Source organism: endosymbiont GvMRE of Glomus versiforme (assembly GCF_003546845.1).
In genome coordinates this window covers 57,672-115,342 of sequence record NZ_NWVA01000003.1, presented here as the reverse complement: position 1 = coordinate 115,342, position 57,671 = coordinate 57,672, and the positions used below count along the sequence as shown (strand labels likewise).

General features: G+C 33.3%; 81 protein-coding genes, 1 tRNA gene and 2 pseudogenes (2 of these 84 cut by a window edge). 27 read left to right on the top strand and 57 right to left on the bottom strand.

Annotated features, from left to right (window positions below):
* Together GvMRE_RS13715 and GvMRE_RS07520 are read right to left on the bottom strand one after the other, a co-directional pair.
* Positions 1-522: the 5' portion of a phosphotransferase-like protein gene (locus tag GvMRE_RS13715; protein WP_172575316.1), read on the bottom strand. It extends 99 nt beyond the left edge of the window; only the first 522 of its 621 coding nucleotides appear in the window; it begins with the start codon at positions 520-522; its stop codon lies off the left edge, out of view.
* A 12-nt stretch (positions 523-534) separates the two neighbouring features.
* Complete coding sequence (locus GvMRE_RS07520; RefSeq protein ID WP_147410605.1) at positions 535-744, bottom strand: type II toxin-antitoxin system CcdA family antitoxin; 210 nt, start codon at positions 742-744, stop codon at positions 535-537.
* 54 nt (positions 745-798) lie between these two features.
* Here GvMRE_RS07520 and GvMRE_RS07515 point away from each other — a divergent pair, with 54 nt between their 5' ends.
* The 5 genes from GvMRE_RS07515 to GvMRE_RS07495 all read left to right on the top strand — a co-directional run bounded on the left by GvMRE_RS07515 (position 799) and on the right by GvMRE_RS07495 (position 5,047).
* Positions 799-1,074: a hypothetical protein gene (locus GvMRE_RS07515; protein WP_147410604.1), complete on the top strand. Its 276-nt coding sequence runs from the start codon at positions 799-801 to the stop codon at positions 1,072-1,074.
* A 211-nt stretch (positions 1,075-1,285) separates the two neighbouring features.
* Entirely contained in the window at positions 1,286-1,633 is a 348-nt protein-coding gene (locus GvMRE_RS07510) for a hypothetical protein (RefSeq protein WP_147410603.1), read from the top strand.
* A 3-nt stretch (positions 1,634-1,636) separates the two neighbouring features.
* On the top strand, positions 1,637-2,512 hold the full coding sequence (locus GvMRE_RS07505; RefSeq protein WP_147410602.1) for a hypothetical protein: 876 nt from the start codon (positions 1,637-1,639) through the stop codon (positions 2,510-2,512).
* A 31-nt stretch (positions 2,513-2,543) separates the two neighbouring features.
* A complete protein-coding gene (locus GvMRE_RS07500; protein WP_147410601.1) occupies positions 2,544-2,954 on the top strand; it encodes a site-specific integrase in 411 nt (136 codons plus the stop codon).
* A gap of 80 nt (positions 2,955-3,034) precedes the next feature.
* Positions 3,035-5,047, top strand: a complete 2,013-nt coding sequence (locus tag GvMRE_RS07495) for a PHP domain-containing protein (RefSeq protein WP_172575315.1) — start codon at positions 3,035-3,037, stop codon at positions 5,045-5,047.
* Between the two features lie 43 nt (positions 5,048-5,090).
* On the opposite strand, the gene rplU is transcribed toward GvMRE_RS07495, so the two are convergent.
* Together rplU and GvMRE_RS07485 are read right to left on the bottom strand one after the other, a co-directional pair.
* Complete coding sequence (rplU, locus tag GvMRE_RS07490; protein WP_147410599.1) at positions 5,091-5,411, bottom strand: 50S ribosomal protein L21; 321 nt, start codon at positions 5,409-5,411, stop codon at positions 5,091-5,093.
* 167 nt (positions 5,412-5,578) lie between these two features.
* Positions 5,579-6,430 (bottom strand): TatD family hydrolase, encoded by an 852-nt coding sequence (locus tag GvMRE_RS07485; RefSeq protein WP_172575314.1) that lies wholly within the window; start codon positions 6,428-6,430, stop codon positions 5,579-5,581.
* Positions 6,431-6,661: 231 nt separating this feature from the next.
* Between GvMRE_RS07485 and GvMRE_RS07480 the strand changes: the two genes are divergently transcribed.
* Complete coding sequence (locus GvMRE_RS07480; protein WP_147410597.1) at positions 6,662-7,120, top strand: hypothetical protein; 459 nt, start codon at positions 6,662-6,664, stop codon at positions 7,118-7,120.
* A 503-nt stretch (positions 7,121-7,623) separates the two neighbouring features.
* On the opposite strand, the gene GvMRE_RS07470 is transcribed toward GvMRE_RS07480, so the two are convergent.
* Positions 7,624-9,141: a methionine--tRNA ligase gene (locus tag GvMRE_RS07470; protein ID WP_147410595.1), complete on the bottom strand. Its 1,518-nt coding sequence runs from the start codon at positions 9,139-9,141 to the stop codon at positions 7,624-7,626.
* A 151-nt stretch (positions 9,142-9,292) separates the two neighbouring features.
* Here GvMRE_RS07470 and rplJ point away from each other — a divergent pair, with 151 nt between their 5' ends.
* On the top strand, positions 9,293-9,781 hold the full coding sequence (gene rplJ, locus GvMRE_RS07465; protein ID WP_147410594.1) for a 50S ribosomal protein L10: 489 nt from the start codon (positions 9,293-9,295) through the stop codon (positions 9,779-9,781).
* Positions 9,782-9,973: 192 nt separating this feature from the next.
* Here rplJ and GvMRE_RS07460 read toward each other — a convergent pair whose 3' ends face one another.
* Both GvMRE_RS07460 and GvMRE_RS07450 read right to left on the bottom strand, forming a co-directional pair.
* Positions 9,974-12,805: a J domain-containing protein gene (locus tag GvMRE_RS07460; protein WP_147410593.1), complete on the bottom strand. Its 2,832-nt coding sequence runs from the start codon at positions 12,803-12,805 to the stop codon at positions 9,974-9,976.
* 1,592 nt (positions 12,806-14,397) lie between these two features.
* Positions 14,398-14,610, bottom strand: coding sequence for a hypothetical protein (locus GvMRE_RS07450; RefSeq protein ID WP_147410591.1), 213 nt, complete (start codon positions 14,608-14,610; stop codon positions 14,398-14,400).
* 311 nt (positions 14,611-14,921) lie between these two features.
* Here GvMRE_RS07450 and GvMRE_RS07445 point away from each other — a divergent pair, with 311 nt between their 5' ends.
* Both GvMRE_RS07445 and GvMRE_RS07440 read left to right on the top strand, forming a co-directional pair.
* Complete coding sequence (locus GvMRE_RS07445; protein ID WP_147410590.1) at positions 14,922-15,437, top strand: hypothetical protein; 516 nt, start codon at positions 14,922-14,924, stop codon at positions 15,435-15,437.
* 5 nt (positions 15,438-15,442) lie between these two features.
* Positions 15,443-16,687 carry a fructosamine kinase family protein gene (locus tag GvMRE_RS07440; protein WP_147410589.1) on the top strand — a complete coding sequence of 415 codons (1,245 nt, stop codon included), beginning with the start codon at positions 15,443-15,445 and terminating at the stop codon, positions 16,685-16,687.
* A 60-nt stretch (positions 16,688-16,747) separates the two neighbouring features.
* On the opposite strand, the gene GvMRE_RS07435 is transcribed toward GvMRE_RS07440, so the two are convergent.
* From GvMRE_RS07435 to GvMRE_RS07420, 5 genes are all read right to left on the bottom strand, one after another.
* Positions 16,748-17,302, bottom strand: a complete 555-nt coding sequence (locus GvMRE_RS07435) for a type I restriction enzyme HsdR N-terminal domain-containing protein (protein WP_147410588.1) — start codon at positions 17,300-17,302, stop codon at positions 16,748-16,750.
* 74 nt (positions 17,303-17,376) lie between these two features.
* The gene (locus tag GvMRE_RS14390; RefSeq protein WP_281267962.1) at positions 17,377-17,502 is read right to left on the bottom strand and encodes a hypothetical protein; all 126 of its coding nucleotides are present in this window, start codon (positions 17,500-17,502) and stop codon (positions 17,377-17,379) included.
* Between the two features lie 14 nt (positions 17,503-17,516).
* Positions 17,517-18,026, bottom strand: a complete 510-nt coding sequence (locus GvMRE_RS07430; protein ID WP_147410587.1) for a hypothetical protein — start codon at positions 18,024-18,026, stop codon at positions 17,517-17,519.
* 11 nt (positions 18,027-18,037) lie between these two features.
* A tRNA-Lys gene (locus GvMRE_RS07425) sits at positions 18,038-18,112 on the bottom strand.
* 68 nt (positions 18,113-18,180) lie between these two features.
* Positions 18,181-18,423 (bottom strand): hypothetical protein, encoded by a 243-nt coding sequence (locus GvMRE_RS07420; protein WP_172575313.1) that lies wholly within the window; start codon positions 18,421-18,423, stop codon positions 18,181-18,183.
* A 194-nt stretch (positions 18,424-18,617) separates the two neighbouring features.
* Here GvMRE_RS07420 and GvMRE_RS07415 point away from each other — a divergent pair, with 194 nt between their 5' ends.
* The 6 genes from GvMRE_RS07415 (at position 18,618) to GvMRE_RS07390 (ending at position 24,058) form a co-directional block, all read left to right on the top strand.
* Positions 18,618-18,956 (top strand): ribosomal-processing cysteine protease Prp, encoded by a 339-nt coding sequence (locus GvMRE_RS07415; RefSeq protein WP_147410585.1) that lies wholly within the window; start codon positions 18,618-18,620, stop codon positions 18,954-18,956.
* 118 nt (positions 18,957-19,074) lie between these two features.
* Positions 19,075-19,362: a 50S ribosomal protein L23 gene (locus GvMRE_RS07410; protein ID WP_147410584.1), complete on the top strand. Its 288-nt coding sequence runs from the start codon at positions 19,075-19,077 to the stop codon at positions 19,360-19,362.
* Between the two features lie 56 nt (positions 19,363-19,418).
* A complete protein-coding gene (locus GvMRE_RS07405) occupies positions 19,419-20,030 on the top strand; it encodes a hypothetical protein (protein WP_147410583.1) in 612 nt (203 codons plus the stop codon).
* Between the two features lie 2 nt (positions 20,031-20,032).
* Positions 20,033-20,464: a hypothetical protein gene (locus GvMRE_RS07400; RefSeq protein ID WP_147410582.1), complete on the top strand. Its 432-nt coding sequence runs from the start codon at positions 20,033-20,035 to the stop codon at positions 20,462-20,464.
* A 244-nt stretch (positions 20,465-20,708) separates the two neighbouring features.
* The gene (locus GvMRE_RS07395; protein ID WP_147410581.1) at positions 20,709-21,341 is read left to right on the top strand and encodes a hypothetical protein; all 633 of its coding nucleotides are present in this window, start codon (positions 20,709-20,711) and stop codon (positions 21,339-21,341) included.
* A 221-nt stretch (positions 21,342-21,562) separates the two neighbouring features.
* A complete protein-coding gene (locus GvMRE_RS07390; RefSeq protein ID WP_147410580.1) occupies positions 21,563-24,058 on the top strand; it encodes a S16 family serine protease in 2,496 nt (831 codons plus the stop codon).
* A gap of 74 nt (positions 24,059-24,132) precedes the next feature.
* Here the strand turns inward: GvMRE_RS07390 and GvMRE_RS07385 are convergent, their stop codons facing one another.
* The 3 genes from GvMRE_RS07385 to GvMRE_RS07375 form a co-directional block, all read right to left on the bottom strand.
* Positions 24,133-24,363, bottom strand: coding sequence for a hypothetical protein (locus GvMRE_RS07385; protein WP_147410579.1), 231 nt, complete (start codon positions 24,361-24,363; stop codon positions 24,133-24,135).
* Between the two features lie 55 nt (positions 24,364-24,418).
* Complete coding sequence (locus GvMRE_RS07380; RefSeq protein WP_147410578.1) at positions 24,419-25,783, bottom strand: amino acid--tRNA ligase-related protein; 1,365 nt, start codon at positions 25,781-25,783, stop codon at positions 24,419-24,421.
* A gap of 148 nt (positions 25,784-25,931) precedes the next feature.
* Positions 25,932-27,752: an AAA family ATPase gene (locus GvMRE_RS07375; RefSeq protein ID WP_172575312.1), complete on the bottom strand. Its 1,821-nt coding sequence runs from the start codon at positions 27,750-27,752 to the stop codon at positions 25,932-25,934.
* A gap of 61 nt (positions 27,753-27,813) precedes the next feature.
* Here GvMRE_RS07375 and GvMRE_RS13710 point away from each other — a divergent pair, with 61 nt between their 5' ends.
* The 10 genes and pseudogenes from GvMRE_RS13710 to GvMRE_RS07330 all read left to right on the top strand — a co-directional run.
* The gene (locus GvMRE_RS13710; protein ID WP_172575311.1) at positions 27,814-27,960 is read left to right on the top strand and encodes a hypothetical protein; all 147 of its coding nucleotides are present in this window, start codon (positions 27,814-27,816) and stop codon (positions 27,958-27,960) included.
* Entirely contained in the window at positions 27,909-28,271 is a 363-nt protein-coding gene (locus tag GvMRE_RS07370) for a hypothetical protein (RefSeq protein ID WP_147410575.1), read from the top strand. Before GvMRE_RS13710 ends, GvMRE_RS07370 begins: the two co-directional genes overlap by 52 nt.
* A gap of 362 nt (positions 28,272-28,633) precedes the next feature.
* Positions 28,634-28,996 carry a hypothetical protein gene (locus tag GvMRE_RS07360; protein WP_147410575.1) on the top strand — a complete coding sequence of 121 codons (363 nt, stop codon included), beginning with the start codon at positions 28,634-28,636 and terminating at the stop codon, positions 28,994-28,996.
* 39 nt (positions 28,997-29,035) lie between these two features.
* On the top strand, positions 29,036-29,353 hold the full coding sequence (locus tag GvMRE_RS07355) for a hypothetical protein (RefSeq protein ID WP_147410574.1): 318 nt from the start codon (positions 29,036-29,038) through the stop codon (positions 29,351-29,353).
* Positions 29,322-30,035, top strand: a complete 714-nt coding sequence (locus GvMRE_RS07350) for a hypothetical protein (protein WP_147410573.1) — start codon at positions 29,322-29,324, stop codon at positions 30,033-30,035. Before GvMRE_RS07355 ends, GvMRE_RS07350 begins: the two co-directional genes overlap by 32 nt.
* A gap of 7 nt (positions 30,036-30,042) precedes the next feature.
* The gene (locus GvMRE_RS14385; RefSeq protein WP_281267961.1) at positions 30,043-30,174 is read left to right on the top strand and encodes a hypothetical protein; all 132 of its coding nucleotides are present in this window, start codon (positions 30,043-30,045) and stop codon (positions 30,172-30,174) included.
* A gap of 342 nt (positions 30,175-30,516) precedes the next feature.
* Complete coding sequence (locus GvMRE_RS07345) at positions 30,517-30,771, top strand: hypothetical protein (protein WP_147410572.1); 255 nt, start codon at positions 30,517-30,519, stop codon at positions 30,769-30,771.
* Positions 30,755-31,108: a type II toxin-antitoxin system PemK/MazF family toxin gene (locus tag GvMRE_RS07340; RefSeq protein ID WP_172575310.1), complete on the top strand. Its 354-nt coding sequence runs from the start codon at positions 30,755-30,757 to the stop codon at positions 31,106-31,108. Before GvMRE_RS07345 ends, GvMRE_RS07340 begins: the two co-directional genes overlap by 17 nt.
* Before the next feature lie 271 nt (positions 31,109-31,379).
* Positions 31,380-31,625, top strand: coding sequence for a type II toxin-antitoxin system CcdA family antitoxin (locus GvMRE_RS07335; protein ID WP_147410570.1), 246 nt, complete (start codon positions 31,380-31,382; stop codon positions 31,623-31,625).
* A gap of 114 nt (positions 31,626-31,739) precedes the next feature.
* Positions 31,740-32,033 (top strand): annotated as a pseudogene (locus GvMRE_RS07330) (type II toxin-antitoxin system PemK/MazF family toxin); the annotation flags it as partial.
* A gap of 91 nt (positions 32,034-32,124) precedes the next feature.
* On the opposite strand, the gene GvMRE_RS07325 reads toward GvMRE_RS07330, so the two are convergent.
* The gene (locus tag GvMRE_RS07325) at positions 32,125-33,660 is read right to left on the bottom strand and encodes a hypothetical protein (RefSeq protein ID WP_147410568.1); all 1,536 of its coding nucleotides are present in this window, start codon (positions 33,658-33,660) and stop codon (positions 32,125-32,127) included.
* A 145-nt stretch (positions 33,661-33,805) separates the two neighbouring features.
* The gene (locus tag GvMRE_RS07320; RefSeq protein ID WP_147410567.1) at positions 33,806-36,301 is read right to left on the bottom strand and encodes a hypothetical protein; all 2,496 of its coding nucleotides are present in this window, start codon (positions 36,299-36,301) and stop codon (positions 33,806-33,808) included.
* Here GvMRE_RS07320 and GvMRE_RS07315 point away from each other — a divergent pair.
* Together GvMRE_RS07315 and GvMRE_RS07310 are read left to right on the top strand one after the other, a co-directional pair.
* Positions 36,270-36,983, top strand: a complete 714-nt coding sequence (locus GvMRE_RS07315; protein WP_147410566.1) for a hypothetical protein — start codon at positions 36,270-36,272, stop codon at positions 36,981-36,983. The two genes, GvMRE_RS07320 and GvMRE_RS07315, sit on opposite strands and share 32 nt — an antisense overlap.
* Before the next feature lie 604 nt (positions 36,984-37,587).
* Positions 37,588-37,806 carry an SH3 domain-containing protein gene (locus GvMRE_RS07310; protein WP_147410565.1) on the top strand — a complete coding sequence of 73 codons (219 nt, stop codon included), beginning with the start codon at positions 37,588-37,590 and terminating at the stop codon, positions 37,804-37,806.
* Here GvMRE_RS07310 and GvMRE_RS07305 read toward each other — a convergent pair.
* From GvMRE_RS07305 to GvMRE_RS07140, 40 genes and pseudogenes are all read right to left on the bottom strand, one after another.
* On the bottom strand, positions 37,803-38,438 hold the full coding sequence (locus GvMRE_RS07305) for a hypothetical protein (RefSeq protein WP_147410564.1): 636 nt from the start codon (positions 38,436-38,438) through the stop codon (positions 37,803-37,805). The two genes, GvMRE_RS07310 and GvMRE_RS07305, sit on opposite strands and share 4 nt — an antisense overlap.
* Positions 38,438-38,647 (bottom strand): hypothetical protein, encoded by a 210-nt coding sequence (locus GvMRE_RS07300; protein WP_147410563.1) that lies wholly within the window; start codon positions 38,645-38,647, stop codon positions 38,438-38,440. The genes GvMRE_RS07305 and GvMRE_RS07300 overlap by 1 nt, the downstream gene beginning before the upstream one ends.
* A gap of 30 nt (positions 38,648-38,677) precedes the next feature.
* Positions 38,678-39,259 (bottom strand): hypothetical protein, encoded by a 582-nt coding sequence (locus GvMRE_RS14530; protein ID WP_425451142.1) that lies wholly within the window; start codon positions 39,257-39,259, stop codon positions 38,678-38,680.
* A gap of 512 nt (positions 39,260-39,771) precedes the next feature.
* Positions 39,772-40,452 (bottom strand): annotated as a pseudogene (locus GvMRE_RS14525) (AAA family ATPase); the annotation flags it as partial.
* 655 nt (positions 40,453-41,107) lie between these two features.
* The gene (locus GvMRE_RS07290) at positions 41,108-41,416 is read right to left on the bottom strand and encodes a hypothetical protein (protein ID WP_147410561.1); all 309 of its coding nucleotides are present in this window, start codon (positions 41,414-41,416) and stop codon (positions 41,108-41,110) included.
* A gap of 829 nt (positions 41,417-42,245) precedes the next feature.
* Entirely contained in the window at positions 42,246-43,283 is a 1,038-nt protein-coding gene (locus tag GvMRE_RS07280; RefSeq protein ID WP_147410559.1) for a hypothetical protein, read from the bottom strand.
* A gap of 95 nt (positions 43,284-43,378) precedes the next feature.
* On the bottom strand, positions 43,379-44,023 hold the full coding sequence (locus GvMRE_RS07275; protein ID WP_147410558.1) for a hypothetical protein: 645 nt from the start codon (positions 44,021-44,023) through the stop codon (positions 43,379-43,381).
* A gap of 5 nt (positions 44,024-44,028) precedes the next feature.
* Positions 44,029-44,253, bottom strand: coding sequence for a hypothetical protein (locus GvMRE_RS07270; protein WP_147410557.1), 225 nt, complete (start codon positions 44,251-44,253; stop codon positions 44,029-44,031).
* Between the two features lies 1 nt (position 44,254).
* Positions 44,255-44,653, bottom strand: coding sequence for a hypothetical protein (locus tag GvMRE_RS07265; RefSeq protein ID WP_147410556.1), 399 nt, complete (start codon positions 44,651-44,653; stop codon positions 44,255-44,257).
* A gap of 136 nt (positions 44,654-44,789) precedes the next feature.
* The gene (locus tag GvMRE_RS07260) at positions 44,790-45,116 is read right to left on the bottom strand and encodes a HigA family addiction module antitoxin (protein WP_147410555.1); all 327 of its coding nucleotides are present in this window, start codon (positions 45,114-45,116) and stop codon (positions 44,790-44,792) included.
* A gap of 61 nt (positions 45,117-45,177) precedes the next feature.
* Complete coding sequence (locus GvMRE_RS07255) at positions 45,178-45,423, bottom strand: type II toxin-antitoxin system RelE/ParE family toxin (RefSeq protein WP_147410554.1); 246 nt, start codon at positions 45,421-45,423, stop codon at positions 45,178-45,180.
* A gap of 42 nt (positions 45,424-45,465) precedes the next feature.
* Positions 45,466-46,599, bottom strand: coding sequence for a hypothetical protein (locus GvMRE_RS07250; RefSeq protein WP_147410553.1), 1,134 nt, complete (start codon positions 46,597-46,599; stop codon positions 45,466-45,468).
* 1 nt (position 46,600) lies between these two features.
* Positions 46,601-48,103, bottom strand: a complete 1,503-nt coding sequence (locus GvMRE_RS07245; protein ID WP_147410552.1) for a coiled-coil domain-containing protein — start codon at positions 48,101-48,103, stop codon at positions 46,601-46,603.
* Between the two features lie 81 nt (positions 48,104-48,184).
* Entirely contained in the window at positions 48,185-48,316 is a 132-nt protein-coding gene (locus tag GvMRE_RS14380; protein ID WP_281267958.1) for a hypothetical protein, read from the bottom strand.
* Positions 48,306-48,548: a hypothetical protein gene (locus GvMRE_RS07240; RefSeq protein WP_147410551.1), complete on the bottom strand. Its 243-nt coding sequence runs from the start codon at positions 48,546-48,548 to the stop codon at positions 48,306-48,308. The genes GvMRE_RS14380 and GvMRE_RS07240 overlap by 11 nt, the downstream gene beginning before the upstream one ends.
* Positions 48,541-49,191, bottom strand: coding sequence for a hypothetical protein (locus tag GvMRE_RS07235; RefSeq protein WP_147410550.1), 651 nt, complete (start codon positions 49,189-49,191; stop codon positions 48,541-48,543). The genes GvMRE_RS07240 and GvMRE_RS07235 overlap by 8 nt, the downstream gene beginning before the upstream one ends.
* The gene (locus GvMRE_RS13700; protein WP_172575308.1) at positions 49,184-49,348 is read right to left on the bottom strand and encodes a hypothetical protein; all 165 of its coding nucleotides are present in this window, start codon (positions 49,346-49,348) and stop codon (positions 49,184-49,186) included. The genes GvMRE_RS07235 and GvMRE_RS13700 overlap by 8 nt, the downstream gene beginning before the upstream one ends.
* Before the next feature lie 89 nt (positions 49,349-49,437).
* Positions 49,438-49,662, bottom strand: coding sequence for a hypothetical protein (locus GvMRE_RS07230; protein ID WP_147410549.1), 225 nt, complete (start codon positions 49,660-49,662; stop codon positions 49,438-49,440).
* A gap of 3 nt (positions 49,663-49,665) precedes the next feature.
* On the bottom strand, positions 49,666-49,980 hold the full coding sequence (locus GvMRE_RS07225) for a hypothetical protein (protein ID WP_147410548.1): 315 nt from the start codon (positions 49,978-49,980) through the stop codon (positions 49,666-49,668).
* Between the two features lies 1 nt (position 49,981).
* Positions 49,982-50,386 (bottom strand): hypothetical protein, encoded by a 405-nt coding sequence (locus GvMRE_RS07220; RefSeq protein WP_147410547.1) that lies wholly within the window; start codon positions 50,384-50,386, stop codon positions 49,982-49,984.
* Between the two features lie 145 nt (positions 50,387-50,531).
* Positions 50,532-51,137 (bottom strand): tyrosine-type recombinase/integrase, encoded by a 606-nt coding sequence (locus GvMRE_RS07215; RefSeq protein ID WP_147410546.1) that lies wholly within the window; start codon positions 51,135-51,137, stop codon positions 50,532-50,534.
* A 453-nt stretch (positions 51,138-51,590) separates the two neighbouring features.
* Complete coding sequence (locus GvMRE_RS14375; protein ID WP_281267957.1) at positions 51,591-51,713, bottom strand: hypothetical protein; 123 nt, start codon at positions 51,711-51,713, stop codon at positions 51,591-51,593.
* A complete protein-coding gene (locus GvMRE_RS13695) occupies positions 51,713-51,853 on the bottom strand; it encodes a hypothetical protein (protein ID WP_172575307.1) in 141 nt (46 codons plus the stop codon). The genes GvMRE_RS14375 and GvMRE_RS13695 overlap by 1 nt, the downstream gene beginning before the upstream one ends.
* A complete protein-coding gene (locus GvMRE_RS07210; protein WP_147410545.1) occupies positions 51,840-52,085 on the bottom strand; it encodes a hypothetical protein in 246 nt (81 codons plus the stop codon). The genes GvMRE_RS13695 and GvMRE_RS07210 overlap by 14 nt, the downstream gene beginning before the upstream one ends.
* 5 nt (positions 52,086-52,090) lie before the next feature.
* Positions 52,091-52,345 carry a hypothetical protein gene (locus GvMRE_RS07205; RefSeq protein ID WP_147410544.1) on the bottom strand — a complete coding sequence of 85 codons (255 nt, stop codon included), beginning with the start codon at positions 52,343-52,345 and terminating at the stop codon, positions 52,091-52,093.
* The gene (locus GvMRE_RS07200) at positions 52,329-52,565 is read right to left on the bottom strand and encodes a hypothetical protein (protein WP_147410543.1); all 237 of its coding nucleotides are present in this window, start codon (positions 52,563-52,565) and stop codon (positions 52,329-52,331) included. Before GvMRE_RS07200 ends, GvMRE_RS07205 begins: the two co-directional genes overlap by 17 nt.
* A 43-nt stretch (positions 52,566-52,608) precedes the next feature.
* Positions 52,609-53,070, bottom strand: coding sequence for a hypothetical protein (locus GvMRE_RS07195; protein WP_147410542.1), 462 nt, complete (start codon positions 53,068-53,070; stop codon positions 52,609-52,611).
* Positions 53,070-53,270, bottom strand: a complete 201-nt coding sequence (locus GvMRE_RS07190; protein WP_147410541.1) for a hypothetical protein — start codon at positions 53,268-53,270, stop codon at positions 53,070-53,072. Before GvMRE_RS07190 ends, GvMRE_RS07195 begins: the two co-directional genes overlap by 1 nt.
* Before the next feature lie 22 nt (positions 53,271-53,292).
* Positions 53,293-53,625, bottom strand: a complete 333-nt coding sequence (locus GvMRE_RS07185; protein ID WP_147410540.1) for a hypothetical protein — start codon at positions 53,623-53,625, stop codon at positions 53,293-53,295.
* Positions 53,625-53,810: a hypothetical protein gene (locus tag GvMRE_RS07180; RefSeq protein WP_147410539.1), complete on the bottom strand. Its 186-nt coding sequence runs from the start codon at positions 53,808-53,810 to the stop codon at positions 53,625-53,627. Before GvMRE_RS07180 ends, GvMRE_RS07185 begins: the two co-directional genes overlap by 1 nt.
* Positions 53,770-54,309: a hypothetical protein gene (locus tag GvMRE_RS07175; RefSeq protein ID WP_147410538.1), complete on the bottom strand. Its 540-nt coding sequence runs from the start codon at positions 54,307-54,309 to the stop codon at positions 53,770-53,772. The genes GvMRE_RS07180 and GvMRE_RS07175 overlap by 41 nt, the downstream gene beginning before the upstream one ends.
* Before the next feature lie 47 nt (positions 54,310-54,356).
* Positions 54,357-54,503, bottom strand: a complete 147-nt coding sequence (locus GvMRE_RS13690) for a hypothetical protein (RefSeq protein WP_172575306.1) — start codon at positions 54,501-54,503, stop codon at positions 54,357-54,359.
* 33 nt (positions 54,504-54,536) lie between these two features.
* The gene (locus tag GvMRE_RS07170) at positions 54,537-54,722 is read right to left on the bottom strand and encodes a hypothetical protein (RefSeq protein ID WP_147410537.1); all 186 of its coding nucleotides are present in this window, start codon (positions 54,720-54,722) and stop codon (positions 54,537-54,539) included.
* Between the two features lie 3 nt (positions 54,723-54,725).
* Entirely contained in the window at positions 54,726-54,860 is a 135-nt protein-coding gene (locus GvMRE_RS14370) for a hypothetical protein (RefSeq protein ID WP_281267956.1), read from the bottom strand.
* Position 54,861: 1 nt separating this feature from the next.
* Positions 54,862-55,353 (bottom strand): hypothetical protein, encoded by a 492-nt coding sequence (locus tag GvMRE_RS07165; RefSeq protein WP_147410536.1) that lies wholly within the window; start codon positions 55,351-55,353, stop codon positions 54,862-54,864.
* Position 55,354: 1 nt separating this feature from the next.
* A complete protein-coding gene (locus GvMRE_RS07160; protein WP_147410535.1) occupies positions 55,355-55,585 on the bottom strand; it encodes a hypothetical protein in 231 nt (76 codons plus the stop codon).
* A gap of 2 nt (positions 55,586-55,587) precedes the next feature.
* A complete protein-coding gene (locus tag GvMRE_RS07155; protein ID WP_147410534.1) occupies positions 55,588-55,869 on the bottom strand; it encodes a hypothetical protein in 282 nt (93 codons plus the stop codon).
* Positions 55,870-56,740: 871 nt separating this feature from the next.
* A complete protein-coding gene (locus GvMRE_RS07150) occupies positions 56,741-56,953 on the bottom strand; it encodes a hypothetical protein (RefSeq protein WP_147410533.1) in 213 nt (70 codons plus the stop codon).
* Between the two features lie 473 nt (positions 56,954-57,426).
* Complete coding sequence (locus GvMRE_RS07145; protein WP_147410533.1) at positions 57,427-57,639, bottom strand: hypothetical protein; 213 nt, start codon at positions 57,637-57,639, stop codon at positions 57,427-57,429.
* Positions 57,639-57,671, bottom strand: the end of a protein-coding gene (locus GvMRE_RS07140) for a hypothetical protein (RefSeq protein ID WP_147410532.1). The gene runs 312 nt beyond the window's last position; the window shows 33 of its 345 coding nt (coding positions 313-345); the start codon falls outside the window, past its right edge; it ends in the stop codon at positions 57,639-57,641. Before GvMRE_RS07140 ends, GvMRE_RS07145 begins: the two co-directional genes overlap by 1 nt.

Sequence of the window (57,671 nt, the reverse complement as noted above, 5' to 3'; positions counted from 1 at the left end):
TATTTCTAAATCATAATTGGGAATGTTTTTTTCAACTTCTTTTGTGCCTCTAACCAAGCCAATAAATCTATCTCCGCGAACTTTTTCCCTTAATAGAGCCGCTTCTAAATCACATTTAACTTTTATCATAATAAATGGGCTGTTAACATGAGAAAATTCCTGCTGATAGAAGGTAAATATTTCTTTTTTTCAAATAACTTCATCAATAATCAAAGAATAGCCTTTTTGGGCTAAATTACTTCAACATTTTATTATATCTTTGTGTAATTTTTTTGCTTTCGCACCATCTTTAATTTTTATTACGGGATTTCCTTTTTTGTCCTTTTCCTCGATATGAAAAAATCATGCTTTTTTTAACTCGGGGGGATTTTCTGTATTTACTGAAACAAATTTTTCGTCAATTCAATAATTAACCAAATGGTCGATAGAAAAATAAAGAAAAGGAATTTCTGATTGCCTCATTATTTCGCGAGCAATTGAGGATTTACCCACTGACGAACCACCATTGAGAAATATTATCATTATTCCTATTTTTTAAAATTCTATTATTTTATTATTAGCGTTAGCCTTATAGCCCTCAATCATTTTCTTTTTTAATTCTTCTTTATTTCTTTCTTGCTCCTTAGTCAATTTCTCAATTATTGCTTCATCAACAAAGCGACTAATTTTCCGGCTCCCAGTTAATTTTCGTAATTGGTTATAAGTATCTTCTTGCAGATAAACATTTACGCTTCTTCCAGCCATATATAATATTTTACTTATGTAGGTAGGGAGAACAGCAGAACTAAAAACTAGTATATGCTATGTAGTAAATGTCGCGAAAATATTCCAGGAGGGAAAGAAATACAAATTGAGGGGACAATAATTTGTAAGGAGTGTGTTTCGGTTGTTGAAAAAGAAAATAAAGAAAAAGTTATTGCTAGATGCTGAAATTGCAATCAATTTGTTCATAAAGGAGAGTTAATTAGTGAGAGTATTAGAAATAATTCTAAAAACTTTTCAAAATGATTTTCAGTTGGAATATCTACTTTTCAAAATGCGAAAGAGCCCGCTCTAAATTCAGAAACTATCTAAAGCATATAAGGAAAGATATAAAAACATGGCATACATTAAAAAGGAAATTGACTGTCAAAGAAAAAGATTTTATTCATAATATTGCTGCAAAAATCCAGAGAGAGAGAGAGAGAGAGAGTAAAATATACTTATAGGCAAAAAACCATGGTTAAACTTAAAGGCTCTCATACGCGTGTAAATATCTTGTAAACTTATATATGAGGTAAATAATATGAAAAGAAACAAAAATGATTCTACGAAAGAAGTTGGTGGTGATAATAGTTGATGAAGTTATTGTAATCTTTTTACTTCGGCAATAGAAGCAGGAGGAGGCGGAGTAGACCAATGGAGAACAAGAGAAATGAAAATGAGTAGTCCAGAAGCAGCACAAAAAACCAGAGTAGCACTTGCTAATGAAGAATACAATGGTAAAAAAATAATTGTATTAAATGGATGAGGTCTTGACACGGACAATGCCAAAGTTAAAAAACGAAAAACCATTAGAATTATAGACGAAAATTTATCAATATGGAGAAATAGAAATGAATTTACTTTAATTGATGAAGACATAAGCATTTAGTTAATGGAAATCAATCAGGTTAGGGATAGTTATAGGTGTTTCGAGGAAATCATAAACAAAAAAAAATGTCCCCAATGCCAAAATCCCTTAAAATATCGTTGGCTGACTCAAGAAGAACAAGAAAAATTAACTTTTGATGTTCCTGACCCAAAATTTAGAAACGGTTCGGAGTTAAGCCAAATAGAAATTTATTTTTGTTCCAACTGTGCTTGGCAACATCCTAGTTTAATTTGTAAAGATAAATTTGTTGATATTCCTCTTGCCGAGGAAAAAAAATACCAAAAAGAGCGAAATTTAGTGGAAAAAATTGTTGCTGTTTTGCTGCCTAATCAACCAATTAAAATTAGGTTCATCAAGAACAACAAAAGTCAGCAAACAGCAACTAATCTATTAAATCATCCACAAAGAGGAAAAAGTGTTTATTGTATTTGCTTTTCTATTGAGCATCTTGTTCAAGCAGAAAAAACTTGACCAGGAATTTTTTGTGATGTTTTAGTTCATGAATTAGCTCATGCTAGTCCAGAGGTATTTAAAAATCCGCAACATAATTCGAACGAGCATCACCTTAATTGCTCTTGTGGATTATCCTACCATCCAGGAGAAGGGCATGACAAAATCTGACATGATAAATATGATGAATTTAGAGAAAGAATTAAAAATGAAAATTTGGCGGCTGATTCGGAATATATTGCAATGGGTAAAGAATTTACACAAAAGAGAAGACAAAGTGAAGAAGAAAAATCAAAAAATTCTACTGATAATGCTTGAAAAAAGCCTGGCACTTATGTCGTTCTTGGACTTATTATTTCTAGTTTAGTTTTTGTGATTTATTATTTAGTGAGCAAAAAAAAAGTAACAAAAAATCCTAAATCTTTATAAAACTTATTTACATATTTTAAAATAAAATAATATGCTTCCTAATTTAACACTTTTAGAGCAAATTAATCATAAAATAAAAAATACTCCTAACCGACAGGGAGAATATAAAAAACCCACTCACTATGGCTTATTTTTGCTTTGCCACCAAGCAGGTTTAAGAGTATCAGAAGCAATAAACTTTAATTTAGCCAGCAAAAATAAGCAAGGATTATACCAAATCAAAAGTAAGGGCAATAAAAAGCGTTATGTCTATATTTCGCCACAGATTATTAATGAATTAAAAGTAAATAACTGAAAGTCTAATAGCACTAATCGCTTTAATTTTTACCATTTCCTAAAAAGCATTAAGCAAAAAGTAAACTTACCAGCGAATACCGAATTAACTCCGCACATTCTCTGCTGTGCTTTTGCTACTTTTCTTATCATTGCCACTATTGTCTAAACTTTTAGAACATCAAGAATTAGAGTCATGACTATACTAAATGAATACCTACCATGGCAACGATAGTGAAAAAATATTATATGACAAATGGCGACAATTTGGGCTCATTTTATGTTCCACATTTAAATGTTCAAACTAATTCCAACCTTTCTTTTTCTTTAATTAAAACATTTGAACTTGTTGATTGAGCAATAAAAAATCATGGTGAATATTTAGCAATTGCTGACTATTATCCTTATGAATTCTTGCGTTTCTATAATTCATGTAAAGAAAGAAAAATTAAGCCAGTAATTGGAATTAAAGTGATTACTAAAATTGATGAAAAGCAATGTTTAGCAGCAATTTATCCCCAAAATAGCACTGCCTATAAGGAATTAATTAAAAAATTCTTTAATGCTAACAGTCCTTCGGACCGAATTTTTTCGCTTGAAGACGTGCTTTCTTGCCAAAAGAATTGTCTACTAGTTTTTTCAGTTCATAATTTAAAAGACATTATTTATTTTTCTCGGCAGTCATTTTTCTTAGCCAAGGAAAAAGCAAATTCCCAATTTTATCTTGGTTTCGACTTTTATATCAAAGATCCCAAAAAAGAATTGCCTGCTCATGTTTTGCCTCACTTATTGCCTTTTTTCGCAGTTAAAACCCTTGTCCAAGAAGATGTTCCAACTTTGGAATCCCTGTCTAAAACTTCGCTTATTCAGTCTTTCTTACCAATAGACACTCGCCAAAAATTTATTTCTTACCTCAATGAAAAGGATTTTTTTCCTTTTTGTACTAATGACAAGTTATTTTACGGAATTCTCCTTGCTCGGTTAAAAGATTTCCTTCACCGAATTGAATTGAAATTTTCTTTTAGCAGCAAGTCGGTTGTCAACAAAAACGACTTTACGGAGTTAAAGGCTCGTTGCGAACAAGCATTATTTTACTTAACTAAATCTTCACGTGAGAAATATGAAATAAGGTTAGAAAAAGAATTACAAGTTATCAATAAATTAGGTTACACTCGTTATTTTCTTATTTTTAGCGATATTATCAATGACTTACGTCAGCAAAATATTATTGTTGGTCCGGGAAGGGGGAGTGCCGTTTCTTCTTTGGTCGCCTATCTTTTGGGAATTACCAAAATTGACCCTTTGGAGTATGATCTTTTTTTTGAAAGATTTTTAAATGAAAAAAGAAAATCACCGCCAGATATCGACATTGACATTGAAAATCAAAAAGAAGTAATCAATTATTTACAAAATAAGTATGGTCGGGACCAAATTGCTCGGGTAGCCACTCGCCAAAAAGTAGGTTGAAAAAAAGCCCTCCAAGAAAGTGCTAAAGTTATTAATTATGGCAAAAGAAGACCAATTATTGACGAAAACCAACTAAAAGAATTAATGAGTTGTGTAAAAGATGAAGTTCTAAAAGAAGGCTTAAAAACTAATGCCTTGAAAACTAAATTTTCTACTCTCTTCGTTTTAGCAGGAAAAATTAAAGACTTTTATTTCAATAGTTCTCTTCACGCTTCTGGTTTTGTTATTTCGGAAAACAAAAAAAAGCCTTTAACGCAATTGCTTCCACTCCAACCAGACAAAGATTGCCTAATAAGTTATTATTCAGAAAAAGAGTTAAATTTCCTCGGTCTAAAAAAATATGATTTTCTCAATTTAACTAGTTTAGGAACCTTACAGGAAATTAAAAAGATTTTGGGTAAAGAACAATTGCCAAAGTGTAATCTACAGGACAAAAATGCTTGAAAATTATTAAGTAATGGTTTGGTTAGTGGCATTCCCCAACTTGATACTGTTTCTTTTCGGGAATTAATTAACTTCTTCCAACCACAAACTTTTGCGGACTTGGTGCTAATTTTAGCCCTTAATCGTCCCGGAGCCAGGAAGAATATTGAAATCATTCGAGAACGAAAATTAAAAAACCAAAGAGAAACATTTTCTTCACCAGAACTTAACCAAATTCTCGCCGAAACTTATGGCTCGTTGGTTTTTGAAGAACAAATTAGTCAAATTTTTGCTTTTATTTTTGATTGTTCTTTTGCCGAAGCAGAAATTTATAGACGTAATTTAACTGGTATTAACAAAAAAAGTTTGTAACCCAAAATGGAAAAATATACTGAGAATGTTGTTTTATTAAAAATTATGTTGGTTCAACTTTAGTTATTTTAACTCATGTATATGGTTGACGATGACCTCTTTTTACTTTATAGCGTTTTTTGGCTTTGCGCTTGAAAACAATAATTTTTTTGGCTTTGCTAAGTTCCTTTACTACTTCTGAAACTACTCGCACATTGAGACAAGGCTGACCAAATTCTCCTCTATAAACCAAAACTTTGTCAAAGACAATTTCATCTCCCGATCCTTTATCTTTCTGATAGTCAATTGAGAGAACTTTATTAATAATTGGTTCTTGACCTTCTATTGTGTATTTTCGTCCTTTTATTTCTAATACTGTATGCATATTTAAATTTTACTGTTTGTCATATACTTTTCCAAAATTGAATTTTCTTCCGCATTTGTCGCAGGTGTAAAATTTTGTTTCTTTCAGGACATCAATAATCAAACGTTTCATCTACATACTCAAAATTAGTATTTTCAAATTGAATATTCTCAATCATATCAATATCTTTATAATTTACTACTAAAATTTTTACCGAGAGGATCGAAAAATTCGCAAGTATTAGAATAAATCTTTTCTGCTACTTCCTCGAGTTCCATTTTTTTAATTTCTGCAAGTTTTTTCAATGTATGAATTATATTTTGAGGATAATTAATTTTCCCCCGCAAAGGCTCAGGAGATAAATAAGGAGCATCAGTTTCAACAACCATTTTTTCCAAAGGTATTTTTTCTATTACTTCTCTTCATTTCTCCCTTCATTTAGCATTTTTGTAAGTAATATTGCCCGCAAAAGAGATATAAAATCCTAAATCTATAAACTTTTGGGCTATTTCTCAGGTTCCGGTAAAACAATGAAGGATACCTTTTTCTATCCCTACTTCTTTTACTATTTCATAAGCATCATTAAAAGCCTCTATAAATTTATCTTTGTCTTCTTCATCCTTTTTTGTTTCTTCTCCCCTAATATGTAATAAAACTGGTAAATTATATTTTTTGGCTAGTTCTAATTGCTTTTTAAATCAATATTTTTGCGTCTCTTGAGGAGTAAAAGCACGGTAGTAGTCTAAACCAATTTCTCCAATGGCAATAATTTTTTTATTAGTTAATTGTTTTTCTATTCACTGGAAGTTTTCTTCCTTTAAGTCTTCTTTACTGTTAGGGTGTAAGCCAAGCGCACCAAATAAATTAGAAAATTCTTTTAATTGAACAAGCAGCAGTTTATTAGTCAGCATGTCCTGACCAGTATTAAGAATATATTTTACTCCTGCCTTTTCGGCTTCACTAATGATTTTGCTAACGTTGTAGTTTTGATATTCTTTATCGGCCAAATGGCAGTGGGTGTCGAAAATAATCACAGGCATTGATGAATTTTTAACAATTTTTAAAATCATTTGTTAATGCGAAGACATTTTTTAGCAAAAATTTTTTCTTACTTGGGTCAAAATCATCCAAATTTTCAGCAAAAACATTCACCTTAAAATCTCCCTCTTTCGTGCGCGCATATTCATTATTTAGAAAAAAACCAGTAAATTTATAAATTTGGTTCACCAAATTATTATAAAAAAAATTTTGGGTGTAAAAACTTATATATTATGACAAAAAATAATAAAGATTTGAAAATAATAGATAAAAAATTCACGGCACCGCCTGTGCCAAAAACGGAAACTAGGATTGTTTTAGAACAACAAGATTTATACCCTGATTTAGATTATGAGGATATTAATAGCCATAAGGGTTATGGACCTTGTTTGGAATCTAATTGTTCCCATACTCCTTCTCAGTTGAGAACACAAGCAAGAGAACTTGAACGACAAGCGAGGGAACTTGACCAAAAAGCTCGACAGAAGAAAAATGCTCGACAAAATTCTTTTTATTTAAGGTTAAGTCTTGAAGGCGATTATTGATTTTATGCCAGATATTCAGGTTCAAGTGTAGGAGGCGAAGTTTCTTGTTGAACAAAGAAAGGTAGTGAATGATATGCGAAACTATGTGTTTGTGCAATGTTGATGAAGCAAGAAGTACACTTGCTGCTTTGGATTCTTTTGAAATAACTGTTGGGGGAAAGACAGGGTGGTATCGTTCAACAAAAGGAAGTTTCGGTCTTGCTCATATGGGTTCCCAGAAACGCCATGAAGGTGCTACGAATATGCTTAGAAAATATATAGAAAGATACGAAAGAGGGGAAAATATTTATGACATTGCCGTAGCGAGTCCAGAATCTTTTGGTACATCATTTCATTATAGTGGAATTGAATAAATTACAGAATGAAACCTCTACGCCTTAAACGAAATCATGACAAGGAACGTGCTAAACAAAAAGTAAAAAGAATTGAATTTTTTTGATAGTAGTGTCTTCTGTCATTTGCGGACTTTTTATTATTTGGCTCCTTTTCTTTTGTTTTAAAAGAAAGTAGCAACCCTCCTCCCCCAAAAATATTAATCAAAAAATCCACTCACTATGGCTTATTTTTGCTTTGCTACCAAGCAGGACTACGAGTATCAGAAGCAATAAACTTTAATTTAGCCGGCAAAAATAAGCAAATTTAGCCTTAAACTATAAAGGAACAAATAAAGGTTCTTTTAGCGGTTTTATTTTTTTGCCTGCTATCAATTGAAAATCTTTGATGTTTTCTCAATTACAATCGCTATATTCTAAATTTAAATATTCAAAAATAATTTGGCTAATGTTAGGAGCAATAGGGGTCAAGAAAAAAGCGATTATTCTAATGCCATTTCTCAAATAATTAAGAGTTAAATTTAATAGTTCTATTTCTTTATTAGCAAATAAATTTCACGGAGCAAGATCTTGAATTAGTTTATTACTAGCATTCAATAAATTTTCAATTTCCTGAAAAGCACCAGTCAACTGGTAGTTATCCATTTTTTGTTGGTAATTTTTAATAACTGTTAAGCAAGTTTGATAATAATTTCGTAAATAAATATTTTCTGTTTCAGAAAAATTTGGAACAACGCCGTTTTTATACCACCATTCAATTATTTTTCCTTTTCCTATTCGTTGGCAAAGATTACCTAAATTATGAATAAAAAAGTCTTGATAAAATTCTTTTAATAATTTTTTGCTAAAAATTCCATCTTGTAAAAAGTTAATTTTGGCAATAAAGTAAGTTCTTAAAAGATCTTGGGGGTATTTTTCTAATAATTCTAGTGGGTCAACAACATTACCTTTACTTTTGCTAGCTTTTTCTCCTTTGGGATCCATCAGTAAACCATGAGCAATAATTTTATCTGGTAAACGTTTGCCAAGAGCAAAAAGAATAACCGGTCAATAAAGAGCATGAAACCTAACAATGTCTTTTCCTATTAAATGAATAATTTCACTATTTTCATTAGCGAACATTTTTTCTCCTTTTTCAGAGTTTAAATAATTACAAAGGGCTTCAAATCAAACATAAATAATTATTTTAGGCTTATCAGGAACATAAATTCCTAATTTAATATCACTTCGGGTAATACATAAATCCTGAATCTTATCTTTTTGGAGAAAATTAGCAAAAAGTTCTTTTCTTGCTGCAGCAGGGATTAGAAAATCAGGATTTTTTTGGTAATAATCTAATAATTGTTGGTAATATTGAGAAACTTTTAAAAAATAAGCCGGTTCTTCTAGTATTTTGGTCTCCGAATGACAATTAGGACAAACTTTTTCTTTTACATAATCTTCGCAAGCAATACAATAATTACCCTGATATTTGCCCAGATAAATAGTGCTTTGTTTAAGTAATTGTTGAAAAATCTTTTGAACTTTTTCTTTATGAAAAAGAGAACTAGTGCGATAAAAAAAATCGTATTCAATGCCTAATTTTTGCCATAATTTTTTAAATAATTCAACATTCTTATCCACTAATTCTTGGGGGCTGATACCTAATGACAACGCTTTTTTTTCAATTTTTTCTCCGTGGTCATCACTACCGGTTTGAAAATATACTTTATAGTTTTTACTTTTTTTGTAACGAGCAATAATATCAGCAATAGTGGCGTTATAAGCGTGACCTAAATGTAATTTATCATTAGGATAGAATATCGGAGTAGTAAGGTAAAAACTTTTTTGTTCCATTAAGTAAATTTGACCCTAATTATCCATTAATTTGCTTTTTTTGATTTTTTTGCGTCAAATAATCAAACCTACTCCAACTAACATTACCAAATATTTTTATATAGACAAAAGGAACGGTAAAAAAATTCTGATTATTAAAAAATTAATTATAATGCGACCAATTATTATCCAAAAGGAAAAAACAGTTCGGGAAATCCAGACTAATCTCCAAAATGCAAAAGCAGTTATCTTTTATAATTTTCACAATATAGACAATGAAAATCTCTTTATTCTAAGAAAAGACTTAAAAAAAGCAGGTGGTTTTTGAAAAGTTTACAAAAATACTTTAGTTAAAAGAGCACTATCTAGTAAAAAGGATTTAGAATTACAGCAAGCAAATGCTTTAATTTTTTGCCAAAAAGACGAATACCAGCCTCTAAAAATCTTAAATAAATTTGACCAGGAAAATTTTGAAAAGAGCAAAATTAAAGGCGGTTGATATGAAGAAGATTATGTTCCTGGACAAACCTTAACCGAATGAGCCAAATTACCAAGCAAGCCAGAATTATTACAAACTCTTTGCTATTATCTTCAATGACATTTGCGAAAAATAACTTATTTACTAGGGGAAATTCAAAAAAAGAAAGAGAAACAAAGTTAAATAAAAAAGTTAAAACTAGGAAAGGTTTAAGCAACTAGTCGAAATTATAAAAAGCATTAAAATTAAGCCATTCAGCCGTGTTTAATGATGAGTATTCTTTATTTGCTGGTGAAACTAACTTTCTTTTTGGCTGAATCGTCGTGTCACTGAATAATTAACTGCTTTCTTGAATAAAAACTACCTTTTAGAGCCTTAGTTCTTGTTTTCAGAATATCTCCTATACTTCTTTTGAAAACTATTTCATTGTTTTTCATTAAATTGGTTTTTGTGCATGGCTATTCACTGTTCAGTTAAAGATTGAATCTGCTGTAAATTCTCTTGAATAGTTTGGCTAAGTTCGGCTGAATAGCCAAGATTTTGAAGTTTTTTTAAATTAGTGAAAAATTGATTAATCAAGGCTTTAATTTGTTGAGGAGGTGAAACAATTTGGGTTTTGCTGATCTGACTTGTCTTGCCATTTAATCAATAATATAAAGCCCCAATTCCGACTGCGGTGCCAGCCACTCCCAAAGTGACAGGGAGAACGGTTTTTCATTCGCTAGTTTTTTGTTGCGTAGTAAAAGAAGTATTATTTAAATTAGCCTTTTTAAGAGTTTTTTTCTCGGCAATATGAGCCGCTACTTGTTGTTGATAAGTTGCTAACTCGGTCAGAGGTTTTTGGTGAACTTCCTTGGCAAAATGGGAAAATGAACTATCTAAATCATAAACTTTTAATTCAGAGCCAAGTAAACTATTCAAATTATTAATCACCGCTCTTCTAGTTTGCCATAAAATGTCATTTTGGATTTCTTTTTTAAGTTCAGGAATTTTCTCAATAGGAGTATTTTCAATCACTTCTTTTCACTCTTGACCCTGAATTTTTTGCGGTTCAATATTTTCTTCAATTTGTCGGGCAATATCTAAGTGATTAAGTTGGATTTCTTGGATAGTTTTAGTTTGAATAACTTGGGTTAGTTTTTCCTCTAATTGAGTTTGATATTCGTAATAAACTTGCTTTTTGGCTGGGTCTTTTTCTTCAAAAAGGGCAGTGATTTTCTTTTCAGCAGTTTCTAATGGAGGAATTTGTTGGCTTTCAATGGCTTTTTGGGCTTGATTTAAAATGTTTTTAATAATTTCTACTGGAGATTTGGGAGCCATAAAGTTTTCGGCTATAACTGTTCCTCCACCGGAATAATCACCACCACCGGGAGCCGAAAAAGTAGCAGTGGTAGTTTCGGCTGTAAAACTGGAACTGCTTTGACTGGTATTTTCAGTTTGATTAGTGGTTTTTTCTTCGGTAGTGTGAGAAGAGTAAGAATTTGTTGACTCAGAAGAAGCAGAGAAGTTGCTATTTGGAGTATATTCATTTTGTCTGCTCCTTTCTCGTTCAGTTCTTTCTCGGGCCAAACGTTCGGCTTCTTGCTCTTGTCTTTCTTGTTCTCTTCTTTCACTTTCAGTTTGTTCTTGCCTTTGCCTTTCTTGTTCGGTTTGCTCTTGTCGTTGATTATCTTCTTCGGCTTCATGGTTAGAACTTTCTTGTTGAGTTGCTGCTTCGGCGACTTTGGCTTGGTCGATTAAAGTTTTTAACTCTTCAATAATTTTAGCAATTTCTTTTCCGGTAGTTTGGCTTTTAATTTGTTCTTTTCAGTCGGCTCCTAAAATTTCTTCACAACTCTTTTCATTAATTTTTCCCTCAGAATTGGCTTTAAGTTCTCAATATTGCTCGATATGAGAAATGGCTATCAATTGTTTCTCGGTAATTTCTAACTCATCGCTAAATAGTACTTTGTCTATCATTAGGAACGTAGCGAAGAGTTTTAAATATTGAAAAAAAGCGGCTTGTTGGCTTTTTTCCGAGTTTCCTTCATAATGGTAATCATTGGGAGTTAATCCTCCTCTTTCTTCTCCTTGTGATTTAGTTGGATGTTTTCACTCTTCATAGTTGGTATTTCGTCCACGATATTGTGGCTTTTTCTTGGGTTCTGAATGAGGTTGTTGATTTTGGTCATTAGTTAAGCCTATTTTTCTTAATTTTTCTAGTATTTCAGTGCTGTTGGAGTTTAATAAACTAGCCAAACGTTCCACGAGGGCGTTATTTAACTTAAATTGCGGGTATTTTTCTATTCTTAATTTGTACTCTTCATAATAGTTAGCAATTATTTTAAATATCTCTTCTGCTTGGGCGTCATTATTTTTATCAGGGTGTCATTGTAGAGTTAGATTACGTCAAACTTTGCTTATTTTTTTTAGGTCATTACCAGGCTGTTTAGGATTAATTGGTGGGTTGTTTATAATTAACGGTTCTTGTGGTTCATCATTAACAGTTTCGAGAGTGGTTAAAATATTCTTGGGGTTTGCTTTTTCCGGTTGAGGAGTAGGATAATTTTGCTCTGGTGGTCAATCATTAGCCCCGCATTGGTTTATGAAAGGATTAGAGAAATTAGGCAGACAAATATCAGAATTTAAGCCCTTTGTTTCAGGTAAAGCAGGTTGGTTTACTGGATTTTGTTGATATTGATTAACTAAATAATAAGTTCCAAGTAAAAAGAAAGTAGTGGCTGTTTTTGGATTTCTTCCCGCTCATTTTGCTGTTTTTAAAGCATAATTGAGGGGAGTGCTGACTAGTTTTTTTCCTTTATTAATTGCTTGTGATAAATAACTAGGTTGGGGTTTGGAATTTTCATTATTTTCTTCTGGTTGGATATTTATAATTACTTCTTCGGGTCGGATTTGTTGGCTTTCTTGGTTATTTTGTTTTTCCAAAGCATCATAAAATATTTCTTGTGGCTCTTCTGTTTCTTCTTGGGCGTCTTCTCACACTTCATTTCCGTTATCAGAAAAGTCTTCTTCATTCTGGCTTTCTAAGCATTGTTGTTCATTTCTTAACTGTGATAAAGGGATATAAATTTCACTTTCGGAATCACTGGTTTCGTCCTCACTATAAATTTCTTCTCTTTCGTTACTTTTTTTGTCAATATCAATGAAAACAGAATTAGTAGGAGTATCAACGTCTCAACCTGAAAAATAACCAGAATCTTCTCTCAAAACAATGTTTTCATCGTTTTCTGTTTCTGAGCCTGATAAAATTTCTTCATCNTAAAATATTCTTGGGGTTTGCTTTTTCCGGTTGAGGAGTAGGATAATTTTGCTCTGGTGGTCAATCATTAGCCCCGCATTGGTTTATGAAAGGATTAGAGAAATTAGGCAGACAAATATCAGAATTTAAGCCCTTTGTTTCAGGTAAAGCAGGTTGGTTTACTGGATTTTGTTGATATTGATTAACTAAATAATAAGTTCCAAGTAAAAAGAAAGTAGTGGCTGTTTTTGGATTTCTTCCCGCTCATTTTGCTGTTTTTAAAGCATAATTGAGGGGAGTGCTGACTAGTTTTTTTCCTTTATTAATTGCTTGTGATAAATAACTAGGTTGGGGTTTGGAATTTTCATTATTTTCTTCTGGTTGGATATTTATAATTACTTCTTCGGGTCGGATTTGTTGGCTTTCTTGGTTATTTTGTTTTTCCAAAGCATCATAAAATATTTCTTGTGGCTCTTCTGTTTCTTCTTGGGCGTCTTCTCATTCACTTTCATTATCAGTTTCGTTTTCATTATTTTCTGATAAATTATTTTGTTCCGTAGGAGAATTTAAGATATTTAATAAACTTGCTTTGCGTTCTTCTTCTTCTTCTTCAATGGCTTGGGTCGTTTCATTTACTAACTCATCTTCCCGAGTTTGTATTTTATCCCCTGTTAGGTCAGTTTCAATGCCAATCTCTTTAACTTCAACCTCTTTATCCTTGGTTCTCAGACTATTTTCTTTCTCCCGAATCTTATCGTTGTCTATATCTCTCTCTTCGTTAGCATCTATTCCTATTGTTTGTCCTGAGACAACAGGTTTGGAAATATGAATTAGGTCAGTTGGGGTTTGTTGATTAACTATTTTAGCATCTTCTTCTGCATCTTCGTTATCAGAAGACTCTTTATAAATAATAGCAGTTGGAGAACTTTCTACAAGAGTATCAACATTTCATTGTTTTTCTTGTTCACTGTCTTCTTCTAAAAGGCTTTCATCATAATCATCTCTAAATTGTTCTTTTGTGGTTTGTTTGTTAGTTAAATTTTGGTCATATTCGTAATCACCGTAACCATAAGGATTTTTAAATTTGACTTTAGGAAAGTAATCACCTTTATCTTTGTATTTTGCTTGCCCTTGGAGGTCGGCAATTTGCTCTTTAAAATCATCCTGTTCGTTTTCTTGATAGCCCGAATCACCTTGGCGAAATTGTCTTAATTTGGCTTGTAAATCATTTTTTTCTTGGATTAGTCGTTTATTTTCTTCTCCTAAATCCTGAATAGTGTCATTTAATTTTTGTATTTTTTCGGGTTTAGCTATGCGTAATAAGTCTTCGGTATCTTCTTTGTAAGTTTCCGTGGCATTTACTTTTTCTTTTAATGAGCGGTATTTATCTCTTTTGACAAAAGGGAATATACTACGAACTTTTTTTCCTAAGGTAGATTTTTTTTTGGTTTTTTCTGTCGCAGGAGGAATGACTTCATTTTCTTCATCAGAAGAATTGTTTTCTTCTTGGTTAGTTTTGGTTAAAATGACTTTTGATTTGCCTTTGTTTTATCGGCTGGAACTAGGTTCAGATTGAATTCCTCTCTTCTTTCTCTCTCTCTCTCTCTATTATTAAAGGGTTATCTGAAATTACTTCTTTTGGCTCTAATTGAATTGCTAAATTCGCTATTTTTCTCTCTAATTCTTGGTTTTCGTCTTTTTTTTGGCGGTAAGTTGACCGTTTAACTGTTTTGAAGATTTTGCTAGCATTTTTGGTGCTTTTCTGGGGGTTCATAAACTTAATTTTGTTTTTCTCCTTTTAACATACCAAATTTAGTGTGTGTGTGTGTGTGTGTGTTTAGAAAACTTTGATTTGATGTTCATAATATCCTTTATATATATTTTTACTGAAATCTAATTCATTATACTAAAAACCCTCTCAAGAAAGTTGAAAAATCATTTAACCCGAGACCCTTATAATGAAGGAAAGCCTCTCGTTGGTAATTGAAGAGGTCAATGGAGTTTTCGCTTCAGTAGTTAATAAATCTGATAGTTCTTGTTGTCAACAAAAAAGTAAATTTTTAGGAGTAGTAAAAAATAATAATAATGTTAAATCTGTTAGAAACCAAAAAAATTAATTTGAAAGATTTTGAAAACATTTGAATAGTTGACTTTCTCCTCCTATTAATAAAAAATATTCGTTCTTTTCGGCAAAAACAAGATATTAAAAATCAAGTTGAAGTTTATGGTGAATTAACCCAAGAATGAAAAGAGAAAATGGATAATTCGTTTGATTTTAATCAATTTTTAATCCCATTAGCAAAAAGTAAAATTGATTTTAACTTACCTGAAACCGAAAAAAAAGAATTATTTTATATTATTGACCTTAAACCTTTTGGAATTTTAAAAATTCGCAGACAAAAAACTGATTTAAAAAAAGAACTTCAAGAAAAATTAAACTATTTTCAAGCCGAACATGAACGAGCCCAAAACTTATTAAGTAATGAAAAATTTGTTAAAAAGGCTCCTGCTGAATTGGTAGAAAAAGAAAAAAAGAAATTAAGTTATTTTGCGGAACAAAAGAAAAAAGTTTTAGAACAATTGGAACCAAAAAATAATTAATAACCATGCTAAAAAGGACCAAAAAAATAATTTTTTTATGCGGCGGAATAGTTATTTTTGTCATTGTGATTTGTTTATTAGCATTTTCTAGCAAAAAGACTGAAAATGGTTCAAAAGTTCAGCATCAGGAAAAATCTCCTAACAAACCAATCGTTCCTTCAACTGAACCACTTGACAATGTTCCAGCCGAAAGAGAAGACATTAATTCGCAATTAACCCTAGAAGAGCGAAAAGAAAGCAAAAAACTTACTTCTGCCGAAGAAAAAACAATTATCAAAAGTTTAGCAACCCAAGTCAACATTGATAAAGAAAAATCTTATTTTGATTATAAATGAGGCTTTGGTATGGTGCCAGGCAATTGGGAAATATTTGATGACCAAGATCAAGCACTTTATTTATTTACTGATAAGGGCAAGTTTTTCGTTAAAATCAATAACTACTCTGACTTATCCCGCTTTGAGTATGAAAAAGAATCTATGCTTGTTATTAATGAAGCGGTTTCTGATTTTGCTCCTCGTCCACTTTGCTTAGGAAATTTACCGAATGGAGGAAAGTTTTTAGTAGTTAATTTTATTGAAGCCCGATGACGTGACAGGTTGTTAGTTGAAAATCAAAAAAAACTAGCCAAAACATTAAGCCAACTTCATCAAAAGAAATCACCCAACAGCAAATTTGGTTTTCATGCCGGAAAAAATAATCAATGAAAAGATAATTGAGCAACATTTTTTTTAGAAAATCGCTGACAACCACTTTGAGAAAGATTTTTACAAAAGTATCCGCACGAAACAGAAATGATAAAATGAGGAGAAATTATTAGCACCCAAGTTATTCCTGACTTGCTAGGTAATTTACAGATAGAGCCAGTTTTAATTCACGGTAATTTAGATTTTGACAGTTGAGACATTAGCTCGCAAACTAATCAACCCTGAGTTTTTGATACCCATTCTTATTACGGGCATAACGAAATGGATTTATCACTGATGCATTATTATTGACCCCCAGGAAAAATTCCTGGTGTTAAGGGACCTGAGGGCGAATTTTTTGAGACGGAGTTTATAGCAGAATACCAAAAACATAATCCTCTGCCACCGGGTTTTGAGAAAAGAAAACTTTTGTATCAATTATATCATTATCTTCACCGAAACATTGTCATTTCAGACCCTAACCGAAAATGAAAAAAAAAAAGCCTTAATAATGATGAAAAAATTGGCTTCAAAAATCAAAACAACCTAGCGAACCAAGAGATTTAGCAATTTTGTTCCTAAAGTTAAACAACTTGTTTTTAATATGGCCTAACTAGCAACTAATTGTTAAGGAAATGACTTACAAGAAAGCGAACCATCTTCATTTCTGGTATACATTCGGCTTTTTTTTGTTCCGTCAAAGTAAATGCCATGCCTGGCATTAAGTATTCGCATAGCAGGAATTAATTGATGCTTAATTGCTGATTCAATCTCCCGAGAATTATTTTTTACTTCCACCACTGCAAAAAATTTGCCATTTTTTTTAACAGTCAAGTCTACACGTAAAGAATTATGACCATCTCGTCCAATACGAATAACATGCTCAAACCCAATTTGTTCTTTTTCGTAGCCTCTGTTCAAAAATCACTTGACCAGTTTAATTGTTCAATATTCTTCGCTGTATCGACCATCGGCGGCGTATTTTCCTCTTTTTAGTCTTCCACGAATTGGACAAACGAGGACATTACCGAGCAATTTTTTCTCCCGAGTTTCTGCTTCTTTGCTGAGTCAACTAATCAGAACAATTAACAAAATAAGGGCAATTAAAACGATTAAAATTACCCATCAGTAATTAATAAAAAAATTCTTTAATTTTTCTGCTATTTCATCTAATTTGCTCATTGTATATTTAATATTTTAGCAAAAAAGTTGTTTTTGTTTAATCTAGGCAATTATCAATTTCTCTAATCTATTTGTTAATATTTTTGCTTATAAAATTCAATAACTTTTTCTTGGTCGGCAACTGGAATGGGTGTTTTTCTCATTTTTTCTTTGTGAAATACTAAAAAAATTTCTTCAACAGGTTCGTTAAAGTTTGTCAAACTGTATATTCTTATTATTTTGTTACCTTTTTTCTTTCTTCCTTTTTAACCAAAATTATCATTAAAACAGTAATAAACAATACCAGTCCACCTGTTACTCAAGGGAAAACTTTCTGAAATCATGGTTTTTGACTAGCGACTACTTGTAAGTAATCAGCTCGTTCAGTAATATCTATTCCGCATTGGTCACAATAAAGCCGATAAATTTCCTTAAAGTGTTCTTTGCTGCACATTTTTTTATTACTATCTCGACACTGATAATAACCTTTTTTTTCGGTGATTTCTCTTTGGCAACCAGGATAAAAGCATTTATGTCCTTGAAGTTGAGCAGGAGACTTATCTTTTTCTACTATTTGATTGCCACAAGAAAGACAAAAATACTGGCACTGAAAAAAATCTTTTACTACTCCTTGAACGTCTGTTTCTCCCTCAAATCAACAAAGAGTGTTTTTGGCTATTAATTTTTGACAATTACCACATGACTTTTCGTTTTGGTGGTTAATTATTCTCGCAAATCTTTTCATAGTCAATATTTTGGTGCCCGCGAAAGGAATTAAACCTTCTACACCTCGGTTAAAAGCCGAACGCTCTATCGATGAGCTACGCGGGCATTTGTACAATAAATTTTTTAGTTTCTTTACATTAATTCGTTTAATATAAATAATTTTTTTTGCATAATTAATTTTTAATGTTTTCGCATTCGTTTAATTTTTCAATTTCTTTACGAGCATTAAGATATTTTATTATCCCTATTGTTGTAAAAATTAAAGCACTTATCCAAATTAGAGCATAAAGAATTAATAATAACAAATAATGTTCTATGCAAAACTTACGAATTTTCTCTAATAATTCGCTTTTTTCAATAGCATTATTGTTGATGTGAACATCACTACCAGAGTATTTTATTGTTTGTATCCACATAACAGACCAAAATAAGCAATTATAAGTAAGCACTAAATCCAATTATAATGCCTTAAATAATTAACTTCAACGACTTATATTTTTCAATTATTAATAGCTTTTTTTGCTTATCTTCCATATTAGTCATTTTTATCAAGTTTAATAACTAAAAGAGAAACACCAACAATGTTTTTTCAGGCTTAAAAAAAATAGTAATGATTAAGGTGTTTTACCGATTGCATGAAAATAAGAAACAATTTAAATATATCAAAATTCAGGGTCATGCTAACTCGGCTCCCAAAGGAAAAGATTTAGTTTGTGCAGGAATTTCAGCAATTGTTAACGGAGTTATTAATTTTTTACAAGAAAATTATGCTGAATTTTGCCAAATTTCTGTTTTGCCTGCTGAGATAATTATTAATTGTTCTGCATCAAATAATAAAAATCTTCAATTATGCTTGCAAATGTTTTTTTTTCAGTTAAAAAATGTTGCCTTGTCTTATCCACAGTATTTTCAATTCTTTGAAAAAAGCGGTAATTTGGGCAATTTTTAAAGAGTATTTTGTGTGTGTATGTGTATGTGCTTCACAGAGTATAGGGTTAGATAATATTAAAAAATGGTTTCTTTTTAGATAAGAAAGATAATTTTTTTGTTTAAAATTAACTTTATATATGATTAGAGAACAAGTAATTAAACAATATGTTTTAAGCAAAAAGAGTCAAGAGCAAGAAGAAAAAACGAGAATTTATACTTTTTATGTTCATCCTAAGGCTAATAAATTCCAGATTAAACAAGCAATAAGAAATATTTATAAAGTCAAAGTAAAAAAAATCAGAACTTGTCGGGAAAAGCCAGTAAAGCAAAAAGTTAGTCTGTTACGCAAATTTCCGGGAAAATTTTATACTAAATTACGCAAAAAAGCCTTTATTCAACTAGTTTCTGGCTACAAACTAGGATAAAGTAAAAAATGATGGGTGACGTTAATCAATATTATATTTATTGCTAAAATTTTAATATGTCAAGTGAAGAGAGAAAAACAAAATTGCAGGAAATTAAGGAAAAGTTAGAAAAATGGAATTCTTCTTTACCAGAAATGAAAAAATTTATAGATAAAGGAACTGATGAATTAAGAGAAAATTTAGTCAAAACACAAGAAACTCCTTCCCAGGAAGAAAATGAATTATATAAAGAAATTAAGGAAATTGAAAGAGCAAAAAAACTTGACTTTATCGATAACTGGGAAAAAGGCAAACTTCAGCCTAATGAAGAAGATATTGATTTTCTGGAAGAAGATATATTATTAAATAATTGACGAAATCTTATCTCGGTAAGAAATATTAAAAAAAGCGAAGAATATGAAAGAGATGAAGAAGCCAAAAAAAGTGTTGATGCTTGGGAAGAAGATTTTGCAAATCTTAAACCTTATTGAGAAAAAGTTTTGTCCCTCAAGTCCCAATATTATCTAGATAAAAAAAAAACATCTTCATCTTCCAACACTTCACCTACAAATTCAAAAACTCTTCCTTGAACTCTCGCTATTATTTTTGGGATAACCACAATTATATCGGCTGGAATAGCCATTTATTTTTTTTTACAACAAAGAAAAATAAGAAAATTTAAAACTTAAAAATGGATAATACTAGACTTCTTGAAAACACTAATCTCTGCTATTTATCTTTGGTTAAAATTCAAGAATGAATGAAAGAAAATAATCTTTGAGAAAAGAATTTTATTGAAACCAAAAAACAATGACAAAAAGAGTTAAAGAATAATCTTTTTTTTGTTGATACAAAATTATTAGTAATTGAAAAAGACATAATTTTGCTCCAAGTGGAAGACGAAAATGTTCGAGAATATTTAACTAAAACTTACCAAATCCAAGAACAAACAATTTGCCAAAAACTCTTTGGAGAAAATAAACATCTCATTCTTTTAACCGAACAACAATGACAAGAAACAAAAGAGAAAGTTAAAGAAAAGCAAGAAAATTGTTTTATTCTTTTAAAAGATGAAGAAAGCATTAAAAGTAACTTAACTAAATGATTAAAGAAAAATAATTAATGCTTAAAATTTATAGTATATGAAAAGTAAAAATTCAATAGTATGAAAAAGCTCTCTCTCTCTCTCTCTCTCTCTCTCTCTCTCTCTGTAGATAAAAAACAAAAAATTTTTCTTTTAAACAAAAATCAAATAAGAAAAGGAGGAAGATATTAAAATGTTGGCAGACTTATTTGCGTTGGGTGCCTTTGTTATAATCATCTTTTTAATTTTTTGATTTTTAGCTCTTGGACTTTGGATTTGGCAAATGGTTCGTTTGTCCGGACAAGAAAATAAGACTAATTTATGAATCATTCTTGCTGTTGGATTAATGTCTAATTTCTTTGGTTTTTTTGTAGGCTGATTTCTCTGATGATTAGCACTCCCTATTGGTATGATTGGAGGAACTTTTATTACTGGTATTGTTGGTCTTTTCTTGGGAAGAAATGAAGAGAAAAAGCAAGAAACAGAAAAATATTTTTGGTGCGGTATTTGTAATATCAAATACAAAGAAGAATTTTTAGGTGGTGAAACTGCTCATGAAGGAAAAATCTGCCGTTCCTGTTTAGTGAAAAAACAGAGAGGAGAAACAAATACTTTTAATGGAAGCCAACAGCCACACCCAACTGCTCCAATTTCCCAACCAGTAAATGCTAACATTTATCAGCAACCTGAATATAGAAAAAAAAATGATAGCAACAGCGAAAAAAGAATATTGTCACGAGAATTAAGCCGCAAGCAAAGAAAAAGAAACAATTATCTTACTCAATTTATTATTAATCTGGCAGTTTTACAATGATTACTACCTCTAATTGCTGTTCTTATTTTTTGATTACAACTTAAAGAGCAAATGAAAGTTCAAGCCATGAATAATCACAGTTTAGGATTGGCTACGGATTAAGGAAAACCGTTTCACTAATTCCTAAAGAAATTTTATAATTGAAGACTCAAAATACAGATACCACCAGTATTATAAAGTTATTTAGAATAAACTTTTTATCCTATAATACTTGCTTTTTTGCTTTCATTAGGCTTTTGAATTTACAATTTAGTTAGATTTTTTGGTCTCAATGGAGAAGTTAATCAATTACAAGCAGAAATAAAAGAAATAGAGCATTAATTATGAAGTATAATGAATATCGAAAAAATGGTTCAAGCAAATGAAAAGCCGTTATTATTACTTTTACGATAATTGGAGTTTTATTGTTTGGCGGTATAATTTGATTCGCAGTTAAAAATAAAAAAAGTAGTAGTCCTAACCAGGCAAATCTTGGCGAGCAGCAAAATCAGCAAACACAAAAAGCTGTTTTACAATTAGCCAGCAACCTTTTAGGCAATACTAATAATCTTAACCAATTAACTAAAAAGCCAAGCGGAGATGCTAAAACTATTCAAGAAATTGAAGAAGAATTTTTAATTAGTGCTCTTGGCTCTGGTCATTACCCGACAAACAATATTAACGAGAAACTTCCACCAGAAATTATAGAAAGAATTTGATGAGAATTAAGACCATGAATTGAAGAATATTTGCGAGACTTAAATAAGTCAATTTTAGAGCATGCCCGAGAGAAATTTCGGCGGGATGTTGAAAACTGGCTAAAATGACAACAAAAAGAATATAATCGGCAATTAGAAGAATATTGAAAAAGAGTTCAAGAATTAAAAAAAATTGAGGACTTAATCCGTGAATACCAAAAAATTCGGGAGCAAGAATTATTAGATAAAATTAGCAGAAAAACAGAGTTGCGAAAAAAAGGTTATGTTGATAGAGATATTGAAAAATTGCGAGAATGAAATTTACTTACTCCCGACCAAGAAATACCAGACTTAAATGCTGAAACAAGAATAGGAGCAACAAATATTTTATGAGTTAGCGGTTCAGAACGAAATAAAACTGGTGGTTCTAGTGATTTAATAATTTTTTTGAAGCCAAAAACAGGAAAGAGTCCACGAACGGAAATTAATATTGATATAAAAAATAACTCACGACAAGCCATTAATTTTTCCATAAGAATAGAAGGAAGCCACCCTCAAAAAGGTTATAAATTTAAAGAATATTATGAACAAATTGTCCGCGATTTTTTAAGCGAAATAGGGAAATTTGATAATGACGTTTATGTTTTGATTAGACAAAGTGGTCCAGCAAGCGGAGATTCAGCAGGAATAGCCTTTTATTTAGCACTTTATAGTTTAGTCAATCGAGTGCCTTTGCCAAAGAATTTAGGTTCAACTGGGACTGTTGAAGGTAAAAAAACGGGACCAATCGGAGGTTTAAAGACCAAGATAGAGTGAAATGTAGAAAAAGAAAAACCAATTAACATTTTCATTCTTTCAGAAGCAAATTTAAATAAGCAAGGATATCAAAAGATCAATCCAGGAATGGTAACAGGCGAGCCAGAAGAAAATTGATTTGAAAATTTTCCTTCTTCTCTTAAAGAAAAACCTCATCAAGTTCACTTTATATTAACGAAAGATCAAATTGAAATAGCCCTACACGAAATATTAAAAGAACCTGATAAAAAAATAGTTCATAGTTGCTGAAGCAGCGAAGTTCAAAATAAGAAATCGCAAAAAGAACCTAGCCCAAAAAATATGGAAATTCAGGCTACTCCCGAACAACTTTTAGCCTTTATGTTTGATTCTGGATTTTGTGGAATTAGTAGAAATGAAGAAAGCAAAAATCAAAAAGACGAAAGAGGAAATATCACTATTCCGTTTGCTTCTTCTGAAACTGAATCATTACAAAACATACTATCAATTGAATTTAGTAAAATAAAAGCATTTGAAAAAGTTAAAAACCTCTACAATGAATACAAACAGAAACTTAATTCTAACTCAGATGCAGATGAATGATATCAAAACGAATTAGCCAAGTTAGAAAGTCAAAATGGCAATGAAGAAAACCAAGAACAGATCAGTGAACTTCAGGAAAAAATTGACAGATTAAAAGCAGAAGCAGCAACAAAGAGAGAAGTTGCCGAACAATCTAAAATCAACGAACAATCAATAGTAAAAATTGAAAAAGAAATTGAAGGCTATAAACAAGCAAAATCCAATGAAGAGGTGATTTTAGAAAATATTAACCAAAAAATAGAAGAAAACCAGCGGAATCCAAACCAAAATCCTGACCCAAACCTCGAAACAGAAAAACAAGAAATAATTAAAAGAATAGACGAAATAAACGAAAAAATTTCGTCTAGTGAAGCAGAAATCGCTAATTTGCGACAAAATAAATCTGATAAAGAGTTAATTAAAGAAGTTGAAGAATTAGAGGCTCAAACTAGGAACTTAGAAGAAGAACTACAAAAATTATTAAGAAAGCACAAATTATCTAATTCTCAAAATAGAGAATTAGAGACCAAAAGAAGAGAACTAGAACAAGAATATCAAATTCGCAAAAATTTAGATCAAGATAAAGAACAAATATACCGTGAATACGAAAACAAATTTAAAGAAATTGCTGCTCCCTTAGTTAATTTGTTCCCTGACATTTCCAGCAAACTAACCAATTTAGGTTATAAAAAGTTAATGATTCAATGAAAATTAGGAGAAAAATTTGGTCGTATTCATTTAACTTCCTTCGAATCTTCAGTAATTTTTAAAGCAATAAAAGATTAAGAGTATTTTAATTTCTTTCTAGCAATTTTTATCATCAAGAGAGAGCAAAAGAGACAACTTAAAAAGGCTAAAAATTAGTTAAAAAAAGCATAATTATAAACAAATATTAAAACAAAAAAAATAAACATTAAAAAAAGATAAATGGCTTGTAATTGCTTAGTTAATTTAGTAAAACCAGTATTTTTATAAATTTGCTCCTCGCTTTCTTGGGAAGGGGAAAAATCACTTTGTTCGCCAAAAAAAAAAGAAAGGGCAAATGACGCCAAGCCAACTAGTCAGATTAAAATTAATAAAAAAACTCGCATATAATTTATTTTACCAAAAAACCAACAAGAATGTCAACTTTCAAAATTGAAATTGCTATAATTTTTCATCAAGATAATTCGGAGTGCCAGTTAAGGAACAACTGCCATCAATGTTTTTGGGAAAAGCAATAACTTCTTTTAAACTTTTGAGATTAAGGACTATTGCTAACAAACGGTCAATTCCTAAACCAAATCCTCCGTGCGGAGGGGCAGCAAATTCTAGGGCTTGTAAAAAATAGCCAAAATATTTTTTTTGTTTTTGTTGGTCGTAGCCCAAAATTGTGAAAACTTTTTCCTGTAATTCTCGTTGGTAAATCCTCAAACTACCGCTTAAAACTTCTTCTCCGTTACAAACTAAATCAAAAGCCTCACAAATTACTTTTTCTGGCTTAATTTTATTATTTAATAAAGGTTTAATGTATTTTTTTTGGGGAATTGTGAAAGGATGACGAAAAATTTCGTATTTTTTAGTTTCTTCATTGTATTCAAAAAGCGGTCAATCAGTTATCCACAAAAAATTTAATTCATCTTTCTTAGTCGGATTACGCAAATCAGGCTTATCAGTGCCGTATTTTTTTATTACTTGTTGGTAAGTTAGAATAGGAAAAGGAGTTTTTAACTGGTAATTAAGGGTTTTTTTTAAGACATATTTTAAAAGTTTTTCCGTCAAAATCATTATTTTTTTTGTCGAGGTAAAACTCATTTCTAAATCTAATTGCGAAAATTCAATTTGTCTATTGCTGCGAGCATCTTCATTACGAAAACTTTTATCAATTTGGTAATGTCTAGCAAAGCCGCTCATCATTAATAACTGCTTAAAAATTTGGGGAGATTGGGGTAAAGTATAATATCTTTGTTTTCCCAAAGAGGAAGGAACCACAAAACACTTGGCTCCTTCGGGAGAATTTTGGGCTAAAATCGGGGTTTCTACTTCAATAAATCCTTGTTTGTATAAATAATTTCTAATTTGGTGAAGAAAATGGTGCCTAATAATTAAAGGTCTTTTACTCACATTGCGTCGTAAATCTAAATAACGATAGCGAAAACGGTTATCTTCATTAATATTTGCTTCATCTTTAATTTCAAAAGGCAAAGGTTTGGTTTGGTTAATTATTTGATACTTTTCTAAATTTATTTCAATTTCTTTTTTTTGTTGCTGCGACGGCTCGATATTTTTTTTTGGTTGCTTTATTTGGACTGTGCCTCAAATACTAAGTAAATCCTCGGAATTGACTTCCTTTTGGAAATCTTTGATTAGTTTTTTTTCCTTTGTAATTACTTGAATTTTTCCATAAGCATCGTGTAAACTAAAAAATAAAATTCCTCCTTTGTTAATAATTCCCCTCACCCAACCATTTAAGATTGTTTTTTTGCCTAATTTTTTGGAAATTAATTGAGAATAATTATAATTGTGAAACATTTACTTAAAATTTTAGTGAGAAATTGTTAACTTAATCAATTTGCGTTTTTCAACATTTTTTTCGTAAAAAAAATTAGAGATAAATTTTTTAATGTTTAAATTTAACTTTTACTAATCTATTTTTACTTTAAAAAGAAACCAAATTTTATTAATAAAAATCTCATCATGATGGTGTTCCTTTTTTTCCTTTTATTCTAATTAATTCTTGAATGAATTTAAGCATTTCTTTTTGTTGTAGTCCTTGGGATCGGTTATATTCAAATGTATTTCTTATTGCCTTTTTAAAATCATCTTTAGTGATGGCTTTTTCTCCTCGGGCAGTAGCAATAGCAGGAGCCTCTTTGTAAATTATCTTTTTGATATCGGCTCCGACAAATAATGGGCGAGGAGGGGCTTCGTCTTCATCAAACACTTTTTTTGGTGTTCTCTTTCCAGTTTTGTCGTCATAATCATATCCTGCGGTTCCCGCAGCAAGTTCATTTGGGTCTATCTCATATTCTTTAGTTTCAGTAATTTCTTTAAAAATATAATCGGTGAATTCTTTGGTAAATGCTGCTTTGCTTTTATTACCAAAAAAAACTGGTCAATTTTTACAATCCTCGCAAAATTTATCAAGAGTAACTGTAATAATGTCTTTAAGTTCTTTTTTTTCGGGAAAACTAATTAATAACTTTTTACCAAATCTTTCAGAACGAAAGAGGGCTAAATCAATTTGTTCGGCTTTGTTAGTGGCTGCTACAATAACAATACCAGGAAACTTTTTTTTGTCAATGCCGTCCATAATGGTATTTCATTCGGTGCATTTTTGCCTGCTATTTTCGTCATCAGTCATTTTCTCAAACTCATCAATGAGTAAAATGCAAGGGTCGCCTTTGGTTTCTTTAACCACTCCATTGAGAAACATGTGAATTTTTTCTTCTCTTTCCCGACGGTCTTTGCCAGAAAATTGTCCTCCTGTGGCGTAAGCAAAGAAAGCTCCTGAATCTTTGGCCGCTGCTTGGGCCAACAAAGTTTTTCCTGTGCCGGGTGGACCGTAAAGGAGAACATGTTCAGGTTCAACCGGAAAGTCTTTGTTTTGCCTCTTTCTTTTAATTAAGTTCACATTGTCTTTCATTCTTTCTTTAGCTACTTTTAAGCCACCAATTTGGTTTCAGGTAGTATCAATATCTCCGGAATTGACAATATATTTTTTTCTTTCTTCAGCCTCTTTTTGGGCTTTTTCTTCTTCTTGGGCTTGTCTTCTTTGCCGATCATTTTCTCCCGAAAGAACATCTCCAATTGCGGTTTCAGGAAAAGCCTTTCCTTTTAAATATCTATTTAAAAAAAATCCTCCACAAGCCACTACCAACACTGCTGCTAAAATCTTTTGCCAAGTCAGGAAAGTTTTCTCTCGAAAGTAAATGTTAGTGCTAGGCAAATGGTCTTTAAATTTATTTCCGACTAAATATTCTTGTAAATTTTGCCGATGGGAATGAATCACAAAAGCAATTTGCTTGCTACTTTGCTTATTTTGTAAAGAAATTATTCCTTGGCAAGTAACATAAGCCGAATTGCGAAAACCAGTAATTTCTAGGCTATCTACTTTCTTTACCGAATAATTATTTTTGCCATCAACTGAATAAACTTTCTCTTGAAAAATTTTATCTTGTTGGCTAGCCGGAATATTAATAGTGGTTAATCATTCTACTAACTTACCCGAGAGATAGAAGTAGAGACCAATGATAGCGAGAAAACAACCAATTGTCAAAAGATTATACAACAAATCATTAACGTTTTTTGTGTTTCAATCTCGAATATAAGTTTTAAAAACTTGGGCAGGAGTTTGTTTGCCAAAAATATACTCTGACTTCCAGATTAGCCAAGCCAGAAAGCCACAACCCACATAGCACAATAATTTTATTAATCTTACTATTCAAATATTGCCAAATAGAGTTATTTTAGCTTTATTAATCTGCTCTTGGAAGTTCATATAAGTATATTTTAATGCAAACATAACTACCAGTTTGAATTTCCATGATCCAAAAATCCTCATGGACGCATTAACTAAAATAAAACAAGTAAAAAAAGAAAACTTACGCCAATTCCTCCGTAAAGTCCGCCGTGTTTTCAAGCCCCAACACTGAAAATGAGCCGTCATAGCTGAACTTCAGAAAAATGGACACTGACACAAGACTTAACTTTTGCTGATGAATGTGCTAATTATTTAGTGTGATATACTTCTTCTGGGTGAGGAATAGAGAGTGAAGTAGCACAAATCAAGCCTTTTATTAGCCAAATTACTGAACTAGAAAATAATATCCAAATTCTCCAAGGAGACAAGCAAAAAGATGGCTACAATTGTGGAGTTTATTTAGTTAAATATATTGAAGAGATATTGGAGACTGGAAAGTTAGAGTTGAAAAGGAAATACATCGCTAAACAGTGTCAAGAATTTAGATGAGAATGAAAACAAAAAATCGGGGAGGTAAAGTGATGTAAATGGGATTAAAACTGCCTCTAAACTAGGCTTATTTATTAAAATCTATATATGAACAGATTAAGCACGATTAGGACTAAACAAGAATTCTTGCAGCAATTGAGAACCAAAATTAGGAATCAAGAAATCAGCGAAAAAGAAGTAATCTCACTTTTGGGAGAAAAGAAAACAAACTCTCTCAAACAAACTAACAAATGTCGTTTTTGTGGTCAAAGTCTTATCCTTCAAGAATCGAAAGAAAGCAAAAAAGCCAACCACCAGACANATCCAAAAATCCTCATGGACGCATTAACTAAAATAAAACAAGTAAAAAAAGAAAACTTACGCCAATTCCTCCGTAAAGTCCGCCGTGTTTTCAAGCCCCAACACTGAAAATGAGCCGTCATAGCTGAACTTCAGAAAAATGGACACTGACACAAGACTTAACTTTTGCTGATGAATGTGCTAATTATTTAGTGTGATATACTTCTTCTGGGTGAGGAATAGAGAGTGAAGTAGCACAAATCAAGCCTTTTATTAGCCAAATTACTGAACTAGAAAATAATATCCAAATTCTCCAAGGAGACAAGCAAAAAGATGGCTACAATTGTGGAGTTTATTTAGTTAAATATATTGAAGAGATATTGGAGACTGGAAAGTTAGAGTTGAAAAGGAAATACATCGCTAAACAGTGTCAAGAATTTAGATGAGAATGAAAACAAAAAATCGGGGAGGTAAAGTGATGTAAATGGGATTAAAACTGCCTCTAAACTAGGCTTATTTATTAAAATCTATATATGAACAGATTAAGCACGATTAGGACTAAACAAGAATTCTTGCAGCAATTGAGAACCAAAATTAGGAATCAAGAAATCAGCGAAAAAGAAGTAATCTCACTTTTGGGAGAAAAGAAAACAAACTCTCTCAAACAAACTAACAAATGTCGTTTTTGTGGTCAAAGTCTTATCCTTCAAGAATCGAAAGAAAGCAAAAAAGCCAACCACCAGACAACTTGAGATAAAGAATTTGCTAAACTACCTAAACAAGAACAAAAAGAAATTCGTGAAATGGAAAAAGTAATGAATGCCTTTGACAAAGCAAGAATTAAACACTAAAATGTTTTTAGATAAGAAAAATAACTTAGCAAACAATTGTCCGGATTGTAAAGCCAAATTTACTCCTAATAAAGGTGCGGCTTGCCTTGTTTCCTGCCCCGCTAAAAAGCTAGAAGTTAAGCACCAAAAATTAGTAGCAAAGATGTTAGTTCATTGTCTCCCGAAGCAAAAAATAAGTTGAGAATGTCCGCAAAACTTATCAGCCAAAACCCTGTTAAGCGATGGTTGAGGTTGAACTGATGACATTCAGAAAATAATCTATATTCCTTGGTATACTTTGAGAAGTAAAACTGAATTCTTTGATACTATTTCTCATGAAGTCGGGCATATTAAAGCCTATCAAAAAAAATTCTCTTTAGGCGAAAGGAGTATTCTGAAAAAACTCGCTTCACTTTACGAAAAAAGAGAACAGGCAAGTTTCAACAATAAGATTGTCAAAAGTATTTTTCTAAGTCGACAATTAAATGTTTATCGAAAGAAGAATCAGAAGTTAATCGACAAATATAACCAATGAGGTGATGGACATGATCATAATCCTTGATATCAAGAATATTGTCAAATTTTTAAGAAACTAATTAATTCTTCTTATTCTCAATATGCTTATGGTAATAAAAAGCCTCGTTCCCATGGCTTTGATAATTATGGGAGAGGTAAATATAGACCAAAGATTAAAATAAACTAGTTATTATATGTCGCGCACTCTCAGCAAATCTATGAAAAGAAAAAGTAAAAAAGGAGTCAGTTGAGCCCAATCAGGTCGTAACCAAAAACTAATTTCCCAAGCCAAATCTTTGGAAAAAGAGTTAGCAGAATTGTGTTAACCATTTTCTTTCTAAGTGGTCTGTTGATAGGCTATTTCTTAATTGCTTTGCTAGATAACTTACCTGCCCTTTTATTTACTTTGTAATTAACCATTCATTAAAAATATTACTGAACTAGAAAATAATATCCAAATTCTCCAAGGAGACAAGCAAAAAGATGGCTACAATTGTGGAGTTTATTTAGTTAAATATATTGAAGAGATATTGGAGACTGGAAAGTTAGAGTTGAAAAGGAAATACATCGCTAAACAGTGTCAAGAATTTAGATGAGAATGAAAACAAAAAATCGGGGAGGTAAAGTGATGTAAATGGAATTAAATTCTAAAATTATTATATAAGATTATGCCAATAAATAAGAATATCAGCCCGATTCTTGCCATTAAGCGAACACCGAAATCACTAATTATCAAAAGCAATATCCAAGAAATCAAGAAAATTTGTGAAAAAAAAGGAATAGATTATGAAATCCACCAAGAAGCAAAGCCTAAATTTAAGATTAGTGATGAGGAACTAAAAGAAGCTTACCAAAAACTAGCCAAAAGCAAAAATTACGAAAAAGAAATGAGAGAATGAGATGCTATTGAAGAAGACGAATAAGCCAAGAGTAATTAAATATCGCTCGGTTTACTGAGTGAAATTAGGAAAAACTTTTGGCACGGAAATCTATAAAACTCGTCCTTGTGCAGTAATGAGTAATGATTGACAAAACATTATTGGCAAAAGAGTAGTTGTTGTTCCTCTTACTACTGCTCCCATGCCCAGCGTTCCTTTTCATATTTCTATTGAATTTGACGGAAAAGAAGCCAAAATATTGCCGGAACAAATTCGTTCGGTTGATAAGAAGCGAATTGGTAAGAAAATAGGAGAATTACCTGAAGAGATAATGATTGAAATAGAGGAAATGCTTCGTATTTTGCTTAACTTTCATAAATAAACTAATCATCACCCTAATACTTAATTTATGGTTCTCTAATGCCTATTTTTGCCCTTTTATTCCTTGTCCTCTTGTCACCACAATTTTCTAAAAAACTATGAATAAAATCTTATTGAAATCTAAGTTAACGTGTCTCGGTTCATTTTACATTCTCTCTTTGAAATAAAGCCAGTCTCTTATGCTAAAATCATCTAATTAGTTAAAAATAATAAAATTTAAAAAAAAAACCAATAATACTCACTGCCTAGTTAAGCAAGTAAAATATGATATTATGGCAGGACGCAACGCAAACATCTATTTTCCTGAAAAAACTTATCAAAAACTTCGTCAAGTAGCCGGAACTAAAATCAGCCGTTTTGTTAATGAAGCAGTGGAGGAAAAAATTAAACAAGTAAAACAACAAAAAAAAGAGCAATTAAGACAAGAACTTATTAAAGATTATCAAGCAGTAGCTAAAAGCCAAAAAAGACGCCAAGAAGACCTAATTTGAGACGAAACTAGCAATGATGGGCTATAAAAAGATGAAAGAACCAAAAAGCAAGCCCTCCTAACAATCTCCTTATCCTTTTCCTCATTACGGAGAAATTTATTTGGTTTATTTTAATCCTCGTAAGGGGTCGGCAAACTTCGTCCTGCTCTGGTAGTTAGCAATGATATTCAAAATGAATACGACCATCATGTTATTGTGTTTCCTTTATCAGATGAGGATTGAGAAAGTTTATCACCGGTAAAAAACTTGGAAATACTAATTAAGGCTAATTCTGCTAATGGTTTAGCCAAAGACAGCAAGATTTTACTTAATCGCTTGCGAGCCATTGATAAGAAACTACGCTTACGAGGTTATTGTGGAGCAGCCAGTAAAGAGATAATGGAAAAAGTAAACCAAGGATTAGAGTTAATTTTAAATATTAAAAAAGTGTTGTAAAATTCTTTTATTTTAAGCACGGAGCAACAAAATTTCCCTTTACTGGCCCCCCTGTATTTTTTAAAATTTTCGGTCTTTTAGGAATAGGAGTTTACTCCTCTTCTTCTGAAACTTGTTTTTTCTTGGTTAGTTGGCTAATAATTATTCCAATTAAAATAATGGCTGTAAGTATACCAAAAATAATGGCTACTTTAGCCCAAGTAGGTTGTTTTTGTCATCAGCTTTTTGGTGCTTGGTCTTGGGTTTGTGAACTTTCTTTTTCTAGTTTTTCTAAATGTTGAATAGCCTCATTTACTTCCTTTTTAAGGCTTTCCAGTTGAGTAACTAAACTGCTGCTTTGGATTTGGTTTAATTCCTCTTGAAGGGTTTTAGCAGGTTCGTTGTATTTTTCTTTACCCTTGGCTTGGTTTACTTTTTTTAATATTTCTTTAATTTTTTCTAAGTTAGCGTCTTTATCTTTTCCAGATTGAATATTAGTAGCCTCGTTTTCTTTAACAATTTTATCTACTGTGCTTGGGCTAACATTTTTTCATTCTTCTTCTTTAATTTCTTCTCCTGAAGAATCAGTTGGAACATCTTCTTTTCCTCCGGGGGTTTTTTCTTCTGGACCAATAGGTTTTTTACCATCTTCCTTACCACCAGGAGGAGTTTTTCCAGAGTCATCACCTTCGCCACTATCGGGATCTCCATTGTCAGGATAAGGACCACCTGGTAAACCAGGACCAGGAGGAGCAGAACCTTCTTTGGCTTTTTCTGTATTAATCAATTCTTTTAAGCGATCACGCTCGGCATTAATAGCAGTTTCACTGTCTTTTTTGCGGATTTCTTCTTCTCAGCTGCCTAATACTTGTTTTTGGTCTTGACCATTGATTTTGCCAGTTTCAGAGCCAGCTTTTTCTTTTCAGTGGTCTTTAACTGCTTGAATAGCCTCATTAATAACTTTGTTTAGATCTAGAGGAGACGGATTTTCTTCCTTGCGACGAGCTTCTTTAACAGCACTTATTGCTTGGCTTTCACGACTATCTAATTCATTTTTATCTTGAGCATCACGAAGTCAACTTTCTCAATTACTTTGCCCTAATTCAGCATTTAATCCACTATCACTAACCGGAGGTGATTTTTGCATTTCATCTCTTATTCTTTGGATAATACCATTATAATCTAGTTCAGTTTGTTGTGGTGGTACATAAGTGGCTCGAGCACGGTGGGCTTGGTCTAAATCATCTTTTCTTCTCTCGTGAGGTTTAACATTATTAGTTGTTTGTCCATAAGAAGTATAAGTAAAGTCTTTATCTGCTGGACGAAGACCAGTAATTCTACCTCCTTGTTGACCAGCATTTCCAACATCGCCGTTATTATTTCTTAAATCTCTTCAACCATTAGCTCAAGCTTGGTCTGCTTCACTATCATGAACCCCAGGACGAACTGGACTTAAACCACTATCTTTTCAGCCACTACGAATTGGTCTTGGTGGTGCGTCATTTGCGTCATCAAGAGCATCAGCATTATTACCATTAGGACTAGTAAAGAAAACATTTCAAACTAACTGTTCAGCAACATTAAATAGTTTAAGGGCTAAACCAGAGCGATCGTGGGTTAATCCGGTATTTACTTCGTTTCAGGCCAAATTTTTGGCTTGAATGTCAACGTTATTTCGTCGTGGATCTCTTCCGGCAGTTACTAGGTCGGCAGCCTCTTTAAACTCTTTGAGAGCTTGGTATTGGTCATCAGCAACGTTGTTAACTGCTGCATTAAGTTGCGCTTGGGTTCTATTAGTTCAGTCGTTCGCTGCATCTCCCCCTTGGATTTAACTGCTGGTTGATACCAGCAATTCCCGAAGCCCCTTTAATTTCTCGTAAATGAGCTAATAACACCGCAGCCGCGTGTTTAGATTCAGCAGTAATTAAACCAGCCCGATTGATTATGGCTTCTTCAGCAGGGTCTAAATTGACTCCGTTAGTGCCGGTATCTGCTCAATTTCCTTGTCCGTCGTTGGAAAGCGGGTTAACTGCTAAGGATTTAGCTTGCACAAAGCCTCACAAACCGCCGGCCGCTGAGTTAGCTTCATTAGTTAAGTCAAAGCGAGTGCCATCCCCGATATCAAAAGCGTTGGCCCGAGTTCCATCATCAGCGTGAGTATTGTTATGAACATTTTCGTGTTCTATTCCTAAGTTGTAAAGTAAGCCCGCGGCTTTTTTGCTGAGGTCTTTGGCATCGTAAGCAGTAATTACTCCGGCTCCAGCAGTTTCTCCTACTCGATCGTTAGCAGTGTAGTTGCGATCCACCCGGTTGCCTTTGAACCGAATATCCCGAAAGTCTTTGAGATTTGTTGTGGCGTGCATTCTTGTTGCCCGATTTAACACTTTATTTGCTAATCCTTCTACTCTCGTTGTGTGAAGTGTATTAAAATCATCATGGTTAGCTCGGGTTCAAACTTTACCCTTGTGACTGTTTGGATTATCTCTGTAAGCTTGTTCAAATTCTTGTAAAACTGCTAATTGGTCGGCGTTGACAGTGCCATCGGCAATTGCCGTATCAATAGCCGTTTGGTCTTTAGTGAATCAATTATTTCTTGCTTCATTTAATAAATAGTTGTTGCCTGTGTTCGCTCCTTTAATGGCTCGTAAAGTGGATAACAACACTGCTGCGTTGTGTTTGGCTTCTGCGGTATCGAGAGCATCATCACTAATAAAAGTTTGCTCTTCAGCAGTTAAAGCAATTTGACTATCAACCCAAGTGTTTAATAAAAAAAGATTGCCGACAACACCAGTATAAGCACTAAGAGGGTTATAAGTAAGAGAAGAATGTTCCACAACGTCTTTTAATCATGGTTCTGTTCTTACATCAGGATTAGCAGTATCTGTTGCTGCTGTGGTGGTGTTTGCTAAAACCGTTATCATAGCACGACCGACTCCTGAATTATAAAGCAGACCAGCCGCATATCCAGTAATTTGTAAATCAGCATTACCATCATCACCCATCCTGTAACTATCAATAACATCATCGGCAACTGTTCTTGCTACTAAATTGCCTGTAATTGCTGTTTTACGAAAGCCCCATCTAAATGCTTGAGTGATTTTATTATTTCCTAATGCTTTTCGTGTACCTTCATCATTGATTCTACGAAAAAAAGTTCATCAATCAGCCTCACTATTTACCACTTGTTGGAAAAAATCATCATTATTTGCTAAAACTCTTTTGGCGGCTTTTCCTTCCTGAATTAAGCGAGTATAGAGAGCTATTTCTTCTCAAATCAAGCCTAGTTTGGTTTTTAAATCCTCTAAGGTGTTATCAATTGTTCAGTTATGAAAAATTGGTTGAAAATCACCACAAATTTTTCCCATGGTATAACTACGAATATTGAAGTAATTATTAAAGTTAGGGTTGTCAGGGTCAGCATCATCGTAAAAATCTCCTCGGTTGTCAATTGAGTTTCTTCGGATATCATTAGGGTCAAATAATACTCCTGCAAGTAAAGTATGAATAGCTTCATCACCACGATTAACTACCTTAGTAGCATCTTCAAAAAAATTAAAAAGGAAATATAAATCCGCGACGCTTGTCATATTATTTATACAATTTCTTACCAAGTTTTTATCACGGTCTAAGTTAATTCCATAATTGTTTACCATTTTGTTGGCACCATCATCTAATCTACTGGTTATGAAATTATTTTTTGCGTGAGTTAAAAATGCTGGGTCAGTGGCGAGATTGTTTAATGCATCTTGCAAATTTGTAGCATTGCCAGGTTGAAAAGCATTCCGTGCACTTAATGCAGTATTAAGAGCATCAATTTTTTTAGTAGTTTCTTCATTAAGTCCATATTGTTTTGCCCTTGCTCTACTTCTAAGTCATTTAAGGGAACTTCTTCCTGTATCTACACCATCAAAAGAAAACCTTACTCATTCGTTAACTGCTTCTTTTATTTCTTTTTCATTGTTACTTTTAATACTTGCTTGAACTGCTTCAAAGATAGTATTTTTAGCATAATCACCAAAACTTTCTAATAATCCTCTGTGGGTACCACCTTCAATACGATGAATGAATCTTTTCGCTGCATCACCTCTGTGTTCATCTAATTTAATTACCATGTCTTTATTTTTAACTTTTTCAACTTTAATTATATTATCTATTTTAATCTCACTTCTATTTATTGAAGAATCGTCTTCATTGAATTCTATTTCAACTTGCTCTCTCTCTCTCTCTCTCTCTCTCTTGTTGTAAAGGAGGTGCTTTATGAATAGTGAGCAAATAAATGTTATTCTCAATGATTGCTTTGCTAAACTAGAGCAAATAAGTCAAAAAGAAAAAAAACAGTTAACTATACAAAGTTATCAAAACCTTAAAAAAATTCAGAAAAAAGCTCGAAAGCTAACTACAACTTGATTGAAAGAAGACGACGAAAAGGCTCAAATTGAGGCAAGAATAGATAATTTACAACAACTTTTATCAGAAACAGAAAAAACATTTCCTGAACAAATAAGAATAAGAGCAAATTGGCTAGATAAAAACAAGAAAAGAAAAATAGTTCCCTTTTGTCATCATGATCAAGTTTATTGGCCACGAGATAAAGGAGAACATCCATGTTGCCTCGACTGCGGTGATAATAAAAGCAGGAGTTTCTTACATAATCTACAATTTAATTATCACCGAATAAATATTAAAGATTGACTAGGTTATCGCGGGCTTGACACTCGTGAGCTTAAAGAAACTAGATATCAATTTGGTAAACTAAGTAAAGCAGAATATACTAACGTAGAACAAGTACAAGAAGCTTATCTAGAAATAGAAGAAGAATTAAGCCAAATAGCTAATGAAAAAAACTTAGATCGTTCAGGAATAGTGGCTGATGGCGATAGATGTAAAGATAGGAAAACTAAGCAATTAAGAGAGAGAGAGAGAGAGAGAGAGAGAGCAAATTTGCCCTCAATGCAATCAATCTTTAACTAATCAAAAAGTTATTTGATATAATGAAACAGTTAACAATGGCAAAGAATTCTGTTCAGAAATTTGCTGCAATACCTATTATGAACAACAACCAGTAGAACTTGACAATGACGATAATTCATTACTAGCTCAAGACATTCGAGAACTCCGTCAAAAAATCCAAAAATTAGAAGCTAATCCTCGACCTGATAACCCTGAATGGCAAAATTATCTAGACTTTCATAAGAAAAGACTGACTGAATTAGAGAATGAACTTAAACAAATTAGTAGTAGTTCTGCTCATAATAATTATTCAAATCCTAATAAGCCACGTAATAAGCCATCAACAAACTCAAGCAATCCTTCGCCAGTTAAAAACAAATCTTCTTCTAATTCAGCAAACAATTCAAATCAAGGCATTAATTTTCAACTCAACCAATTCTTTTCCCAGGCTAAGCAACAAATCATCCAAATCTATGGAGAGAATTCCAAAGAATACCAAGAGTTATTAGAACAAGAGAAGTTATTATCTCATACCTCCCCGGAAGAGCAACAACAATTCCTCAACTTAGCCCGAGAACTGAGTCCGCTCCAAAGCAAAATAACTTTTAACCCTGAAACTAAAACCATGGATTTATCTAAACTTAATGCCAAAGAACAAGTCAAGTATGCTAGAATAACCCAAGAAATCAGTGAATTATTAACTAAATTGAAGCAAGAACAAGCCAAGCAAGAACAAAAATCTAATAATCTTAAACTAGTTTTATGGATAGGAGGCAGTTTTATATTAGGTGCTGGTTTGGTTGGTTTGATTGTTTGGTTAGTGATGAGGAAAAGAAAAGTTTAATATCTTCTATCATCTTTAATGGCAACTTGCCATACAACATAAATAGCTAAGCAGATCAGGATATTTTCTAGAGTAAGAAAAGCCATAATGCCTTTTTTGTCTCCGTCATCGGAACCTTTACCGACAGAAGTGATATTTTTGTTGTTATCTTTAATTCTATTATTAAGGTCTTTTATTTTGTCAGCAATTTCTTTTTTTTCATTTCTTATATTGCCAAGTTCTTCTTCAAGAACGACAACTTTTCTTCTTCATTTAGTTCTTTCTTCCTCAGAAAGAGAAGAGTCATTGGCTTTGTTTTTGGCATGCTCTAACTCTTTTTCTTTTTGTTTTTCTTCGGTGTCTAGTTCTTCATGCCTGTTTTTCAACTCATTAATTTCAGTATGAAGTTTCTCATTATCTTTCTTCAAAGTCTCAATAGTTTGACCTCTGATTTCAAGGTCCTTGGTTTGATTTTTAGTTTTGGTTTCTTCTTGATCTAATTTGCTACCAATAAGGTTTCCAGCAATAGCTCCTCCTCCGCTGGCTACAAGCAAAGGCACTACTACTGCATAAGCTGTTCCTCCAGTCATAATGACACAAGCAGCACCAATAGCACAACCAGCACAAGTGCAAAGTGTTTGCCAAAGTCCCATTATTTGGTGACTCCTTTCGTATTTTTTTCTTTCATATTTAGTTCTTTTTTTAGTAAAGCAAGTTGGTTGGTAAATTCTTTTAATTGTAAGTGATATTGACCAATTAAATTGGCTCAGGATTTAAGGGAAGCTTTGGTGTTTTGGATTAGGGATTTAATTTGGATTATTTTTTGGTTTAATTGTTCAATTTCTTTGTTGTTTTTAGTCATAATTTTTTTTGTTTTTGTGAAGTTAATGGGCTAAGGGCTTCAGTATCTCCTCCTTCCTCGGTCGCTGTTTAAGTGTTCTCCTATGGAAGTGAGGAGAATAGAAATTTCATTAGAAAAGTTGTCTATACTAGTAGACATGGCATTTTGACCCACATCTATTGAATCTCTGATTTCGGTGATAGTATCATTCATTTCATTTAATCTAGCATCAATAGCTTTACAGATATCCTTGCTGAGTTTGTTGGTAGTAAGTTTTAGGGTTGAATCCACGGTGGCTAATACTTCTTCTAGTTTCGGATTACGGGGATTGATAAACTCACCTTCAAAAGCTTCTAATTGCTTGCTATCATAAAGATGCCAAAAGAACTCAAAGAATTCGCCTCATTTAATTTTTACTTTTTTGTCTTTTGGTTCATTATCATCATCTTCTTGTTCCTCGATGTTTTCTTCGTCTCTTTCAGGTTCATATTCAGCACCAGGATTATTGTTAATAAACTTATTTCAAAATTCTTTTCTAGGATTGGTGGCACCATCTTTTTCTTTGCCAAGGAAATCCCGGTCAAAGATAATTTTGTTAAATCGATTAACCCACTTATTATCTTCAGCATTCAAAGTCTTATTTTTTGTTCAATGCTCAGGAAACTGGTGACTAATGCCTGCTTGCTCAGCGTANTGGCTAATACTTCTTCTAGTTTCGGATTACGGGGATTGATAAACTCACCTTCAAAAGCTTCTAATTGCTTGCTATCATAAAGATGCCAAAAGAACTCAAAGAATTCGCCTCATTTAATTTTTACTTTTTTGTCTTTTGGTTCATTATCATCATCTTCTTGTTCCTCGATGTTTTCTTCGTCTCTTTCAGGTTCATATTCAGCACCAGGATTATTGTTAATAAACTTATTTCAAAATTCTTTTCTAGGATTGGTGGCACCATCTTTTTCTTTGCCAAGGAAATCCCGGTCAAAGATAATTTTGTTAAATCGATTAACCCACTTATTATCTTCAGCATTCAAAGTCTTATTTTTTGTTCAATGCTCAGGAAACTGGTGACTAATGCCTGCTTGCTCAGCGTAATAGGTAAATGTTTCTAAAGTTCAACTAAAATCAAGAGGATTGCTTAATCTTCCTGACTGATAAACGGCTTGATTAACATTATCTAAATGGTTAGTAGCCGCAATTCACAAGTTTTTACTTTCTTCTTTTTTGTTATCACTACCCATGCATTCTTTTAGAAAAGTTAATTGTGAAGAGGCATCTTTTGGCGGTAAAAGGTGAGTTGTGCATATTTGGTCGGCTTCATCAAGAAAAAGAATGTAACGAACTTCGCCATCTTCTTCTCTTCCAAAGTTAAAATTGTCTGCCAAATCGTGAGTTATAGTGCTAATAGTGTAAATAAACTTTATCAAAAGACTAACGCCCGCTTCATTATCGGGTTTTCTAGGAGTTAAACTTGAACCTTGAATCACTACTAATGGGTATCTGTCGGCTTCATAAGCCATTTTTTCCGCCATTACTGATTTACCAGTTCGTGGTGCTCCGTAAAATAAAGCATTGTTGTCTAAATTGCTCGGATCTCGAGGGTTGAATGTTCCTCTTGCAGGGTCAGGCTTAACTTTATTTTCTCATTCTTCGATTAAAGGGCTAAATTTATAATCTTTTACTTGTTCTTCAAGAGTAAGTTCACCATGACCATTGGCTTTGGCGAGTTTTTTTTCCTCTTCGGATAAGTCATTTCAGAGAGATGGTGGAAATTGTATCCTGTAAATGCCATTAATATCAAAACTTGGTGGTTCTTCTCCAAGCATCTTAGACATTTTGGTTCAAGCATTTTCAAAACTTTGTCTGTTTCTTATTAGCCATCTATCGGCTCAATTGTGTATTTGCCTTCTCCAGTGAAGACCTTGTCTTTTAAATCTTTCTTGCTCAATTAATCCAACTGCCTTATTTTTAACTTCATCAAGTTCTCTTAGAGAAGTTTTTTCAATCTTTTCTGTGCATTGCTCAATAATCTTTTTGATTTCTGGTAATTCTAGTTCTGTTTCAGTGCAGGCTGCTTTTACGAACTTAACTGCCTCTTCTTTTAACTTTCTTGGCTTATCTCTTTCCTCTTCTTCCAGCTCCTCTGCCTTTTTGTCAATTGCTTTAAGAATTTTTTCACCAAAAACTTTTACTTGTGATGGCAAAAAAAGACTATTTAAATGTTCTTCTCAATTTTCTTTTTCTTCTCATAAAGATTTGTCCAGTTTCTCAGGATAAACTTTAAAGTTTTCTTTAAATGCTTCTTCAATTTCTTGCTTAACGCGGCTTCTTTCTTGCGGTAAGTAGCCTAGAAAGTAGTAAGCAATTCCACCAATTAAAAGCAAAGCAATTAGCATAGTGGCTTGCTTTTGTTTTTTCTTGTTTTTGGTTTCAGCAAGTTTTTGCTGTTCTTGTTCGTCAAATTCTTCGTAATACATGGTTTTATTCTCTTAATTTCTTTAAAAGTTCAACTCTTTTCAATACTCTTTCTTCCATAGCTGCTTCAACTCGTTCTTTACGGCGTAAAACTTCGGTAGGGTCTTCTTGTTTAGTGAGGTAATAGATGACAAAAACTAGGAGAGCAAGAATTCCAATTAGAATCAAGCCGCGTTGTCAGGGTTCTAGGTTAGTGTAATGAGGAGTGAAATTATCTCATAATTCTCCGGCTTTTTGTTCTAGTTTTTGGGTTTGTTCACCAAGCTTTTGTTTGATTTCTTCAGTGTCAATATCAAGGTTAAATTGTTTAGTCATAAGTTTTAATAATAATCATCATAGCTACTAGGTCTGGGTTGGCTATTGCTTTGGTTCACGAGGAGGAAAAGGACTACTAGAGCTACTACAGCAAAAATAATTAATTGTTGGTTAGACTGAGCGTCATCGTCTTTTTTTCTTTTGTTTTTTGGAGGTTTTTTATTATTTCTGTCAGGGTCATCACTATCGTTGTCGTCACCAAAAGGATTGTTAGGGTCTTTGGGGTCTTTATTTCGACCGCTTCCGCCTTCTCCGTTGCCATTGCCACCACTTCCTGAACCATCTCTACCGCCTTTTTCAATTGCTCTTCGCATTGCTTCAATCATGTCGGAGACATACTTGCTGGGGTCAAATCTGAATTTATTAGAATGTGCCTTATGTTCTGCGTATTTTTGTTGGAGTAATTTGCCGTCGTTTTCAATTTCTTCTAAAAGGGCGGCTTTTTCAGATGGACTGATATTTGGATCCATAGCTTTTCGCTTATTTTCTTCCATTCTTGCTTTTATTTCGTTTATCTCTAATTCAAGTTGTCTCAATTCCTCNACTCTTTTCAATACTCTTTCTTCCATAGCTGCTTCAACTCGTTCTTTACGGCGTAAAACTTCGGTAGGGTCTTCTTGTTTAGTGAGGTAATAGATGACAAAAACTAGGAGAGCAAGAATTCCAATTAGAATCAAGCCGCGTTGTCAGGGTTCTAGGTTAGTGTAATGAGGAGTGAAATTATCTCATAATTCTCCGGCTTTTTGTTCTAGTTTTTGGGTTTGTTCACCAAGCTTTTGTTTGATTTCTTCAGTGTCAATATCAAGGTTAAATTGTTTAGTCATAAGTTTTAATAATAATCATCATAGCTACTAGGTCTGGGTTGGCTATTGCTTTGGTTCACGAGGAGGAAAAGGACTACTAGAGCTACTACAGCAAAAATAATTAATTGTTGGTTAGACTGAGCGTCATCGTCTTTTTTTCTTTTGTTTTTTGGAGGTTTTTTATTATTTCTGTCAGGGTCATCACTATCGTTGTCGTCACCAAAAGGATTGTTAGGGTCTTTGGGGTCTTTATTTCGACCGCTTCCGCCTTCTCCGTTGCCATTGCCACCACTTCCTGAACCATCTCTACCGCCTTTTTCAATTGCTCTTCGCATTGCTTCAATCATGTCGGAGACATACTTGCTGGGGTCAAATCTGAATTTATTAGAATGTGCCTTATGTTCTGCGTATTTTTGTTGGAGTAATTTGCCGTCGTTTTCAATTTCTTCTAAAAGGGCGGCTTTTTCAGATGGACTGATATTTGGATCCATAGCTTTTCGCTTATTTTCTTCCATTCTTGCTTTTATTTCGTTTATCTCTAATTCAAGTTGTCTCAATTCCTCAACTCATTTATAAGTTTCTTTTTCCAATAAGGATTTTACTTTTTCTATTTCTCCCTTATTTTTCTTGATTACTTTTTCTACATGTTTATCCATGGCTTCTTCGCTTCAAATAATACAGATACCAAACATAGAACTGTGAGCACCGATATGAGGTCTTAAGCCATTAATAGCTTCTTCACATCTTCTGACAAAATCATTCTTTTTAGAATTGAACTCTACTTCACTAGTGCATTGTTTTAAGACGTCTTTGATGTTTCCTAAACTTTCGATATTGGCAAATCCTCTCGCTAAAGTCTCACAGTCTTCATGTAAATTATGAAAGGCACCATAATTACAGTGTCCACCAGTTCAATAACCAGCATCACCAGAAGCTTTGCTTTTAGGACGGGTTCTTCCTGCTCTGCTAAAAAGTCTTTCTATTTCTTGGACACTATATCCTTTCATTATCTCATTGCTCCTTTCCTCATTCCTTCATCTTTTTCCAACCTGCTTCACTTCCATAGCATTCATACTAAAACAATCACTACCGGTAAAAAAAATACCCCAAACTAACCCCACATAACAATTCTTTCCATCATACTTTTTCTTTAAAATCTCTAATCATGCTTTCCTCCTTTAATAATCTTCCCTAAAAAGCCAAAAAAAGTCCAACCAATAAATCCTACTAATCAGAAAGTTAGGCCAGTAATAATTCCAATCACCATTCACCCACTCATTATCCATGTCTCCTTTCAATCATTCTTTCTCATTCCCCTAACTTCTTTCACTGAAATAACTTTTTGATTTAACCCTTGACAGCTATTCTGTAAATCTTTAAATTCCGGTAAGGTATTAATTTCAGCAGTTATTCCCGCCTCTAAAACCTTAATTAATTTAGTTAAATCAGCTTGATTATTAGCATTAATGGTTCATTTTCAAGTTAAATTACTCCTAGAACCACCTCATTCACTATTGTCTTTCATGGCTGCTGATACTGAAAATTGGTCAACAGCATCACTGGCAAAGACTATTTTGCTTTTACAGAGAGGTGAATTATTTTCATAAACAAGCAAGTAGCAGCTAAGCAAACTCATTTCAAATTTAACTGTTGCTGAGGGAATTCCTCGGTTAGTTATTAAACTTGCTTGTTTTTCTTCATCCCAGGTTAGTGAGGCTAATAATCTTGTAATATCTCCTGAATCACGAAAATATTTAAGTTTCCTAACTAACTCCCTGAGAGAGAATGGTTTTTTTATGGTCATAGTTTTTATAAACTCCTCCCTAATTCTTGAAACTCTTTAATAAGTTTCTCTAGTATTTTTTCATTTTCTGAGTTTTCTTTCATTTGGATTTCTAGTTTTCTATTGCTTTCAGCTAACTTTTGGTTAGTTTCAGTGATAGTTTGGGTATTGGTGGCTAATTTAGTTTTAATTTTGGTTTGGAGTGTGCTTCACTCTGTGGCTAATTGTTGTAATTTTTCTTTTAAGTTCATATTATTTGATTTCTTGGTTTAGTTTTTGCATAGAGGCTATTAGGTTAGTGAGGGTATTTTCAAGGTCTTGGTCAGGGCTAAAAGGCTGGTTATCAGTTTGTGTTTCTTTATCATTAGTAGGCTTTTGGGCAGGCTTTAATTGGCTTTCTAACTTTTTTTTAAGCATAGTTAAGTTTCAAGATTTATTAGTGTTTATTCCTTGCTCTTGGGCTCAATTGGCAACTTGATTTCATTGTTGGGTTAAGAGGGAAATTTGTTTATCACTTAAATTAGTTTGGGTTTGGATAGATTTAAGGACAGGTTGGGAACTTTTAGGAATAGTTTTTGGGTGTTCTTGTTTTTGACTGAAATAATAGACTATTAGGATTAAAAGAATAGCAATTATTAAGATTTTATTCATAGATTAGTTGGCTTTTAGGGAATTAAAGGGTAAAAGGACAAGTTAACAGGACAGTAAGGCAAATAAGAAGTAAAGCAAAAGGGAAAATATGAATATTTTTAGTGATAAAAGCGATAAGCAATAAGGATATAATTTATTAATAATTAGCCGGCAAAGGATGGACTTCTCGGCGGATTTGTTTTTCTTGGCTTTCTAAATAATCTTTTCAGCATTCTCTTTCATATTTGTGCTGTAAATTAAGCCAAAAGTCCATTCCGTTTGGTCCCATATTGAAGTAGATACCTAAGCGGTAAGCAGTATCAGGCGTGATACCTCGTCTTTCTTGACAAATCTCATTAACTCTTTTAGTGGAAACATTGATGCTGCGAGCTAATTCGGCTTGGCTAAGTTTAAGAGGAACCAAAAATTCTTCTCTTAATATCTCTCCGGGGTGAATGGGCGGTAATTTCTTAGTTTTTTTCATATCTTTATTATCTTTTTTCATCATGATAGTCAACTACTTCCACTTCATAGGCATTTCCTTTTTATCAAATGAAGCAAATGCGGTATTGTTTATTGATCCGAATGCTGTGCTGACCTTGTCTTTTTCCTTTTAATCTTTCTAAACGATTGTGAGGAACTGTGGTTAAAACTCTTAAATCAAGAGCAGCATCCAACATTTCTAACTTTCGGCTAAGCACTTTTTCAATATTCTTTAACTTTAAGAGAGGTTTTCTTTCGTAAAAGAATTGTTCTAAGTCTTTTTGCCAACGGTGGAAAGTTTTAATCATTATGATTATGGATATCTTCAATCCATATTATATTTTTAAGCATTAGTCTCATTTACACCATTTCTCACCCCCTATTTTACTTTTTCACTCTCATCTAAACTCTTGGCAATCACTGGAAGTATACTTTTTCTTTAATTCTAGTTTGCCAGTTTCTAGTAGTTCTAGAATACAGAAAATTAAATAAACTCCACAGTTATAGCCGTCTTGTTGTTTGTCTCCTTGGAGAATTTGGATATTATTTTCTAATTCAGTAATCTGGCTAATGAAAGGCTTTAATTGCTTTACTTCACTTTCTATTCCTTTGCCTGAGGAGGTGTAATAAACTTGATAATTAGAGCATTCCTCAGCAAAAGTTAAGTCTTGTAAAATAAACAGTCCTCAGTGATCACCACTGACTCGCAAAGGAAACAGGGTATATTCGGCTTTATTTCACTCTAATTCTTGGAGGAATTCAGGCAAATCTCATTCCTGTTGGTCTTTAGCTCTTTGGAAAGCATTATAGATATTAGCGATATCGGTGCGGAGTGTGAATTGTTTTTGCTTAGTTAAAGCTTCCTGTATTCTTGGGTGATTGCTTAAAATAAACTCTAAATTATCATCAGTAAGTCAGCCATGGTCAGTTTCATTAGTTGGCTTAGAAACAGGCAAATTAATTCATTCTTTTAAGGGCTGGCTAATTAATTCCTTAAAACCATCTAAGCTTTTTAGGTTCCAGAGAATTTGTAAGTATTCATAGCGAGGTTTGTTTTCAGTTTCTAAGGTGTTGATTGCTTGGGTTATTTTGGCTTTTTGTTGCGGGTTAGTGAAAGTAGTTTGCCAGATTTCTAGGGAGGTGAGGATTTTTTGGCGATAGTGTTCATCAGGATTAAGGGATTGTTCAGTGATATTTTGGGCAGGTTCTAGGGCTTCTGGTTCATAAGTAGTAGCAGGGCAATGGATAAATTCAGGGTCTGGGATTGAAATATCAGAAGGAAAGTTAATTATGGGCGAGTGAGGAGGAGAGGGCGAGTTAGTAGGTGGGATACTGGACTTTTTAGGGTTAGTGATGGGCAGGATTGGCTTAATAACAGGTTTTTTTTGAGTAATAATAGGTCGGGGAGGCTTAGTTTCTTGGTTTAGATAATAAATCACTAGGGCAAGGATAATTAAAAGAATTAAAATCTGGGCTTTTGTCATACTAACTCATTAGGAAATAGAGCACTATCAGGGCAATAATCACATAAATTCAGAGGTTTTTATTAGTGGGATACTTAGCTTCTAATTGTTCTTGCAAAACTTGCTTTTCTTGCTGAACTCTGGTTAATTCTTTTTGAAGATTTTGGAAAGCATCGCCTTCTACTGAGGCTGATTCTAGTTTAGTAATTCATTCAGTGAGTTTAGTGATTTCTTGCTGGGCTGTGTCTAATTTAGTTTGGAGGTCAGTATTGCGTTCTTGGATTAGGGCATAGGATGCTTGTTTTTTGGTTAGTTCTTGGTCTTTTTGGTTTAAGGTGGTTTGGTAGGAAGTTTGGTTTTGTTGGCTTTGATTTTCAGTGTTGGTGAGTTGGTTTTTGGTGTCTTCTAAGTTTTTTTCAGTAGATTTTAAGGTGTCTCGTAAATAGTCAGCAGATTGCTTGAATTTATCTTTTTCTTGGTTGAGTTCTTGGATATTGGTTTCTAATTTTTGCTTTTCTTTCTCTCATTCATTAAGGGCTTCTTGTCGTTCTTTTAAAAGCCTTTCCTCAGCGGCTTTTTTCTCTTTTTCTAGGTCTTTTAGCTGCTTTTCCAAAGCAGTTTTTTGCTCTTGTAATTGTTTTTCTGTTTCAGTTTTAGTTTTTAGGTTAGTTTCTAACTGAGCAACTTTTTCAGTTAATTCTTTTTTCTCTTTTTGGCTGGTATTAGTTAACTGAGTAATCTCCTGGCGCAAATTAGTAATAGTTTGCTCACTATTAGTGTGTAAATTGGTTAATTCACCCTGTAATCTTTCTTTTTCTTGCTGGGTAGCTTTTTTCAGTTGAGTAATTTGCTGATTTAAGTTGATAATAGCCCGATTAAGGATAGTTTCAGTTTGGTTTCTGGCTTCTTGTAAGCGAGTTAATTGCTCTTGTTTAGCGGTGATTTGTTGTTCCTTATGGAGAATTTGTTGTTGATAATTAGCTTCTTTGGTTTCTTGCTCAGTAATCTTGGCTTCTAGAGTTTGGATTTTTTCTAAGAGTTCTATTTCTTTACGGAGATATTTAGTGGGCTGGCGGGTATTATCTCGCACATTGGCTAATTCTTGTTTTTTACGCTGGATTTTAGTGTTTAAGGGTTCACTGGGGTCGCTAGTAGTTTCATTTCAAGAACCGGGCATACTATTTCTTTCTGATTCTAATTCAGCTAACTGAGCTTTTAATTGGGCTATTTCTTGCTTATACTTATCTAAAAAAGTAAAAATGCCTAAATTAGGACATGCCACCGTTACAACTCCATTTAATTTAACACAATTGCTAAAATCAGCCAAAGTTAAATCAGGACAATCTCGTAATTGTAAACGAATTAGTTTAGTTAACTTTTCAGCTTTAATAGCAGTTATTTTTTGTGGTTGATAACTAGCACCCATTAAGACCAATTTTTCTAAATTAGAGAAGTCGTTGAGGTCAACTTCTCCTTCCAGAATAATTTCGTTAAAGTTTTCTTCTTCTTCTCGGGTAAGAACCATTGGCAAGCCACTTCTTCTATTTGTTATGTATAAAATCTTTACTTGCTCTCTACTTTCCCGAGTAGGAAACTTTTCATTTAATTATTGTTGGGCGTTTATCATAATTGCCTTCTGTTTTGTGTGCTTTTGTAGACAATCATAGCAAAGATTTTTGTAATCAAGCCCAGAGTAGATTTGTGTTCCCGCTTCTTTTTGGCATTGGCTACACTTCATATTTTCCTCCTTTTGCTCTCTCTCTCTCTCTCTGGTCTACTTCTTGTTTTCACTTTTGGGCTACTGTTTGGGTATAAATCCAACCTTTTTCGGCAAAATCATCCTTTCCTTCAACAAAAGCGTCAAATCGATTTTTTATTAACGGAAACACATCAGTTCATCTTAATCCGTCTTGTCTTTCCGGTTTTTCTTCTAATCACTGTTTAAACTCCTCAAAGTTATATTTAGTCATAATATTTTTCCTTTCGGGTTAATCAGGTGGCTAGTAAATAAACTGCGGCGAGTAAAAACACTGGTCCTCAGTCTCACCAAGAATTAGTTTCTTTAATGCTCTCGGTATTATTTATCCTTAGTTCTGCGGCTCTTTGGTAATCTTTTACTTGCTGATTTAGGTCTTGATTTTGCTGTTGAGTTTGGTTTAATTTATTCCTTAATTGCTTGTTTTCAGTTTCTTGGCGAGTAATTTCTTGGGTGGCATCTTTGACAGTTTCTTTTAATTCTTGCTGTAGTTCAGCGATACGAACATTAGGCGCTTTTTTTAAGTTATCAATTTGTTTCTGGGCTAAGGTTAATCAATCCTGATTTACCGAATCTAACTGTTGCTCTTTTTGGTCTAATTCAGCAATGGCTTTTTGGAGATTAGTGAGATAGTTTTGTGCGGTTTGCTGACTAAAAACTAATTCTTGCTTTAATTGCTCTATTTGCTTAGCTAAATTAGGCTGTTTTAGGGCAGGTTGCGAAGCAGTTCTTTTTAAGGGAATAGATTCAGGAGCCGCCGGAATATCCGACAGAGATTTGCTTCTCTTTAAATGTGAAGGCTTAATTCCCGGCTTTACTTTTTCTTTTAATTCTTTTTGGTGGGCTTGTTTAGTCATGGTCTTTGGGTTTTAATTCATTAATTTGTTCTTGTAAATGGTCAAGATCTTCTTTTCAGGGCTTAGTTTCAGGAGGTTTAGGAGCATTAGTGTTCTGGTTTCGGTAATAAAGGTAAATTACTAGCAAAGCAAGCAAGATTATCAGGATAATAGTCATATTATTTTCGGGTTTGTTTTAAATAGCAAAATCAGCAAATATCAATTAGAGGGCTAGGGAAGACATATTTCTTTTGGCAAAAGAGGCAATTAGGCATTAGCAGTTTTTTCTAGTTTTTCTATTTTGGCTTTAAGGGCATCAAGTTGTTTTTGTTCTGAACCGTTTTTCTTTTCTAAACTGGCTGTTCTAGCACTAAGTTTAAGATTATAACCGAAAAACATGGCTAATAAAAAAGTGATAACCCCAAAAGCTCCTCAGGCAATTTGCAAAGCTAATTTGCCATTCTGGGCGGCTAATTCACAGCAATCAATCATGTTCTATTTAGACCTAATAAATTCGCTTAAACCTTTGCCTAATTGTTCATAGCCGTCTTTAATTTTCCGGGCCGCTTTAGCTCGGGCTTGGGACATTTTAGCATTAAGGGCTAGGGCATTAGTTTTACATTCATGGGCTACTTGAGTGATTTTTTTAGGTTTGATTCCTTTTTGGCAGCAAGCAGACATGCATTGGAAGTAAGCGGCGGGGTTTTTGGTTGGTTTGGCTCTAACTAGGGCAGTGGAGACTTTTTTGGTGATTTTCTTTTTTACTGCCTGGCGAGCAGTTTTAGGTTTAGTTTTTTTTATTTGGGGCATATTATTCTTTCAATTCTTGTAAACTGGTGTTCTCGAAGTTCGGATAATCACTTAATCAATCAGCTAAAGCTTTGACTACTAAGTCAAAATAAGCACAAACTAAGTCTTGGCTGACGTATTCCATGTCCGTTTCAGTTCAACTTTGGTGGGTTATTTTTTTTTGGTACTCTTCATTATCAGCATAAGAATTAGGCAATTCTTCTCTTAAAAGCACACAGTAATCAATATCTTTTTCAGGGTCAAAGACTTCCGGAGTGGCAGAAATAGGAAGCGTTTTTTCAATTAAGTTAGCAATTAGGGATTTAGAGTGTTCTGCAACTTCTTTTCAGAAGATTTCTTTGGGAGTAAGTTTAGGACTAGGGCGAGAAACAGAGTTTTTAATTGTTTTGTTAGACTTTTTAACCATGGGCATAATTAATCTTTCTTAATTCATTTAGTGTAAGCTCAGGTTAAGGCTAAACCGGCAATAATACCGAGGGCTAAGTAAGTTATTTTTGATTCTTTTATTTTTGTTGGGAACATAATTTTTTTCTTTTAGTGCCTTTTGAGGATTAGCACAAAAATCCTTTGCGTTGGAGACTGTTGAGCAGGAAACGAGTGTCTTTTTTTAAATAGCGTTCAGTAGTTTGAAACTGGGAGTGACCAAGGAGTTGCTGAATGGCAGGAGGTTCAAGGTGAAAATCATAATGGAGAATGGAAGCAAAAGAACGACGGAGAGTGTGGGGAGTAATCTTTCAGGACAGGTTTAATTCTTGGGACTGCTTTTGGAGATATTTTCAAACTGCCATCCTTGAAATAGACTTCCACTTATCTTTTTCTGGGTCAGATTTAGCTTTCTTGGCAATATAAGGGTGATTAAGTAAATTGAATACTAAACGCTGTTTGTTTCCTTTTCCCCGAACTAGAAAGGCTTGTTTATCTTCTACGGGAATAGTTTGCCAAGGGAAATTAATGGCTTCACTGACCCGAAGACCAAGAAATCCCATTAAAAGGACACACTCTAAAAGTTTATCATGGCGATAGGAAAGGTGAATTGAAGAAGGAGTTTGGCACAGGGCTTGTAATTGGGTAAGAGTTAAGACATTTTCTTGAACTCTTTTTTTGGAAAAGGAGTCAAAAGTGATTGTTTGAGATTGTTTTTTAGGAAAGGGTAGCATAGATTTTTTGTTTTTGTAAACTTGGCAATTAGGGCTTTTGTAAACTTAGGGCTAATTTAAGGGCTATCTAGGGAAAGTAAGTTGACAAAATACCAGATTAGGTAAACTGGGGAGACGGATAACGAGCAAACCGATATGCAGATTCAAAATAATTTTACGTCCATAAACATTGCTTGACAAGGCTAGTTTTTTACTCCCCAGCAAGAAGGGCAGGAAGTATTGATGAATGATTAAAAGTTGGCTGGGAAAAAGCTAACTAGGGAGCTTATATGATAAAAAAAGCATTAGCGTTATAGGATCTAGTTTTTATCTCCCAGCAATTCTAACGCACAGTTTGAATCTTAAAAGGCAACAGAGTTAGGGAAGTATTCAGTAAGGTTTCTACTGTTTGTTGGATTAGGAAACCGCAAGCAACTGCTAGTAAACTACAGAAAATTAGGCTACCAGTAGACATTATCAATCTCCTCCTAAATAATGGTTCAATTGTCTAAACTGTCCTGCTCCAGTGTGAACTCAATGACGGATATAAAATCCAGCCACTAAGCAAATGGCGAATCAGATAAAGTATTTACTCATTAGTATTCTTGTTCGTTTTCTTCTTCGTAAGTGTGGCGGGAAGTAATTGGGGCTTTTTTTTTGCTTTTATAAAAGGCTATAGCATAAGGGATTAATAATCCTGCTGCTATGCCTAAGGCTAAGTATTTAAGGTTTTTCATAGTTGATTAGGATTCATTGGTTAGTTTCTTGGTAAGTGAGATTAGAAGGCTTTTGCTGATTTAATTCATAATTTCAATAAGCATTACCGGCTTGAATTAAGACTTGCTTAGTGGGTTCAGCGTATTTAGGAATAATGGTTAATTCCGGTTTAATAAAACTAGCAAGAGAGGCAGTGCGAGAGGTTATAGTTAAGCCCATTACGGCTCATTTTAGTATTTGATATTTATTCATAGTTTTTAGTTATTTGGAACAAGGTACACAGGAAAGGGTTTGTCTGCTTCCGCTATCTGCACATTGGTTCTTGCGGCAGTAATTCGGTTAAGAAATAGATAAACAGTGACCAACACTAAGCCTGCTAGCGCAATGTTTTTGCTTGTTAATCAGGAAGTGAGAGGGTTAGAGACTAGTTCGGATTGCTTAAAGGTAATAGTTCCTTCTTTGATTCTTTGATCAAGTTCTTCAAGTAATTCTTGGTTAGTGAGTTGATTCATGGTTATTTGGTTTTTGGTAAAATAGGTTGTGGACACGGTTAAATCCGCATTTGGGATAAGGAGACTTGGGATTAGTTTTCACTAACGGACAGGCTTGATGTTGGATAATGAAGCTAGGGAGGATGATTAGGAAATTGGATTGAGTTAGGTCTTGTTGAGTGATAGTTTGTTGGCAGTTAATACAGGTAACTTTAATTGAGAAGGTAAAGGTGAATTGCATGTTATTTATGCTCTATAAGGGAAGCAATAGGGAAAAAAAGATTTTATTTGTGAATAATTGGAATGGGCTGTAAATTAGTTAATTCTTTAATTTTTGGCAAAGTTCAAAGGTAAATCTCTAATTGTTTAGTGAGCATCTGGTGGCGTTCGTTATGTTGGTCTTCGAGATAAGGATATTTTGGATCATAATCTAATAAAAGGCAATGGGCAATCTCGTGAGCAATAGTGCGAACAAAATAAGGAAAAGTGAACTCTTCAACTGTTTCCACATCCATTAAGTGTAAGGCATATTTGTAATTAAAATGGACAGTTTTGGTGATGATTTCAGTATTTCCTACCTTTTCTCGGGTTGGCCTGGTGCGTCCTTTTCAATTATAACTCATTTCTCAGCCACCAAACTTGATGTAAGAAGAAGCATTAGGGAGAGGAGAAAGGAAGAAAAAGACCACAGCACGACAATTCTGATAAACTTTATTGATGGTATGTTCAAAAAAATCTTGGAGCATTAGTTTCTTTTACTTTTTCTTTTTGGTAAATAGTGTGGTTCGCCGATATCTTCTTGAGTACAATTAATTTCACTTATTCACTGATGAGAAGGAGCCTTTTTTTTTGGTGATTTTTTAATATCCTTTTTTAAGTCTTCGGTGAAGTCTTTTCATCATTTTTTATCTAAGGGATTTTGAGTGCTGGTTATTCGTGCTGGCATAATAGTAAACTATACTATAATTTTACTTATTATTCATAAGTTTCTGACTAAATTCTTGGGGTCTTAAACTCACTACATAAGGCACTAAATAACCCACTAAACTACCTAGTACTAAGTATTTTCACTGAATACCCTTGGGATTATCTTGCCAAAAGTAGGCTAGGGCTAAAAGCAGAAACACTGCTAAAAGGATGGCAATAATAACTTGCTGAGTGTTGGCTCCCCGGGCAAAGTTTTCTTTTAAGAGTTCTTTATATTCTGTGCTTTTGGTTTCTATGGTGGGTTTGATTTTTTCATCATAAAAGTTGCTTAAAGCACCTTTGAAATCAGGCATTCAATCATTTCAGGCGAGCATTATTTAGTTTCCTCTCTTTTTATGTAATGGTAAACAAATATTCCCACTAGGGCAGTGGCTATGAGAGCATAAGTGATTAATTGGATAGTTTCAGAATGCTGGGGAGCCAAGGATTTTAAACTACTGGCTAATTCATTAAGATTGCTAGGCACTGTTAGCGTTGGTTGGTTCTGAATTATTGGCATAATTTTCTTTTATTTCTGGAGGCTGTTCTGGAGTTGCTTGCTGGTTCTGCAATTGTTGGGCTTTGGCTTGTCTTTCTTGAAACTTAGCAGCTTTATCAGTTGCGTTAGCAGAATTAGGATTTAAAGGCTTGTTTTCTTGGGCATAAGGAGTTCAATGAGGTTCTGGTTTATAGTTAGGCTTAGGGATGGGCTTGTTTTCAATAGGCTTTTCTTTGGCTTCTTTGTCGTTTTCATACATCTCCCTAAATTTCCAGTAAACTGTTCCTCTTTTATCTAAGCGTTCAGTGCCGACAAATTTTTGTTCAGCAACTTTAAGAATGTAAATGGTTTTGCCATCTTTAATGTCTTTTCAGAGCAGGATGCGCATTTTATTAGGGTCAATATGGTGACATTGGCAGGTAGCATTAGAGAGGAGTTGAGGCTTTTCTTGGAGGAGTTGTTGTAATGCTTTAGTGATTAGTTCTTCGTTGGCTTGATGGATTAGTTCAGGATTATTCATAGTAGTTTAGAGGAGTTTAAGGACAGGTGGCAAGTTTTTAAAGTTTTCTAATCTTCTTTCTTTTGGAAAAGTTTACCAGTTACTTTTTGGATTAAGCCGGAGTTATAGATAAAGTATCCGACGGCTAATCCCAGAGCAAACATGGCTAGTTTACCAGTGGCTCAAGATTTTAGAGTTGATTCTTCGTTATTCATGGTTTTTTAGTTTTGAGGTCAATAAAGGGTAGGTTAAGCTTTAATTTTTTGGATAATCATTCAAGCTCAGGTAGCATAGATGGCAACTGCGGCAATGACAACGGTAGCATTAACAAAAGCTTCTTTATTTCTTTTGCTTCCTTGCTCTCGGGTTCATTCATAGGATTCGCGGTCAATGTATTTACTTTTTAAGTTGGTTTGGTTTTCAATATTTGGCATATTTTATTTTTCTTTTAAGTGTTTTTCAATTTGGTTCAGGGTGGCTTGGATAGCTTGTAAACAGGCTAAAGTTTGTTGTTGAGTTTGAGTGAACTCATCAATTTTAGTGATTAAAGGTTGGGTGTTAAGGTTGAACATATTAGTAGGTTTCTTCTTCAGTAGGTAAGCGAGGGCTAGGGTTATTGTATTCAATGGCTTTGTGTTCTTTGGAATGAGTTAAACGTAAAGACTGAATATTTTGGACTTGGGAAATAAGGTTAGTGAATTGCTGGGAAGCATTGTTTTCTAAGCCTTCTAATTTAGTTCAGAGTTGTTGCTGATGATTTAGGACTTGGGTGAGACTGAATTGAATTTGCTGTAAAGAACTCTGGATTTCACCAATAGTGCCAGTCATTTGCGGGATTTTTTGTCCGGTCATGGCTTCTAAAGCAAAAGGGATTCAAGGAACTATTTGCATTAAGGAAGGAGGCAAGGAGAATAAGCCTTTTTGGGGTTGCGGCTGGGCTTGTTCATTAAACTGACTTTGGCTTTGCGTGCTTTGGAATTGAGCTTGATTATCAGTAAACTGACTATTTTGGTTAAAGCTATTTTGCTGCGGTTGCTGAGCAAAGTTATTATTAAGTTTTGGCATATTATTGGGCTAGTTTAATTACTGAATCAGCCGCAAATAATAAGCCACCAATGGTGGATAAGTGAGCAATACCTTTTTGAAGCGAAGGAGAAGTCTTAATTTTAGGGATAAAATATCACAGTGCTAGGAGAACCAAAGCAATTAGCAATAAAACATGTCTTTTTTCTCATTTTCATTTAGCAGAGTATGGGCTGGTTTGAGAAGAAGTTGCTTTTTCTTGTTGGTTTAACATATTTAGCGATTATACTTTTTTTCTAAGGCTTGATTGAGGGCTGATTTTAACTTGCTACTAGGAGTGAATTTAAAGCGATAAAAGACATAAGCTTCACCACGAGGCTTTTTTAAATAACTAGTCATTTGACCTTCAGTCTTTTTTAGAGAACCAAAGGAACCTAGTGTTCCGATTTGGACAGTTTCATTAGTTTTGGCTTTTACTAGGCGGGTAAATAAATCTTGGGTGACAAGGGAATAGGCTTCTTTTATTTCAGATTGAGTGTAATTCGTTTTTGTTGGCATATGGGTAAATATAGCAATTAATTTGTCGACCAATCAATTTCTATAGTTTTCTTTTTAGAGATTGGGTGATTTTGCTGATTAAAAAAATCGTTGGTATATTAGTTGATATATCAGCTGGTATACCAACGGTAAATTATGACAAATTTTTTAGAGACTTGGAGGGTTTTTTGACAATTTTTTTTCTTGTGATTGAGAAACAAGCAACTTGTGGGTTTTTGTTAAAGAGTGTTTGACTTATAGGCTTTTCTTTTTATAAAGAGAGACTATTCTCTGATACTCTTTAACTTATAGAAACTAGTTTGGTTATTCTCCACATATTAGAGAATTCTTTTCTGTTTCTTTCAGACGTTAACTCCAACTCTTAAACGCTTCGTAAGTAAACTTACTACGCTATTATACTCTTGCCAAAATAATATACTAGCGTATATTTAAAAGGTAAAAAAGGCTGGAACTAGGCTAAAATAGGGCGAATTTGGAGGCTGTTCTTTCCCTGTGTTTTTAAAAATTGCATTAAAAGAAAAAGACTGTTCTTTCTCTAGGTAAACCTAATCACTAAAATAAAAAAGTAAGGACTTTGATGGGTCTTCCGTTCTCAACTTATTCATACTATCACCTAATCACAGAACTATGGCTGAACCAAGTTGTTTTCAGTTCCGGGAGTTCTCGGTCTACTTAAACTAGATTATTGGCAGATTAAGTAGTTTCAAAGACTTTGCTATTCTGAGAATAACTGTTCTGAGGGTAATTATTCCCTCAAAGGAACCAGCAATGGATTAATAGACAATAAAAACTTCTACTCATGTTTTTTTGTTTTGCTGGCTCCAATCAGGGAGTAATTAAAAGGAGAGTTTACATATTTCCTCGAAAGGCATTATTTACCTTCTCCTTTCACTTGTTCTCATTTCTGTGTTTGCTTGTTTCACTCTCAGAGATTAGTTATTAAAGGAGGAGTTTTTTTGCCCGCACAAAGATAACAGATAGCTCCTAGAGGATTGATTAATAAGAGTCCTTTTAAGTGGTCTTTGGGGCCAATTATTTGCCAAAAATCACGACAAATTTGGCATTCAATTCTAAGGTTAAGCATTATCCTTGACCTCCTTTCAAGCGGTAATAATGAGCTTCTTGTTTGTGCTTTTCATCTTTACACTGTTCATTAAGCACTACTAAATATTCCCCACAAGTTGAACAGAAACCTTTAGCAAAATCTTTTTTCTCTTCTTGCTCTAATTGTTGNATCACTAAAATAAAAAAGTAAGGACTTTGATGGGTCTTCCGTTCTCAACTTATTCATACTATCACCTAATCACAGAACTATGGCTGAACCAAGTTGTTTTCAGTTCCGGGAGTTCTCGGTCTACTTAAACTAGATTATTGGCAGATTAAGTAGTTTCAAAGACTTTGCTATTCTGAGAATAACTGTTCTGAGGGTAATTATTCCCTCAAAGGAACCAGCAATGGATTAATAGACAATAAAAACTTCTACTCATGTTTTTTTGTTTTGCTGGCTCCAATCAGGGAGTAATTAAAAGGAGAGTTTACATATTTCCTCGAAAGGCATTATTTACCTTCTCCTTTCACTTGTTCTCATTTCTGTGTTTGCTTGTTTCACTCTCAGAGATTAGTTATTAAAGGAGGAGTTTTTTTGCCCGCACAAAGATAACAGATAGCTCCTAGAGGATTGATTAATAAGAGTCCTTTTAAGTGGTCTTTGGGGCCAATTATTTGCCAAAAATCACGACAAATTTGGCATTCAATTCTAAGGTTAAGCATTATCCTTGACCTCCTTTCAAGCGGTAATAATG